Annotated in this window: 49 protein-coding genes, 1 tRNA gene and 1 pseudogene (2 of these 51 cut by a window edge); 13 read left to right on the top strand and 38 right to left on the bottom strand. The window is 33.7% G+C overall.

Features of this window, described 5'->3' with window-relative positions; all coding sequences use genetic code 11:
• The 6 genes in view from rfbA to Q0893_RS02540 are tightly spaced (at most 28 nt apart) and all read right to left on the bottom strand, a layout consistent with a single transcriptional unit that may run on beyond the window.
• Window positions 1–117, bottom strand: the 5' portion of a protein-coding gene (rfbA, locus tag Q0893_RS02565) for a glucose-1-phosphate thymidylyltransferase RfbA (RefSeq protein WP_298901112.1). 738 nt of this gene lie to the left of the window's left edge; the window shows 117 of its 855 coding nt (coding positions 1–117); its start codon is at window positions 115–117; its stop codon lies off the left edge, out of view.
• Window positions 117–1,133: a dTDP-glucose 4,6-dehydratase gene (gene rfbB / locus Q0893_RS02560; protein WP_299272269.1), complete on the bottom strand. Its 1,017-nt coding sequence runs from the start codon at window positions 1,131–1,133 to the stop codon at window positions 117–119. The genes rfbA and rfbB overlap by 1 nt, the downstream gene beginning before the upstream one ends.
• Window positions 1,126–2,178 carry a hypothetical protein gene (locus Q0893_RS02555; RefSeq protein ID WP_298901114.1) on the bottom strand — a complete coding sequence of 351 codons (1,053 nt, stop codon included), beginning with the start codon at window positions 2,176–2,178 and terminating at the stop codon, window positions 1,126–1,128. Before Q0893_RS02555 ends, rfbB begins: the two co-directional genes overlap by 8 nt.
• Window positions 2,179–2,186: 8 nt before the next feature.
• Window positions 2,187–3,875 carry a hypothetical protein gene (locus Q0893_RS02550; protein ID WP_298901115.1) on the bottom strand — a complete coding sequence of 563 codons (1,689 nt, stop codon included), beginning with the start codon at window positions 3,873–3,875 and terminating at the stop codon, window positions 2,187–2,189.
• Window positions 3,876–3,903: 28 nt separating this feature from the next.
• Window positions 3,904–5,406: a GH3 auxin-responsive promoter family protein gene (locus Q0893_RS02545; RefSeq protein ID WP_299272266.1), complete on the bottom strand. Its 1,503-nt coding sequence runs from the start codon at window positions 5,404–5,406 to the stop codon at window positions 3,904–3,906.
• Window positions 5,406–6,272, bottom strand: a complete 867-nt coding sequence (locus tag Q0893_RS02540; RefSeq protein ID WP_298901117.1) for a M23 family metallopeptidase — start codon at window positions 6,270–6,272, stop codon at window positions 5,406–5,408. Before Q0893_RS02540 ends, Q0893_RS02545 begins: the two co-directional genes overlap by 1 nt.
• Window positions 6,273–6,387: 115 nt before the next feature.
• On the opposite strand from Q0893_RS02540, the gene tatA reads away from it, so the two are divergent.
• On the top strand, window positions 6,388–6,579 hold the full coding sequence (gene tatA, locus Q0893_RS02535; protein WP_298901118.1) for a twin-arginine translocase TatA/TatE family subunit: 192 nt from the start codon (window positions 6,388–6,390) through the stop codon (window positions 6,577–6,579).
• A gap of 46 nt (window positions 6,580–6,625) precedes the next feature.
• On the opposite strand, the gene Q0893_RS02530 is transcribed toward tatA, so the two are convergent.
• From Q0893_RS02530 to Q0893_RS02515, 4 genes are all read right to left on the bottom strand, one after another.
• Window positions 6,626–7,600, bottom strand: coding sequence for a DUF4837 family protein (locus Q0893_RS02530; RefSeq protein ID WP_299272263.1), 975 nt, complete (start codon window positions 7,598–7,600; stop codon window positions 6,626–6,628).
• A 20-nt stretch (window positions 7,601–7,620) separates the two neighbouring features.
• Window positions 7,621–9,222 carry a LysM peptidoglycan-binding domain-containing protein gene (locus Q0893_RS02525; protein WP_299272262.1) on the bottom strand — a complete coding sequence of 534 codons (1,602 nt, stop codon included), beginning with the start codon at window positions 9,220–9,222 and terminating at the stop codon, window positions 7,621–7,623.
• Window positions 9,223–9,357: 135 nt separating this feature from the next.
• Window positions 9,358–10,545: a phosphoglycerate kinase gene (gene pgk / locus Q0893_RS02520; RefSeq protein WP_299272260.1), complete on the bottom strand. Its 1,188-nt coding sequence runs from the start codon at window positions 10,543–10,545 to the stop codon at window positions 9,358–9,360.
• 15 nt (window positions 10,546–10,560) lie between these two features.
• The gene (locus Q0893_RS02515; RefSeq protein ID WP_299272258.1) at window positions 10,561–11,631 is read right to left on the bottom strand and encodes a DUF2652 domain-containing protein; all 1,071 of its coding nucleotides are present in this window, start codon (window positions 11,629–11,631) and stop codon (window positions 10,561–10,563) included.
• Window positions 11,632–11,823: 192 nt separating this feature from the next.
• On the opposite strand from Q0893_RS02515, the gene Q0893_RS02510 reads away from it, so the two are divergent.
• Window positions 11,824–12,978 (top strand): DNA polymerase III subunit, encoded by a 1,155-nt coding sequence (locus tag Q0893_RS02510; RefSeq protein WP_298901123.1) that lies wholly within the window; start codon window positions 11,824–11,826, stop codon window positions 12,976–12,978.
• 2 nt (window positions 12,979–12,980) lie between these two features.
• On the opposite strand, the gene Q0893_RS02505 is transcribed toward Q0893_RS02510, so the two are convergent.
• From Q0893_RS02505 to Q0893_RS02470, 8 genes are all read right to left on the bottom strand, one after another.
• Entirely contained in the window at window positions 12,981–15,347 is a 2,367-nt protein-coding gene (locus Q0893_RS02505; protein ID WP_298901124.1) for a TonB-dependent receptor plug domain-containing protein, read from the bottom strand.
• The gene (locus Q0893_RS02500; RefSeq protein WP_299272255.1) at window positions 15,344–16,255 is read right to left on the bottom strand and encodes a FecR family protein; all 912 of its coding nucleotides are present in this window, start codon (window positions 16,253–16,255) and stop codon (window positions 15,344–15,346) included. The genes Q0893_RS02505 and Q0893_RS02500 overlap by 4 nt, the downstream gene beginning before the upstream one ends.
• A gap of 52 nt (window positions 16,256–16,307) precedes the next feature.
• A complete protein-coding gene (locus Q0893_RS02495; protein ID WP_298901126.1) occupies window positions 16,308–16,823 on the bottom strand; it encodes an RNA polymerase sigma factor in 516 nt (171 codons plus the stop codon).
• A 387-nt stretch (window positions 16,824–17,210) separates the two neighbouring features.
• Complete coding sequence (locus tag Q0893_RS02490; RefSeq protein ID WP_299272253.1) at window positions 17,211–17,729, bottom strand: OmpH family outer membrane protein; 519 nt, start codon at window positions 17,727–17,729, stop codon at window positions 17,211–17,213.
• A gap of 219 nt (window positions 17,730–17,948) precedes the next feature.
• The gene (locus Q0893_RS02485) at window positions 17,949–18,809 is read right to left on the bottom strand and encodes a class I SAM-dependent methyltransferase (RefSeq protein ID WP_299272250.1); all 861 of its coding nucleotides are present in this window, start codon (window positions 18,807–18,809) and stop codon (window positions 17,949–17,951) included.
• 68 nt (window positions 18,810–18,877) lie between these two features.
• Window positions 18,878–20,749: a tRNA uridine-5-carboxymethylaminomethyl(34) synthesis enzyme MnmG gene (gene mnmG, locus Q0893_RS02480; protein WP_299272249.1), complete on the bottom strand. Its 1,872-nt coding sequence runs from the start codon at window positions 20,747–20,749 to the stop codon at window positions 18,878–18,880.
• Between the two features lie 79 nt (window positions 20,750–20,828).
• A complete protein-coding gene (ybeY, locus tag Q0893_RS02475) occupies window positions 20,829–21,239 on the bottom strand; it encodes an rRNA maturation RNase YbeY (RefSeq protein ID WP_298901131.1) in 411 nt (136 codons plus the stop codon).
• Entirely contained in the window at window positions 21,232–24,726 is a 3,495-nt protein-coding gene (locus tag Q0893_RS02470) for a DUF4175 family protein (protein WP_299272246.1), read from the bottom strand. The genes ybeY and Q0893_RS02470 overlap by 8 nt, the downstream gene beginning before the upstream one ends.
• Window positions 24,727–24,847: 121 nt before the next feature.
• Between Q0893_RS02470 and Q0893_RS02465 the strand changes: the two genes are divergently transcribed.
• Together Q0893_RS02465 and gltX are read left to right on the top strand one after the other, a co-directional pair.
• Complete coding sequence (locus tag Q0893_RS02465) at window positions 24,848–25,888, top strand: alkane 1-monooxygenase (RefSeq protein ID WP_299272244.1); 1,041 nt, start codon at window positions 24,848–24,850, stop codon at window positions 25,886–25,888.
• A gap of 345 nt (window positions 25,889–26,233) precedes the next feature.
• The gene (gene gltX, locus Q0893_RS02460; protein WP_298901135.1) at window positions 26,234–27,745 is read left to right on the top strand and encodes a glutamate--tRNA ligase; all 1,512 of its coding nucleotides are present in this window, start codon (window positions 26,234–26,236) and stop codon (window positions 27,743–27,745) included.
• A 30-nt stretch (window positions 27,746–27,775) separates the two neighbouring features.
• On the opposite strand, the gene Q0893_RS02455 is transcribed toward gltX, so the two are convergent.
• Window positions 27,776–28,459 carry an outer membrane beta-barrel protein gene (locus Q0893_RS02455; protein ID WP_299272242.1) on the bottom strand — a complete coding sequence of 228 codons (684 nt, stop codon included), beginning with the start codon at window positions 28,457–28,459 and terminating at the stop codon, window positions 27,776–27,778.
• A 77-nt stretch (window positions 28,460–28,536) separates the two neighbouring features.
• On the opposite strand from Q0893_RS02455, the gene Q0893_RS02450 reads away from it, so the two are divergent.
• Window positions 28,537–29,466, top strand: coding sequence for an SPFH domain-containing protein (locus tag Q0893_RS02450; protein WP_298901137.1), 930 nt, complete (start codon window positions 28,537–28,539; stop codon window positions 29,464–29,466).
• 55 nt (window positions 29,467–29,521) lie between these two features.
• On the opposite strand, the gene Q0893_RS02445 is transcribed toward Q0893_RS02450, so the two are convergent.
• The 7 genes from Q0893_RS02445 to Q0893_RS02415 form a co-directional block, all read right to left on the bottom strand.
• The gene (locus Q0893_RS02445) at window positions 29,522–30,022 is read right to left on the bottom strand and encodes a hypothetical protein (RefSeq protein ID WP_298901138.1); all 501 of its coding nucleotides are present in this window, start codon (window positions 30,020–30,022) and stop codon (window positions 29,522–29,524) included.
• A 61-nt stretch (window positions 30,023–30,083) separates the two neighbouring features.
• A complete protein-coding gene (locus Q0893_RS02440; RefSeq protein ID WP_299272239.1) occupies window positions 30,084–31,241 on the bottom strand; it encodes a GNAT family N-acetyltransferase in 1,158 nt (385 codons plus the stop codon).
• 66 nt (window positions 31,242–31,307) lie between these two features.
• Window positions 31,308–31,799 (bottom strand): DUF1761 domain-containing protein, encoded by a 492-nt coding sequence (locus tag Q0893_RS02435; RefSeq protein ID WP_299272238.1) that lies wholly within the window; start codon window positions 31,797–31,799, stop codon window positions 31,308–31,310.
• A gap of 92 nt (window positions 31,800–31,891) precedes the next feature.
• Window positions 31,892–33,898: a glutamine--tRNA ligase/YqeY domain fusion protein gene (locus tag Q0893_RS02430; RefSeq protein ID WP_299272236.1), complete on the bottom strand. Its 2,007-nt coding sequence runs from the start codon at window positions 33,896–33,898 to the stop codon at window positions 31,892–31,894.
• Between the two features lie 197 nt (window positions 33,899–34,095).
• Entirely contained in the window at window positions 34,096–34,716 is a 621-nt protein-coding gene (locus Q0893_RS02425; RefSeq protein WP_299272234.1) for a hypothetical protein, read from the bottom strand.
• Between the two features lie 306 nt (window positions 34,717–35,022).
• Window positions 35,023–35,895 (bottom strand): hypothetical protein, encoded by an 873-nt coding sequence (locus tag Q0893_RS02420; protein WP_299272233.1) that lies wholly within the window; start codon window positions 35,893–35,895, stop codon window positions 35,023–35,025.
• 90 nt (window positions 35,896–35,985) lie between these two features.
• A complete protein-coding gene (locus Q0893_RS02415) occupies window positions 35,986–37,047 on the bottom strand; it encodes an AraC family transcriptional regulator (RefSeq protein ID WP_299272231.1) in 1,062 nt (353 codons plus the stop codon).
• 63 nt (window positions 37,048–37,110) lie between these two features.
• Here Q0893_RS02415 and folB point away from each other — a divergent pair, with 63 nt between their 5' ends.
• Window positions 37,111–37,473 (top strand): dihydroneopterin aldolase, encoded by a 363-nt coding sequence (gene folB / locus Q0893_RS02410; RefSeq protein WP_299272229.1) that lies wholly within the window; start codon window positions 37,111–37,113, stop codon window positions 37,471–37,473.
• 68 nt (window positions 37,474–37,541) lie between these two features.
• Window positions 37,542–37,612, top strand: a tRNA-Cys gene (locus Q0893_RS02405).
• 49 nt (window positions 37,613–37,661) lie between these two features.
• Here Q0893_RS02405 and Q0893_RS02400 read toward each other — a convergent pair.
• The 8 genes and pseudogenes from Q0893_RS02400 to Q0893_RS02365 all read right to left on the bottom strand — a co-directional run bounded on the left by Q0893_RS02400 (window position 37,662) and on the right by Q0893_RS02365 (window position 45,103).
• Entirely contained in the window at window positions 37,662–38,528 is an 867-nt protein-coding gene (locus Q0893_RS02400; RefSeq protein ID WP_299272228.1) for a hypothetical protein, read from the bottom strand.
• 14 nt (window positions 38,529–38,542) lie between these two features.
• On the bottom strand, window positions 38,543–38,956 hold the full coding sequence (locus Q0893_RS02395) for a hypothetical protein (protein WP_299272226.1): 414 nt from the start codon (window positions 38,954–38,956) through the stop codon (window positions 38,543–38,545).
• 128 nt (window positions 38,957–39,084) lie between these two features.
• The gene (locus Q0893_RS02390; protein ID WP_298901149.1) at window positions 39,085–39,771 is read right to left on the bottom strand and encodes a LysE family transporter; all 687 of its coding nucleotides are present in this window, start codon (window positions 39,769–39,771) and stop codon (window positions 39,085–39,087) included.
• A 65-nt stretch (window positions 39,772–39,836) separates the two neighbouring features.
• The gene (locus Q0893_RS02385) at window positions 39,837–40,511 is read right to left on the bottom strand and encodes a head GIN domain-containing protein (protein WP_299272224.1); all 675 of its coding nucleotides are present in this window, start codon (window positions 40,509–40,511) and stop codon (window positions 39,837–39,839) included.
• Between the two features lie 238 nt (window positions 40,512–40,749).
• Window positions 40,750–40,854 (bottom strand): annotated as a pseudogene (locus Q0893_RS02380) (acyl carrier protein); the annotation flags it as partial.
• 8 nt (window positions 40,855–40,862) lie between these two features.
• Window positions 40,863–41,156, bottom strand: coding sequence for a heavy metal-binding domain-containing protein (locus tag Q0893_RS02375; RefSeq protein ID WP_298901151.1), 294 nt, complete (start codon window positions 41,154–41,156; stop codon window positions 40,863–40,865).
• 80 nt (window positions 41,157–41,236) lie between these two features.
• Window positions 41,237–43,426, bottom strand: a complete 2,190-nt coding sequence (gene rnr, locus Q0893_RS02370) for a ribonuclease R (protein ID WP_299272222.1) — start codon at window positions 43,424–43,426, stop codon at window positions 41,237–41,239.
• A 198-nt stretch (window positions 43,427–43,624) separates the two neighbouring features.
• Window positions 43,625–45,103 carry a T9SS type A sorting domain-containing protein gene (locus Q0893_RS02365; RefSeq protein WP_299272221.1) on the bottom strand — a complete coding sequence of 493 codons (1,479 nt, stop codon included), beginning with the start codon at window positions 45,101–45,103 and terminating at the stop codon, window positions 43,625–43,627.
• Window positions 45,104–45,713: 610 nt separating this feature from the next.
• Between Q0893_RS02365 and rpiB the strand changes: the two genes are divergently transcribed.
• From rpiB to Q0893_RS19575, 3 genes are read left to right on the top strand one after another with little or no spacing between them, the layout of a single operon-like run.
• The gene (gene rpiB, locus Q0893_RS02360; protein ID WP_298901154.1) at window positions 45,714–46,148 is read left to right on the top strand and encodes a ribose 5-phosphate isomerase B; all 435 of its coding nucleotides are present in this window, start codon (window positions 45,714–45,716) and stop codon (window positions 46,146–46,148) included.
• A 9-nt stretch (window positions 46,149–46,157) separates the two neighbouring features.
• Window positions 46,158–46,604 (top strand): GNAT family N-acetyltransferase, encoded by a 447-nt coding sequence (locus tag Q0893_RS02355; RefSeq protein ID WP_298901155.1) that lies wholly within the window; start codon window positions 46,158–46,160, stop codon window positions 46,602–46,604.
• On the top strand, window positions 46,594–46,728 hold the full coding sequence (locus Q0893_RS19575; protein WP_367180635.1) for a VOC family protein: 135 nt from the start codon (window positions 46,594–46,596) through the stop codon (window positions 46,726–46,728). Before Q0893_RS02355 ends, Q0893_RS19575 begins: the two co-directional genes overlap by 11 nt.
• A gap of 46 nt (window positions 46,729–46,774) precedes the next feature.
• On the opposite strand, the gene Q0893_RS02350 is transcribed toward Q0893_RS19575, so the two are convergent.
• The 4 genes from Q0893_RS02350 to Q0893_RS02335 all read right to left on the bottom strand — a co-directional run bounded on the left by Q0893_RS02350 (window position 46,775) and on the right by Q0893_RS02335 (window position 50,516).
• Window positions 46,775–47,611 (bottom strand): OmpA family protein, encoded by an 837-nt coding sequence (locus Q0893_RS02350; RefSeq protein WP_298901156.1) that lies wholly within the window; start codon window positions 47,609–47,611, stop codon window positions 46,775–46,777.
• A gap of 67 nt (window positions 47,612–47,678) precedes the next feature.
• Complete coding sequence (locus Q0893_RS02345; RefSeq protein WP_298901158.1) at window positions 47,679–49,313, bottom strand: S41 family peptidase; 1,635 nt, start codon at window positions 49,311–49,313, stop codon at window positions 47,679–47,681.
• Between the two features lie 12 nt (window positions 49,314–49,325).
• The gene (rnpA, locus tag Q0893_RS02340; RefSeq protein WP_298901159.1) at window positions 49,326–49,706 is read right to left on the bottom strand and encodes a ribonuclease P protein component; all 381 of its coding nucleotides are present in this window, start codon (window positions 49,704–49,706) and stop codon (window positions 49,326–49,328) included.
• Window positions 49,707–50,516 carry a LexA family transcriptional regulator gene (locus tag Q0893_RS02335; protein ID WP_298901160.1) on the bottom strand — a complete coding sequence of 270 codons (810 nt, stop codon included), beginning with the start codon at window positions 50,514–50,516 and terminating at the stop codon, window positions 49,707–49,709.
• Between the two features lie 348 nt (window positions 50,517–50,864).
• On the opposite strand from Q0893_RS02335, the gene Q0893_RS02330 reads away from it, so the two are divergent.
• The 3 genes from Q0893_RS02330 to Q0893_RS02320 form a co-directional block, all read left to right on the top strand.
• Window positions 50,865–54,599 carry a hypothetical protein gene (locus Q0893_RS02330; protein WP_299272217.1) on the top strand — a complete coding sequence of 1,245 codons (3,735 nt, stop codon included), beginning with the start codon at window positions 50,865–50,867 and terminating at the stop codon, window positions 54,597–54,599.
• Between the two features lie 138 nt (window positions 54,600–54,737).
• The gene (locus Q0893_RS02325) at window positions 54,738–57,422 is read left to right on the top strand and encodes a hypothetical protein (RefSeq protein ID WP_299272215.1); all 2,685 of its coding nucleotides are present in this window, start codon (window positions 54,738–54,740) and stop codon (window positions 57,420–57,422) included.
• An 18-nt stretch (window positions 57,423–57,440) separates the two neighbouring features.
• Window positions 57,441–57,671: the 5' end (the start) of a hypothetical protein gene (locus Q0893_RS02320; protein ID WP_298901163.1), read on the top strand. 300 nt of this gene lie beyond the right edge of the window; only the first 231 of its 531 coding nucleotides appear in the window; the start codon lies at window positions 57,441–57,443; its stop codon lies off the right edge, out of view.

Here is a 57,671-nt window from a genome sequence, read left to right as displayed (position 1 = left end):
TGTTAATGGATAATAGATCATTGGTTTGTCGTAAACAGGCATTAATTGTTTGCTTACAACTCTTGTTAATGGGTGTAACCTTGTGCCAGAGCCTCCTGCTAAAATAATTCCTTTCATTAGTTTTTATATTTATCTAAATACCAATTGATTGTTTTTTTTATTCCTGTTTCAAAGTTCTCATCTGCTTTCCAGCCTAATTCGCTTTCAATCTTAGAGGCATCAATGGCATATCTAAAATCGTGACCAGGTCTGTCTTTTACAAATGTTATTTGTTTCTTGTATGACTGTTGTCCTGGTTTTATTTCATCTAATAGCTCACATATTTTATTAGCTATATACAGGTTGTCTCTTTCATTTCGGCCACCTATATTATAAGTTTCTCCAGATATTCCATTTTGAAACACCAAATCTATTCCTTTGCAATGATCGAGAACGTAAAGCCAATCTCTAATATTCTTACCATCGCCATAGATAGGAATTTGTTCACCATTAATTGCTTTTCTTATAATTGTGGGAATCAACTTTTCATTATGTTGTTTTGGTCCATAATTATTAGAGCAATTCGTTGTGACTACGTTCATTCCGTAGGTGTGAAAATAACTTCTTACTATAAAATCTGAAGACGCTTTAGAGGCACTATATGGGCTGTTAGGCGCATATGATGTTTCTTCAGTAAACAATCCTGTTTCTCCTAATGTTCCATAGACTTCATCTGTAGAAATATGGTGAAAACGTTTAGATTCACATCCAGGTTTAAATTTGTTTGAACTTTCCATCCAGTGATTTTTTGCAACGTCTAAAAGATTAAATGTTCCAAAAATATTGGTCTTGATAAATTCATCTGGTTTTTCAATAGAGTTATCCACATGAGATTCTGCGGCAAAGTGAATAATTGCATCAAAATCATGAGTTTCAAAAAGCTGTTCGATTAAGTTTCTATCACAAATATCACCTTCTACAAAAACATAGTTCTCGTGTGTTGAAATTTCTTTTAAATTAGAAAGCTCACCTGCATAAGTGAGCTTGTCTAAATTTATAACTTTAACAGTGTTGTAATTTTTTAAAAAATATGGAATAAAATTAGACCCAATAAAACCTGCTCCTCCAGTAATTAAAATTGTTTTATTATTCATATTCTCTGGCATACTTTATCACTTTAGTTGCTACATACATTAAAAATAAAGCTATGATGGCTAATGCTGGAAATATTAGCGCATATTTCTTAGAGAGTTCATTAGATCTCAAGCCAATATCCGTGAAATCGGATAATACATCATAATATACATTTTCCTCAATCTTTAATTGGTCTAATACTCTTATAGAATCTCTAATATTAATTTCATTTCTAAATAAATCGTATTCTTTGGTTGGTGTTCTTTCCTGAGTAATTGGCAAAAGACCATCTACTCCAATAGACAAAGTTCCTTTTTCAGACTCTTGGTTTAATATTTTTATGTATGTTTTTTGTAGGGAATCTATTTTTCTTAGGTCCTCAAAATACATGGATTTCTTAATGGCTATAGTCGAATCTCTAACACGCATCATTTTTTTTGAGTAGTCGTTATTGAAGGTGCTCTCTAGGCCTTTTGATAAATCTTTAAAAATATCTCTTTTGGTAGACTCCACCTTGATGCTAAAAAGATCGCTTGAGTATAAATCCCTGTTATCAACAAAGTCTTCAAAACTAACGTCTTGAGCTCTAATACTGTCAATAGATTTTACGTATTTATCATATTCCTGAATGAGTTGATTTTCGGTTTCAGGACCTATATCTATTTCAAACTTTTTAATTGTTTTTAAATCGTCTTCGGGAAGATCAAAAATAACACCCAAACTCGTATAGTTTTCACTTTCTAGCAAAGAATTATAATAATCTATGTTAGACACCAATTGATACTTTGAATTAAAGTAAGGTTTTACTAACATCTCAGAATAAAAAACAGGTTCTTTTATTTTTTCTAAACCATATCCAAGAATTAAAGCCAATAACACCACAATCGAAATTAATTTGAAGTTTTCAATTACAGCTTTGATTAAGTATATTATTGAAGAGAAAATAGCCTTGAGAATACTTGATATAAAATCAAATATCTTAGTAAAGAAATTTCCAATAGCGTTAAATAAAATCCCTAAATCGACGTCTTCATTTGGATTATTATTAGGTAAATTTTCACTCATATCTGTTGTTATTTAAATATCTGTTGTAATATTTTTCGTGTTATTAAATATGTTGGTTTTACTCCCGAAGTCCCTAAACCTCCAGAAGCCAATGTGCTTCCTGTTTCTAATGGGTTGTCACTAGCATAATAAGCATATCTTACTTTTACATTTGGATTGATGCTTCCTCTAACTTTTGATGCCGCTTGAATGGCCTTTTGGTAATGCGCTCCTTCCATCTCAAGACCAATAACGTTCCATGTCGAGTTATAGAAAAACTTTAATATCTCCTTATTTTGAAGTGAGGTTCCTAAAACTGTAATCATTGATCCTTCATAAACAGCTACACCTTGGCCTTCTAAATCTGATTTACACAATTCGTTCTTAAAAGGATAGTTATCTGCTGTTCCTTCAAAAATGTGAGCTGAAGGAATCATAATATCTCCTTTTCCTCCTTCTAAAATACCTGCCTTACCCATTATAGATACCGATTCTACGTTTAGGTGAACTTTTTCACCATTGACTTTAACTGGTTTTAATAATTCATCTATAGTCTCATAGGCCTGTTCTCCAAACGCATAGTCCATAACAAATAATACTGGCATGTCTTCTTTTTTAAAGGCATCTCCCAGTTCAATATCTGTTTTAGAAAAGTCAATTTTTTCTGTATCAAAAATTTGAACATCTATATTGGTTCCAGAGGTGTCTTTAATATAGGTCATTCCTCTCTGCAACGCTTCTTTGGTGATTTTATTGCGTAACGTTTCGTTTTCCTTTTGACTTATTGCTTCATAAACCTCAAATATGTCTTTTTTAGATGTAAGTGTTTTAAGAGCAACAGGTGCAAAAATTGAGTTCATTACACTGTGCATGTTTGCACTTATAACATGAATTGGACGGTTTAAAAGGTTATTATTATATAACACCTCTTTAATGTTGTCTGCCCAAATTTCTCCATGAATATGGTGTCCTAGTCGTTCACGTAATACAGGACTAAAAGTTACAGTTCGTTTATTATTTCTAATGACCTCTTCAATAGCAAGTTTTCCCAACCAGTATACTATATGTAATAACCGTTCAGGTTTTGTTTTAGTTGCAAATAAGGCGTGTGCATTTGTTAACTCTTCAAAGGTTCTCCCTAAAATATTTGCGGTATGCGTAATAGCAATCTCACGCTCTTGTTGCGTAAGTTTCTTTTTAGAAAGTACTGCTTTTTCTAGTTTAATCCAATCTCTGGTTGTTGCGCCATCTTCATCAATTAAAACACGTTTGCTTATTTTATGAGACTCTACGAATAAAAAGGTTAAATGTGTGAGGATATCATATATTTCAGAGCGTCCTCTTGTAATCTCAATATTCATTTGTTCGTCATCAATTCGATAACAATTACGACGTCTTTTAGGGGGAATAATAGGTTTGAAATGTGAGCTACCATAACCTTCATCACTTGTAAGGTTAATAAATGTGCATTCTTCGATTCCTTCTGGGAGTCGATCTACAACATAAAGTAGTCCCTCTAGTTCTGCCTTTTCTTCAGCAATAGAACCATATATTTCAGGTCGTAATAAAAGTAAAGATTCTCTAAGTGTTTCACCTGAAACACCCATTGGTTTATAGAAGCCACGATTAAACAAGTGTCTCATCGTAACATACATTCTTTCAATAGCATTCGAGCTTTCTTGAGCTCTCGTTCTTTCATGATGTTTCTTTTTACTCATACGCATAGGTTTGCGCACAAATATAGCACTATTTAGTTAATTTTTGATGGTATATAGCATCTGCGATTTTTCTATCATTAGATAATCTTGGTATCTTGTTTTGACCTCCTAATTTCCCAATAGATTTCATATAATCCTGAAACCCATTCTTTCGTACAGTTGTAATTTTTAAAGGTTGTAGCACCTTTCCAGCAATGAGGTCGTAATAATAGCTGTTTTGTTCCTGTAAAGAAGCATCGATACGCTCTGCTAAACTTAATATATCCTGAGGCTCTTTTTCAAATTCAATAAACCATTCGTGAAACGGCAATCCAGATTCAGGGTTTATTTGCGGTGCTACCGTAAATTCTGAAACACTAACTAACGATGACTCTATAGCCTCTTTAAGAGATTGCTCTACTTCTTTACCAATAACATGCTCTCCAAATGCTGAGATAAAATGTTTTATTCTTCCAGACACAATAACACGATAAGGTTTTGTTGATGTAAATTCAACTGTATCTCCAATATTGTAAGCCCACAACCCTGCATTGGTTGAAATAATCATTACGTAGTTAACACCAACCTTAACATCGGAAATCATTAATCGTTTAGGGTTGTCGTCAAAAAAAGTATTGGCTTCAATAAATTCGTAGAATATTCCTGAATTGAGCTGTAGCAACATCCCCTTTTCATTTTGTGAATCTTGAAAAGCAAAAAAGCCTTCACTAGCTGGATACAACTCTATACTATCTACTTTTCTACCAATAAGGTTTTCAAATTTAGATCGATAAGGTTCATAATTAACGCCTCCAAAAATGAATAGGTTGAAGTTTTTAAAAACCTCTCCAACTTTTTGTCCAGTTTTCTCCTGAATTTTCTCAAAATACATCTGAACCCAAGACGGAATTCCTGAAATGATTGTCATATTTTTTGGTAAAGTCTCTTCGACTATAGCATCCACTTTTGCTTCCCAATCTTCAATACAATTGGTTTCAAAGGATGGCATTCTGTTTTTTTGAAGATATTTTGGGACGTAGTGCGCTACAATTCCAGAAAGGCGCCCTAATTGAATTCCATTGCTTTCTTCGAGAATTGGGCTTCCTTGTAAGAAAATCATCTTGCCATCAACAAACTTACTCTTTCCTGTTTCAGCAATATACATTAAGATAGCATTACGGGCTGCCTCAACATGCGTTGGCATACTTTCCTTTGTTAAAGGAATATACTTAGCACCAGAAGTTGTTCCTGATGTTTTTGCAAAATATAAAGGTTTCCCTTTCCAAAGTATATTTTCTTCTCCAGCAACAACCTTATCTACATACGGTTTTAAATCTTCGTAATCTCTAATAGGCACTCGTTTCACAAAGTCGTTATAAGAGTTTATAGATTTAAAATCATGATCCTTTCCAAACATGGTATTGTTAGCGTCCTTAATTAACTTCCGAAAGACTTTTTGTTGCGTCTCAAGCGGTTTATTTGACCATCTTAAAATGGACTTCCTAACGTTTTTGGCAAATAGTTTTGCTAGTTTAGGTTTTAGTGATATCATTAATTAAAATCTATAAATTGTGTTGGATTTACTGGATATCCTTTTTTCCAAAGTTCAAAATGCAAATGCGGACCTGTAGTTAGCTCACCTGTATTACCAGCCATAGCTATAACTTCTCCCGACTTTACTAGATCGCCTTGTTGTTTCGTGATTGAAGCATTATGTTTATATACAGATATGAGTTCGGAGCCATGCTCAATAATAATCACGTAACCTGTTTCTGCTGTCCATTCAGCAAAAATTACAGTGCCATCTGCAGTGGCTTTTACAGGCGTGTCTTTTGCCACTACAACATCAACAGCAAAGTGTTTTTCTTTTAAGTTATAACCTTCAGAAATGGTTCCATTTACAGGGGGAAACAGCACAAAGTTAGATGAGGAGGTTGTGGTTTCAAACACATTGTATTTATCTTCTTTATCTACTAATTCTCTTAGCAATGAATCCTCTTTTGTTGGTGCTAAATCTAAATCGCTAGGATCTATAGTCGAGGCATCAACGATAGAGTCCCTGTTAAATTCGACCGTACTAACATCTCCAGTAAGCACTTTTTTTATGGATGCATAATATTGTTCATTGAGATTAATTACCTGTTGTAAAGAATCTGTTTTATAATTTAAAACGGTGGCTTTCTTTTTTAACTCTGTAGATGAGTAACCAGGGATATATTCTTTTAGAGATGTAAAAGCTATTAAAAATATAGTACCAGCAATTAATAAAATGGTGCCTAAAGACAAAATAACAAACACATTGAGTCGTGTTAATTTTATAGCAAAGCGCTCTTCAAAAGTGTCTTCGTTTAGGACAACGAGTCGATACTTATGTAGCAGTTTTTTTGAGAATTTTTTTTGTTTGTTTTTATTCGCCATAAGACTACAAAATTAAATAAAATTAGTCCAAGTTATTCTGAGGACTCTTAAAGTTTAAATTTAAACGTTTAGTTTGAAGTTTAATTATTAAATTTGCAGTTCAAAATAATATATTATGATATCAAGTTCAATTTTTTTAGGAATGCCAGGATACGGTTCTATTATATTAATCGTTGTGGTTATATTGCTTTTATTTGGAGGAAAGAAAATTCCTGAACTTATGAGAGGTCTAGGAAGTGGTATTAAAGAATTTAAAGATGCCAGTAAGGAAGATGAAAATTCATCCGCTACAGATAAAAAAGAATAGAAATTTTACAATAAAAAAAAGCCAACATTTAATGTTGGCTTTTTTTTTATTGTATCACTAATGATTTTATAATCGATTCGAGTTCAAAGACATAATCTCGCTTCTCTACTGAAGGCGCAAACACATAGCCTTCAACAATAATGTATCTATCGTTTACTTTATCTTCTACGGCATAATTTATAAATGGCCCAGACATAAAAGCGTTTTTCAAATCCCAAAGCCCTTTGGTTTCAAATGCTGGTTTATTATCTACAATCGACTCTTTTATGTAGGGTGTGAAATGTGGCTCTGTGGCCATATGAGATCCATCAACAGATCCTTCTATATGAATTTTACCCACAGAATCGCGTAATCTTATTACATCTAAAACAGTACTGTCGCCTTTTCTTATAGCAGATAAGGGCACCTCATATACCATTAAATCAACATTTCCAGTTTTAATATCTCTTCTAATCCAGAAAAAGTCACCATCAGATTTAGCAATTCTATATGCGGATGGAAACTTAAGAGATATGCCTAACTGTTCTTTAATCTTGCTATCATTAAACAGTGATTTAGATGTTCTTCGTTGTCTTTCTGTTAGTTCTGTCTTTTTAAAAGCATTAATAATTTTAGCTGCATTTGTTTCGATTTCATTAATTATCTCTGCATTTGTCATTCCTGATACAACCACCATTGTTTGAGGGGTAGCATAAGCATCTGCAGCTACCTTAGTAGATGCCTCTTTTCCCTTTTCTATTTTTAGAATCGTTCTGTTCTTTTTAGCAAATCCTGTGAAAACTTGTGTAGGCATTTGACTCATTGTGAATTGAGGTTCTTCTAAAGATAATCCTTCAACTGGTGCCGCTAATACATCTCTAATAGCGTCTCCAACTCGGCCTTCCCATAATTGATTATCTGCCACAACGACAACGCTATTAATGTTTCCTGATGACTTACCGACAAAGCGTTGTGCTTTTTTATCATCACACGAACTAAATAAAACAACGACTAACAGTAGGCTTAATGCTTTTTTTATCATTTTTTCTAAATTTATTACGCTTACTTAGATACAACAAGCGTCATTCCGATTTTTAGTTTGTTACTGCTAATATCGTTCCATTCTTTGATATTTTGAACAGAAACTCCAGGAAATTTTTGAGAAATGCTCCAAAGTGAATCACCTTTTTGAACTCTATACGTAGATTTTCCTTCGGTATTTATAACCTTTTTAGGTGTATTACTACTTACTTTAGAACCAGAAGATGTTGACGGTTTTCTAGGATAAATAGTGAGGCGTTGACCTATTTTTAAGTTATTACTTCTCAACCCGTTCCAGCGCTTAATTTGGCTCACTCTAACTCCATATTTTCTGGCAATTTTTCCTAGATAATCTCCAGATCGAACCCTATATCTTATTTTACTACTGGCGTCAAAAAACTGAGGAAGTGGCTTTTCTCGTTTATTCAGTTCCTCCTCCACAAATGCATAAATTTGAGTTTCATTTGTTACAAATTTCCCAATGGCTTCGCGTGGTAACCTCAGCGTATAATTTTCTCCTTTTATGTATGGAATGATATCGAGTTTATAAGATGGGTTTAAAAACTGTAGTTGCTCTATGGGTACATCAACCAATTCTGAAACCTGATCTAAGGTTATCATTTTTTTCACATGTAAAGTATCTGTTTCTACATAGTGATAGTTTGGTTTCTCTATCTTGAAGCCATGCTCTTCGGCAAACTCAAATATATACATGGTTGCTAAAAAAGCAGGAAGATACCCAGCTGTTTCACGAGGGAGGTGAGGTCTAATATTCCAATAGTTTTCATAACCTCCAGAACGACGAATGGCTTTAGTCACATTTCCTGGTCCAGAATTATATGCTGCTAAGGCCAAATCCCAATCGCCAAAAATCTTGTAGAGTTTAGCCAAATACTTGCTAGCCGCTTCTGTTGATTTTATAGGGTCGCTTCGTTCGTCTACATAACTGCTTACATTAAGTCCGTACTCCTTTCCAGTTCCAAACATAAATTGCCATAGTCCTGTTGCTCCAACCCTAGACCTAGCTCTTGGTTTTAAGGCAGATTCTACAATGGCCAAATATTTGACTTCTAACGGAATGTCGTGGTTATCTAATGATTCTTCAAATAGAGGGAAATAATAATGACTTAAAGACATCAAACGAGACATGGAGTTTCGTCGATGCTTTAAATACGATTTTATAACACTCTCCAAAGATGGATTGTATTCAATATTAAAAGGAGTTCTTGCATTAAGGCGCTTTAGTCGAGCCTTTAAGGTATCTGTAGAAAGCTCAGGGTAGTTTACTGGGTCGTATTTTAGCTCAGAAACAGATTTGTAAATTGTATCAAACAAATTGTTGCTGTATAATTCTTCTAACCATTTCTCATCAATTTCAGCAGCTAGCTTATGATCTTCTAGCTTTCTAGATGTTGTTGAGTCTATTTCTGCTTTAATCCCAAGGTGTTTCTTAAAATACGTTTTACCATCAATAATGGTATCAACCACATAGGTTTCACCTTCAATAAAGTCTGATTCTGTTAGTCTTTGTGTTTTAATAGTCTTTGGAATTGAATCTTGACCAAAGCCAAAAAAGCCGCAGAACAGAACACCAAACGTTAGGGTTATAAGTTTAGATTTCATTGGTTAACTATTTATCTATCTTAAACGACAGGTCAGCTAAAATCGTATTTTTTTAGTTAAAATGAAAGTTTAATTAGACAATTTAACAAGACTTGTAAGACTATTCTTAATGTTAATGTGTTTATAAACAGGTATTTATTTTAAAATTGCAGCTATTCCTGGGAGCGTCTTACCTTCCAAACTTTCCAACATTGCTCCTCCTCCGGTACTTACATAACTCACCTTGTTTTCAAAGCCAAATTGTTTTACTGCCGCCACAGAATCTCCTCCTCCAACAAGCGAAAACGCTCCGTTTTTGGTGGCTTCTGCAATAGCCTCTCCAAGAGCAATAGTTCCGTTGGCAAAACTCTCCATTTCAAAAACGCCTAATGGTCCATTCCATAAAATTGTCTTACACTGCATCACAATATTATGAAATAAGGCATTAGATTTTGGCCCAGAGTCTAGACCTTGCCATCCTTTAGGAATGGCGTTAACATCTGTAATTTGCGTCTCGGCATCGTTACTAAATGCATTAGCAGCTACAACGTCCACAGGTAAGTGAATTTGAACATTTTTTTCTTTAGCTTGTTTTAAAATATCCATAGCCAAATCCATTTTATCGTCTTCACAAATAGAATCTCCTATAGTTCCCCCTTGAGCTTTTATAAACGTAAAAGTCATTCCTCCTCCAATAATAAGATGGTCAACTTTGTCTAATATGTTTTCAATAATCGTAATTTTTGAAGATACTTTAGCGCCACCTAGAACAGCTAAAACAGGTTTTTCTCCAGTTTTCATTACTTTATCAATACTTTCAATTTCTTGAGCTAGTAAATGTCCGAAGCATTTTGTTTCAGGAAAAAACTGCGCAATAATGGTTGTAGAGGCGTGCGCTCTATGCGCAGTTCCAAAAGCATCGTTTACATAAATGTCACCTAATTTTGAAAGTGCTTCTGCAAATGCGATGTCGCCTTGCTTCTCTTCTTCATGAAAACGCAAGTTTTCTAATAATAATATTTCTCCTGGTTTGAGGTTTGCCGCAGCTTCCTCTGCTTCAAGACCGATACAATTCTCAACAAATTTGATAGATACACCTAGCACATCTTCAACTTTACTCACGATATGTTTTAAAGAAAATTGATCTTGAACTCCTTTTGGTCGTCCTAAATGAGACATTAAAATACAGCTGCCACCATCTTCCAGAACTTTAATTATGGTAGGCTTTGCAGACATAATTCGCGTAGCATCAGTCACTTCAAAATTTTCATTTAGAGGAACATTGAAGTCTACTCGAATTAGTGCTTTTTTATGGTCAAAATTGAAATCGTTTAAAGTTTTCACAAGCTTAAATTATTTTTAGTTGTTAGGCTGTTCTGTTGTAAATCCAGAATCGATTAGCAAAATAAGTTCTTTAATGTTTTCTGAAATAATTTTTTGGAAGTTTTTTTTCATAATTGGCCTCATAAGAACCCTTAAAGGTTTAAAATCGGCGAATACTTCTATGTTTAGCTTGGTGTATCCGTTTTTTATCTCCTCTAAAACATAATAAACATGGACCCGCTTTGTAAATGGAATTTCTCTGGTAGCTTCGCCATAAACTAATTGATTAGACGCTACTTTCTTTTTAATTGTGGTCTGTTCAACATGTTTTTTATTAATTAAACATTGATGTTTAAGCCCAGACCTATTCACCTTATTCTTTTCATATTCTAACCGATCTACCCCTTTTACCCATAACAACCTATAATCGAAATTACTAATGACTTCGTAGAGCTCCAGAATTGGAGTTTGGATTGTTTCAGTACTATCAAAAAGTTTATGTTTAGGAACATCATCAGGAATTGGTTTTATCACTGGCAACAGTGATTTTAAATGCTCTAAAGGTTCATAAGAGATCTTGATATTTCCAAAATCATAAGTTTCGGTTAACATATTTAAAGAGGCATCAAGAGTTTCTGGAATTAATGTTTCAGTAAACATCGCATATTCTTCTAATGGAACCTTGTTTTTAAGCAACCTATGAACTTTAATAACATTACTTCCGTATGGTTTCTTAATGTCCTTTATTGTTATGAATTCAATTTCACCATAATGTACTATAAACTTTAGGCTCAGATTATATGCCGAAGAGCATGCACCACAATTACATATGCGTTGGAATTCATAGCGTTTTAAATGCTTATGAAAAGCTAAATACATGTCTTTTACTTGTTCCCTAATTTTGTTTAAATCAACCTGGTCTTCAAGTTTATATAAAAATAGGGCGTCACCTTCAATTTCCGCTAATTCCAAACCCATATTGTTATGATCAATAAGTAATTCTAGAAGTTCAGAAATAATATGACGACTGTGGTAAATATCTGTATTATGCACAAACTCGGTAAACCCTGAAATATCAGGAATAAAAAGAATAGCGTTTTGAGTCATTTTTTAATCTATAAGCAGCATTTTGTATGTATAAAAGTAAGTCGATTTATTTTTTATTGCTGACAATATTGTGTTAAAAACAATAAGGAAGTAGCTCGTTATTTTTACAATTGTTTTAAATAGGTATAAGATAAGCAATATAGATATGGGTTAAGGTCTTAAAGATTTAAAAAAAATATGTAGGTTTGCTTCATGTTATTTTCTGAAATTTTAGGGCAAGAACATATTAAAAATCATTTGACCAAAAGCGCAGATTTTGGACGTGTTCCACACGCTCAATTGTTTGTTGGTCCAGAAGGTTCTGGAACATTAGCAATGGCCATTGCTTATGCTCAGTATCTCTTGTGTAAAAATACAAACGGAGAAAACACCGAAGGTAATGATGCTTGTAATCTAAAGTTTAAAAACTTATCACATCCCGATTTACATTTTGCTTTTCCTGTAGCAACCAATGATAAAATAAAAAGTCATCCTGTCTCTAGTCATTTTATGGAAGAATGGAGACAGCTTATAGATAGGCAGCCTTATGGAAATCTTTTTGATTGGTACCGCTTGCTTGGAATAGATAATAAGCAGGGCCAAATTGGTGTTGATGAGGCTCAAGATATCGTGAAGGCCTTAGCGTTAAAATCTTACGAAGGAGGCTACAAAGTGATGTTAATCTGGATGGCAGAAAAAATGAATACATCGGCTGCAAATAAATTGCTAAAACTCATTGAGGAGCCACCAAATAAGACCATCTTTATTTTAGTTGCTGAAGATGAGGAGCAAATTATAAATACTATTAGATCGCGCTGCCAAGTATTACATTTCCCTCCTTTAGCCGAAGAAGTTATAAAAGAGGCTTTAATTAGAAACTACCAAATTCCTGAGCCTGACGCTATTAAAATCGCTCATCAAGCCAATGGAAATTATAATAAGGCTTGTGATGTTGTTTATAGCGATAGTGAAGATACACAGTTTGAAGAGTGGTTTGTGTATTGGATTCGGTCTGCATTTAAGGCTAAAGGCAATAAAAGTGCTATTCACGATTTAATTTCTTGGAGTGAGACTATTGCAAAAACAGGTAGGGAGACTCAAAAACAATTTTTGAATTTTTGTCTTGATTTTTTTAGACAGGCCTTACTTCTCAATTATAATGCAGGTGATTTAGTTTTTATGGAGCCAAAAACAGGATTTAAGCTAGAGAAATTTGCTCCCTTTGTTCATGGTAATAATATTATGGATATTTCAAATGAACTTCAAGATGCTATTTATCATATTGAACGAAATGGGAATTCGAAAATCATTCTTACAGATTTATCGATTAAGTTAACGCGATTGCTGCATAAGAAATCGAATGCATAAATCTAAAACTCCACTCTAAACACGAAGTTTGGTGTTAATCCAAATGAAATAAAATCAGATTCAACAACTTCATAATCTGGAGTAGCGCTGTCATCTAAAGGATCTCCTAAAAAGAACTGACGATACAGGACATTTTTTCGATCATATAGATTAATAACCGAAACTCCTACTTTACCTTTCCATCTACCATCTTTAGAAAACTTAAATTTATAGGTAGATGAGAAATCTAGTCTATGATAGGTAGGTAGGCGTTCATCATTGACATCTCCATAATTAAAAAATATAAAATTTTCGTCTGATGTTATCGATTCTAGAGCTCTATAGGGTCTACCTGTCCTAATTCTCCAGCCAAGAGATACTTCTAAGTTTTTCCAATTATAGGCATGCGACCAACTAAAATTATGAGTAATATCGTAATTACCAGGATAAGTCATATCCTCATTAAACTCCAGAGTATCAAAATTTAATTCCTGTATCGTAATATCATTGTTTAAAAAAGAATAGGCGATCCAAGTCCTATAATTGCCAATCCTTTTGTTAACTAATACATCCACTCCAAAAGCCTCGGTGCTTCCTGAAGTATAAAAAAAGGAAACATCTCTAAAACCTCTTGTATTTGTTGTAATTCCTTTTATACTTCTATAATATGCTTCAACATCTATATTCCATTTGTTTTTCTGGAATTCAAAACCTGCCGAAAATTGCTTACTTCGTTGAATAGGAATACTATCACCAGAAGCTAAAGTCCACACTTGATTTTCTAACCCAAAGCCTAAATTTGAAGACTGAAACTCTGTAACCTGACTTATAGCTTGTGTCTTTGCTTCTAAGGCTGCTTTTAATGTAATGTCGTTGGTGAGTTTTGTTTTCATCGCTAATCTAGGCTCCAAAAACATCTCATCGTCAACAGAATAGTGCGTTGCTCTTAAGCCTGCTATAACTTGATGTTTGTCGTTACTGTATTGATATTCAGAAAACAGCGTATGCGTATTATTAATTAAGGATAATGATTCTTCAAAAGGTACCTCATCAAACAACTCTTGAAAACTGTATAAAGAATAACTCACATCATTAGATGAAAATTGATATCCTCCGTTTATGCTATGTGATTCATTAAGTTTAATATTCGTTTCAATTGAAGCACCGAGCTCTTTAATTTCGTTTCTTTTTTCTCCTTCCTCAAAAAAGCCAAAAAATGTTTTCTCTCCAGAGTAGTCTAATTTAAAATTAGAGAAGAATGCTTCTGTTTTAAATGTTACGTTGTCATTCCATTGTCTATTCCATGTTAAGCTCGCTCCTCGGTTTTTTATATCTAGCCTATCTTGTGACGTTTCTACGTTATCTTCAAACCTAAATTCGTAATCCAAATTGTTGTTTGTATAAAGCGTGCTAAATGTTAGTTTGTCTTTTGGAGAAAGTTCGCTAATTATTTTGGCTGTATAATCAGCAAAATAAAAGGTATTATCAACACTTGAGTTTAGTTCATTTTCATCGATATAAGATCGTATATCTTGAAAAACACGATCAGAAAAATTACTAAAAGTTACGGTTTCAAAAACGTCAGTAAACGAGCGTCTCGCAGATATTACAAGTCCGATATTATCTGCTATTGGCGTTTTTACGTAAAAGTCTGCATGTGTAAAATTAGAACCAAAGCCTACTTTCAATTCTTTGGGTATATCGGGTGTAGAAGTAATATCAATAACACCAGATAAGGCGTTACCGTAGCGAGCTCTTGTTCCATTTTTTGTGAGATTAACCTCGTTAGTAACATATGGGTTAAATGCTGATAATATCCCAAAGAAGTGACCAGAATAGTACATTTTTATACCATCCCAAAGCACCAGGTTTTGATCTGGCGTTGCGCCTCTAATATATAGTCCAGATGCTGTTTCATCAGGGCTTTGCAAGCCTGGTAAAATTTGAAGACTTTGCAGAACATCAGGTTCAATTAAACCAGGTAATATCGCCAACTTATCAGGTGATACAGAAATGGACCCATCACTTTTTTTATTTATTCCAATGGTTGGGTATTCTAACAGGAAAACTTCGTCTAGTTCTTGTACGTCTGATAAGCTATTGTTACCAGCTCTAACTGTATAATAGCGATCAGTGATTTTTTTAAAACTAAGTTTTGATTGTGTGGTGATAGCTTGTAAGATGCCCTCTAAATCAATCTCGTTATCATTTAAAGTAATAAATTGATTGTCTAAAAGTTTGGTCTTAAAAGAAAACTTTACGGCATACTTAAGCTCAATGTCTTTTAATACATCTTCTAAAGGCGTTTTGTTATAGTTTACAGCTATATATTCTTGGGAGAATGCCGTAAACGAAAGCAATAGTATAACTATTAAAAATCTAAATTTCATTCGCTTTTAAAAAGAACAATCTTTTGTTCTTCCTCAAAAGTATATGAAATTTCCATAGCATCAAATAAAGTTTTTAACGCAGTATTAATATCGTCGTGTGTAAAGCTACCCGAAAAATGTTGGTTTTTGTCAATATCTTTGGTTACAAAAGTAACATTATATTGGTTTTGGAACGCTATAAGCACCTGAGTTAAAGGCGAATCAACAAAACTGCTTTCTCCTTGTATCCAAGATGGTTGTCCATTATTAAAACTCCATTTTTGAACTGCTCCGTTAGTGGTTCTAAAGCCCATCCCCTGTGTTAAAATCTCACCGTCTTGTCCAAATTTAGTCGCTTTTACTTTTCCTTCTGAACATTTTACTTCGAAAAAATCAGGCTGAACAGAAACATTAAACTTAGTTCCAAGTACCTCAACAGTACCTTCATTTGTTTTTACGATAAACGGAGTTCCTTTTTCAACTTCAAAAAATGCTTCTCCTGTAAGCTCTATCGTTCGGTCTTCTTCCCAAGTACGCTTTTTAAGTTCTAAAGTGGAGTTGGCATTAAGTCTAACATGAGAATTATCTGGCAAAGAAATGGCTAACTGTTCACCAAATCCTGTCTTATAAGTTGTTGTTGCATTCACAAAATAAAAATACCCTAACGTCACTAATAAAACTGCCGCTGCTCCATACATCCATTGTTTTAATTGTCTAACAGATGATCTTTTTGTGCTTTTTAAGTTCTGTATTTTGAAATACTCCTTTTCAATATCATAGTCTGGTGCGTTCAAATTATCAGTCGCATCTATGATTTTTTTATAGTCATCATAGGCATCAGATGACTTAAGCGCTTCCATCTCCTCATGAGATAACTCGCCATCAAGCCACTTCCTAATAATCTCCCCATTTGTAATATCGTTCTTCATTTTTAATTTCTTATTACTTTAGTAAAACCGTTATACCCTGTTTTACCCTACTTTATATGTGACTTATTTTTTTTCTTAGTGTTTCTAATGCTTGGCTCATTCGCTTTTCTACAGCCTTAACCGAGATCCCTAAGAGCTCTGAAATCTCTCTATATTTCTTCTTATCAATTCTGCTCAACAAAAATACAACGCGTTGTTTTTCTGGTAGATCTGCAATGGCCATATTCAATTTAGTAAGAAATTCTTTTTCCTCTAATACGAACTCCGGACTTTCATTTGTTTGTTGATTAACTATTGTCTTTTGATACTCCAGCACAACCTTTTTATGTGCCACCTGGTTTAAAAACGCATTATTAGCTAAGGTAAACATATAAGACTTCGCTTTTTCTAAAGCTACCTTAGCACAATTTTTCCATAGTTTTATAAACGTATCTTGTACAATATCTTCCGCTTGTTGAATATCACCACACTTATAATAAATGTAATTTCTGAAGACTTGAGAATGTGTTTTAAAAAACAGTTCGTAGGTTTTTTCATCACACATTGAGGTGTTCTTTATCGTAGCCATGTATTTGAAAAAGGATTTGGCCCTAAAACTATGAAAAAATACTTAAAATATAGGATGTTAGTTAAGTCAAACTCCAACGAAATTATTGTAATCAACATTAGACTTTATATAAAAATGAAAAAAAATGAAAAAAAAAGTAGGGTGTTTCATTTCTTAACTGTTTAACATTAATAACCATCAATTTTTAAACTCGTCTCAAGTTTACTAACAATATATAAAGCCATTTTTATGGCATTGACAAATTAGTCTTTTGGTTAGGATGAAAAAGGAAACACATATTTAGAGTTGGAAAAAAATTGTTATGAATTAGTTATCCTTTTTTAATAAAAAGAGAGGTGAATATCACCTCTCTTTTTTCTATTACATTGACAATTAGTGTTTTATAATTTATTTTTCATCTTTATTTTCTGCGTTTAATGCTTCTATAATTACTTCTGTAATGTCATTACCTTCAGCACCATACATGACACTTCCTGCATCATTTGCTCCTAAAATATAAGTATATCCATTGTTTTTTCCGTAGTCTTTTACAAATGCTTTTACTTGTTTAACAAGTGTATCAATCTCTTTTTGACCTTCTGCCTGTAAACTTTGCTCTTCTGCTCTCAATTGATAATCTTGCATCTGTTTCTTCTGAAGTAAGGCTTGGTATTCTGTTTCAGCCTTCTTTTTAGACATTGAAGCCGATTTTGCTTGAAACAATTGTGCTTCAATTTGAATAGCCTGCTGGAAACTATCCGCCTTTTTATTAAACTTCTCAATTTTAGCTTGAAATTTCTTTTCGAAATTCACCTTCTTATTAAACTTACTTACAACTTCTGCATTATCTACAAACGCAATTTTTTGTTGTTCTTGGCATGATACTAAAACAAGTACAAAAGCGAAGACGCTTATTATTTTTTTCATTTTGGATTGTGATTTAATTTTTTGCAAATGTATGAAAGTCGATGTGTTTTTTGAACAAAAACACTGCAATAAGTTTTTTTTATTGTTTTTTGGCTTTCTATTTCTAAAAACTATCAAAACTTAAGCCGTCAAACACACTTTAATACGCTTTAAATTTTCCAGACACCTAATTATAAAGCCAGAATATCTAAACACCTTTAAATCGTCTAAAAACACGTTTTAGCTCTTTTTTATAATATAAATCAAAGATGAGAACTCTCTTGAGCGTCTTGCTTTTATATTAGAGCGCAACCCTATCCAAAATGCCTTGACAGGATTCATTGATCCGTTTTTATATTTCTCTGAAAGTAGCGCAACATAAAAGGCGTCAAAAATCATTGGAACGGTTTTTATCACCTTCATATTTTTAAGCATGACCAATTTAGAAATGGCTGTTTTAGAAAAGTGCCATAAGTGTCTTGGAACATCAAACGCTGCCCAATAGTTTTTATAATATAAGGCGTCATAACTTTTAAAATTTGGAACAGCAATAACTAAACGTCCATTAGGTTTTAAAAGTGATTCAAATATAGCAATGTGATCTTCCAACTTAGGAAGGTGTTCCAATACATGCCACAATGTAATAACATCAAAACTATGAGGTTTAAGTTTTAACAACTGGTCCAAATCAAAAACACGGTCTTCCGTTTTTTTATTAGCAATAGTTCGAGCGTCTTCATTTGGTTCTATTCCGGTAACCTCCCATTGATTCTCTTTCGCTATTTTTAAAAAATCTCCTGTTCCACATCCAATATCTAAAAGTGTTTTTTTGTCTACATCAAAGGAATTAATCAACCTGAGTTTTCGTTTTAATGCTAAAGACTTCACAAAGTGATAGGCTTTTTCAAACAGATTTCGCTTCGCATCTGTGTGCGAAATATAATCTTCACTCTGGTAATAATACCCTAACTTTTCTTCTGAAGGCTGTGGAAATGTCTCTAACATATCCAGTTCTTTATTATATAATAACTGAAAATGCTCTCCAGAAACAGAGTGATCCTTAAGTTCTAAATATGTTTTGTTTTGAGTTTTATTCGTCACAAATTGTAGATTAAAAAAATTGCATTAGGCGAATGTTCCACGTGAAACATTAAACCGATATATTAATTTTATCGTCCCAAATATACCAACAACACCGATACATCTGCCGGTGATACACCACTAATTCTAGACGCTTGAGAAATGGTGACAGGCTGAATTTTTGTTAGCTTTTGAATAGCTTCAGTGCTCATAGATTTCAATCTTGTATAATCAAAATTAGAAGGAATTTTAACGTCCTCAAGCCTGTTTAGTTTATCGGCATTATTCTTTTCCTTTTCAATATAACCAGAATACTTTATTTGTATTTCAGTTTGCTCCAGTACTTCTCTATCCAATTCATGCTCGTTTATATAGCTTTCTACAGCCTCAAATTTCCGCATGTCATCAGTTGTAATATTGGGTCTAGAGAACAACTTAAACATCTTATCAGATTGTTTTACTAACGAGGAGTTTTTAGACTCTAGAACGGGATTTGCTTCTTCCGGTTTTACACTAGTCTTCCTAAAAAACTCAACAAAATTATCCGATTGCGCTTGCTTCTCTTCCATTCGTCGCAGTCGTTTCTCACTCGCTAAACCAAGCTCAAATCCTTTTGGTGTTAATCTAAAATCTGCATTATCTTGTCTCAATAATGTTCTATATTCCGCCCTTGAGGTAAACATTCGATATGGTTCTTCCGTTCCTTTTGTAATTAAATCATCTACCAAAACACCTATATAAGCTTCATTACGCTTCAATATAAATTCTTCTCTTTCTTGTACTTTTAGCGCTGCATTTATACCTGCCATTAGTCCTTGAGAAGCTGCTTCCTCATAACCCGTTGTTCCATTTATTTGACCAGCAAAAAACAAACCTTCCACCAGCTTTGTTTCTAAGGTGTGCTTTAATTGTGTTGGTGGAAAATAATCATATTCGATAGCATAACCCGGTCTAAAAAACTTCACGTTTTCAAAACCAACTACAGATTTTAATGCTTTGTATTGCACATCCTCAGGTAACGAGGTAGAGAATCCATTAACATAAACCTCAACAGTATTCCAGCCTTCAGGTTCTACAAACAATTGGTGTCTATCTTTATCTGCAAAACGATTTATCTTATCTTCAATAGACGGACAATATCTTGGTCCGATACTTTTGATTCTCCCATTAAACATTGGCGAGCGTTCAAACCCTTCTCGGAGTAAATCATGAACTTCCGGACTTGTATAAGTCATGTGGCAAGATCTCTGTTCGGTCAACGGCTTAATGTGTTCTAAATATGAAAACTTCTCAGGTCGTTCGTCGCCAGGTTGTTCAATCATTTTTGAAAAATCTAAGGAGCGACCATCCACTCTAGGTGGTGTTCCTGTTTTCATTCGTCCAGAATCAAAACCTAAATCAATAAGTTGTTCGGTAATTCCTGTTGCGGCACGTTCACCTGCTCTACCACCACCAAAGTTCTTGTCTCCTATATGAATTAAACCATTCAAAAAAGTGCCATTGGTTAAGACAACAGTCTTAGCTTTTACTTCAATTCCTAATGACGTTTTAACACCAACAACCTTATTGTTCTTAACAATAAGTCCAGACACCATTTCCTGATAAAAATCTAGATTTTGTGTTTGCTCCAATAATAGGCGCCAATCCTCAGCAAAGCGCATTCTATCACTTTGCACTCTAGGGCTCCACATAGCAGGGCCTTTAGATTTGTTAAGCATTTTAAACTGAATGGCAGACGTATCACTAACGATGCCGCTATAACCACCAAGCGCATCAATTTCCCTAACAATTTGACCCTTAGCAATACCTCCCATCGCAGGATTGCATGACATTTGAGCAATGTTTTGCAAATTCATGGTAATGAGTAAGGTTTTACTACCCATATTGGCAGCAGCAGCAGCGGCTTCACTTCCAGCGTGACCGCCACCAACAACTATGACATCATATACTTCGTTAAACATAATTTATCGTATTGTTCCACGTGGAACATTAAGGGTTCAAAAATTTCAGTTTGCAAATATACGTCTAAATACTAATATATTAACCACGCGTACCTAAGTAGTAATTTTCTTTAGATCTCATCTCTTGGGCATCATCATCAGTTTTGTCTTTGTATCCACAATAATGCAACACACCATGAATCATAACTCGAGCGAGTTCCTCGGAAAAACTAACACCAAAATCTTTGGCATTATCTTTAACCCTTTCTATAGAAATATAAATATCTCCATGTAGCTCTTTTCCGACGGAATAATCGAAACTAATAATGTCCGTTAAGGTATCATGATCAAGGTATTGAACATTTAGCCGATGCAAGTAATCATCATCACAGAAGATATAATTGATCTCGCCCTCCTTGCAATCTTCGTTAAAAATAGTGTTTGAAATCCATTCTGAAACATTCCCTTCCGTCTCTAGCTGAAAATCTGTTTCGTAGTTAAAACTAATCATTTGCCTTTTTAAAATACTCTTGAACTTTCTTTTTATAAATCTGCTGCAAAGGTAATGCTTGACGATTTAAAATTTCAGTAGTATTAAAATATTCCTTGGCTTTAGGTATTTGATTTGGCGTTGTATTGTCATAGGTCTTGTTATTTGTTTCAGATTTACGCTTGTTATCCTGACCTTGCATAAACGTTGCATTCTCTAATTTTAACAACTGATGCTGCAAATCCATCATCTTTTGAAGTGTTTGATTGGTAAAACCTTTATTAATCAAATCCAGTTCAATCTCTTCCATTTGCTTTAATAATTCTCCACCTAAACCTTTTTTTCCTTCTTTACCTAATCTATTCTCAAGAGCCTGTCGTAACTGCTGTTGTCTTTGGTAGATCTCATACAGTTCTCCATTAATGTCTTCGCTATTTCCCTCTCCTTCTCCTTCTCCTTCTCCTTGACCTTCTCCATCACCTTGTTGCTTCCCTTCTTTTCCATCCTTACCATTTTTACCATCCTTAGGGTTTCCGTTTTCGCCATCTTGCTCGTTTTGACCTTCGCCTTGCTCTCCATTTTCCCCTTCTTTAGGTTTCTTTCCTTTGTCCCCTTTCTTCATGCCTTCTTCCATTTTCTTATTGAGCTCTTCCTGGCTCATAATAATATCTGGAAGCTGCTCGCCCTGACCTTGCCCTTGACCCATTGAAGGGTTCATTTGCATGTTCATATTATCTAAGACATCACTTAAAAAACTAGCAAGTTCATTAATTGATGTAATGGTATACTGTTGAGATGATATTCCTTGATATATCTGATTTTCAGATAATTGCGACATGGATTTATCTATATTATAAAACACATTGGTAATTTGGGCATTAACCTGCTCTGAAATAGCCGGCTGTCGCAATGATAAAGCAAATAGGCTATCATCAACATGCTCAAAATGTTCTCTTAGGTTGTACTGTTTCCTCAAGAATTTACCATACTCATTATGATTCACCTCTATGCTCTTAAATTGGTTCATTAGGTTTTCCTGATCAAAGGAAAATAATACCAAGTTATCTAGAATTTGTCGCAAAACATCAATATCTTCTTGCATCTGTTCTCCGCCTCCCATTTGCATACCTTGTGCCATTTTCTGGCTCATCTGTTTCATTTTTTGAGCAGCTTGTTTTTGCTTCTTCTTCGCTTTTTGCTGTGAAGGTTGTTCTTCTTGCGGCTCCTGAGGCTCATTTTGCTCTTGTTCTTCGCCTTGTTCTTGTGGCTCCTGAGATTCTTCCTGTTCGTCTTTTTGTTTTTGCTCTTCTAAAGCCTCTGTAGCTTCTTTTTGGTCTTGCTTTATAGATTCTTCTGTTGGCTTATCTTGAGGTAAGTCCATTGGTTTTTGAAGTTCCTGATTTTCTTTTTCCAGATCTTCCATTTCTTTCTGGAAGTCTTCAAATTTTTCATTCAACTTTTCTTGCTCCTCTTTAGTGTTGTTCTCTTTCGATTCCTCAGATAACTTCTCCTGTTCCTCTGCAAGATCTTCAAGAGCCTTCATTAATTTCTCGGCTTTTTTAGCCACATAAAAGCGCTTGGTTAATTCTAGTAATTGCTTTAAACTTTTTTCTTTGTTTTTGTTTTGTTTCGCTAACTGTTCGAGTTTTTGAGTAAATTCTTCCTTGTTAATTTTATCCTTCATTTTCTCCAACTCCTCTAATAGTTTTTCATCTTTTTTGAGTTGTTGCTCATTCTCTTCTAAACGCTTCTGTAAATCCTCTTTAAACTGATCTTTTTCTTTGTCTTCATTTTGGAATTCTTCAATATTCTCTTTTAATTTCTTATTGAAGTTTTTCATAAGTTGCTCTTGCTCCTTCTGACGCTTCAAAAAATTCTCAAATTTCTTCTTATCGTTAAAATTTAATTCTTTCTTTTCCTTTTGAGTTTTTGATAACTCTTTTAGTTCCTTATCCTGTTCTTTTAGTTTGTCGAACGTTTTGCTTATATCTTTTATCGTTTCATTTTGCTCCTGAAGTTGTTTCTGTTCTTCCTCGTCTTTGGTTAATTTTCTATAACTAAATACCGAGCTTTTAGAACTTTTAAAACGATGTAATGCATCATTATCAAATACCTGAAAGTACAACTCATAATCCACACCTTCCTTTAGGTTAAGCTGATTAGGGAAAGCACTTACAAACTCATCGAAATTAGATTTAGAGACATCCATAATTTCGAATGACTTATCATCTGGATTTTCACTTGGATAATATACCATTTGAAGCTTGCTTAGGCCATAATCATCACTCACTTGACCGAAAAAATAAAGGGTTTGATTGTCTAGGGAATCCTTTTCCATTTTTACGTTCATCTCTGGATAGCTATCCTTAATAACATTAATTGAAAATGCCAGATTCTCATAATCTTTTAGCTGTTCGTTGCTAGTACTAATACTATAATCGGTGTTGCTAAATATACGTTTGCTTGCCTCAAATTTTCCCTCGGAAATAGGCTCAAACATGAGGGTGTCTTTCGAATAAAAAACAACATCATCAGTAGATTTCGTGTTTACCTTCCAGGTCACGTTAGTACCTTCAGGGATTGTAGAATTTCCAGTGCTTTTTAATACCTCATCTTGCTTTTTGGTATAGGCTGGATAATCAAGTACCATTTCAAAATTCACCAATGTAGGTACTTTTATAATATCTAAATTATACAGCTTTGATGTCACATCATTTGCAGATAAATTAAATGTCAACCCCTCTTTCGGTTGCGCAAAAACATACTCAAATTGACCTGGCGACTTTTGCTGCATAAAAAACGATTGTCCATTAAAATGAATCTGCGCGTTTTCAGGGATAATATCGCCTGCTGTATTCACAACAACCTTAAAGTCTTTATTTTCTATTGCCTTTAATTTCTCATTAACCACAAAAAACTGAAATGGTGCTGGTGGTTCGTACGCTGTACTATAATTTACAACGCGTTCATAGCTGTCGTTAAACCAATCCATTTTTCCAGTAAGTACAGACAGTAATAAAATCACAACAGGAATTGCAGCATACTTCAAATACTTTGTGTTTTTCTTAAAGTTTACAGCAAGTTTGAAAGGTATAGGGCTTAATTCTGCCGATTTCTGTTCAATACCAGCTTCTAATAATTCCGATTGTTGATTATTTTGATTTAACTGAAGAACGTTTAGCAGCTTATCATTCACTTCAGGAAAATGATTTCCTATAATTTGTGAGGCATCTTCGTAATCAATCCCTTTTTGGAGTTTAAATAATTTTGCCAAAGGAAATGCGATAAACTTAGCAAATAAAGCTAGTTCAACACTAACAAAAACCCAGAATAAAATGGTTCTTGCCGTTGGATTAAGCCATAAAAAATATTCAATTAGCAAAGTAACAATCAAGTATAGGAGCCCGATTGCAAAAAATAAAATAGCGCCTTTCAATAATTCGTTAGTGTAGTAACGTCTTATAAATTGCTCTAATTTGCTCTGTATTTGATTAAAATTACTTGCCATACTGATAATTAACTCACTAATCTACAATTTTATTTTAAACGGTAAATGCCTAAATTTGGTAAGATTCTGTTAATTTCGAGGAGTTGTGTTAAAATTAAGACCAAGTAAAACCTAAATTTAGATGAAAGACCTCAAATATCTCGCAGCTTTTTCGGTTCCTTTAGTGGCTTTTATAAGCCTTTATTTTAAAGGGTATTTCACCTATCTTACTCCTATTTATGCATTTGCAATAATTCCGTTGTTAGAGTTGATATTTCCGATTGACACTAAAAACCTCAGCGACGATGAAGCCGATCATAAATTGAAACGACAAATCTTCGATTGGCTGTTATACCTTAATCTTCCCATAGTTTATGGGCTTGTCATCTTTGGTGTATACGAGGTCTCTACCTCAGCAATTGAAACCTATGAATTGGTAGGCATGATATTGTCTCTAGGCATCGTTCTAGGCGTTAATGGGATTAACGTTGCTCATGAGTTAGGCCACAGGCAAAACACCAAAGAGCGCTTTATAGGTAAGGCCTTGCTCCTTCCTTCTCAATACATGCATTTTTATATCGAACATAATTTTGGTCATCATTTGCACGCGGCAACTCCAGAAGATCCTGCCACTGCAAAATACAACCAGACCGTGTATTCGTTTTGGTTTACATCTACGTTTAGGCAGTATGTAAGTTCATGGCGCATTCAAAAAAAGTTACTTCATAACAATAATGAAGCCTTCTTTTCAGTAAAAAATGACATGTTGTGGTATGTTGTGTTTCAAATAAGTTACCTCCTTTTGGTCTTCTTTGTCTTTGGCGTTAATGGTCTTGTTTTTGCATTTAGTGCGGCCGTTGTAGGGTTTTTATTATTAGAAACCGTTAATTATATAGAGCACTATGGGCTGATGCGGCTCAAAACAAAATTGGGTCGTTACGAACGCGTTAAAGAAATGCACTCTTGGAATTCCAATCATGTGATTGGTAGAATTGTCTTATACGAGCTCACCAGACATAGCGATCATCATTTTAAATCCTCAAAAAAATATCAAGTTTTAGATTGCCATGATGAGAGTCCTCAAATGCCTTATGGTTATCCAACATCTATGGTGTTGTCTATGATTCCGCCTTTGTGGTTTCGTATCATGAATAAGCGCGTGCCTAAGGAAATGGTTGCTTAAAAATTTGATTTTTCAATACAGCATTTTAAACTGATTAAAATAATTTTTTAGCGCTATAAATGAGAAGTATTGCGGCAGCTAATGTTATGATAAAATAATACAAATTATTTAAGTTTAAATGATTGTCTGTCACGTATTTGGTCACAAAAAACAACAGAAATATAACGGATAAAAAAAATAAAATATACCCTATGCTTGATAAAATGTATGGAAGCAGTTTTTTCATTAAACAAATATAAACAAACGCATAAAACAACTCGATTCTCTTGAAATAATTAGACTCTACTCTATTTTTTTTGTTCTCTAATCTTATCAATCTATCTTTGCACTCTTAAATTTAAGATAATGACCAAACCCGTTCGTGTGCGATTTGCACCTAGTCCTACAGGACCATTACATATTGGAGGCGTTAGAACAGCGCTATTTAACTACCTATTTGCGAAAAAACATAATGGTACGTTTGTACTTCGTATTGAAGATACAGATCAAAACCGTTATGTAGAAGGTGCAGAAGATTATATAGTAGAGTCTTTACATTGGTGTGGGATTCCTTTTGATGAAGGAGTTGAGAAAAATGAAAAATTTGGTCCTTACAGACAAAGCGAACGTAAGCACTTATACAAACAATATGCAGATGAATTGATTGCTAAAGGTCATGCCTACTATGCTTTTGATACATCTGAAGAATTAGATGCTCACAGAAAAGATCATGAGGCCAACGGTAAAACCTTTATCTATAACTGGCATAATAGATTAAAACTAAGTAACTCATTAGCCCTTTCTGAAAGTGATGTTAAAGCAAGGTTAGAGGCTGGTGACGATTATGTGATTCGATTTAAATCACCTCAAGACGAAACATTACACCTCAACGATATTATTAGAGGCGCTATTAAAATCGACACCAATGTTTTAGATGACAAAGTCTTGTTTAAAAGTGATGGTATGCCAACCTATCACTTAGCTAATATTGTTGATGATCATTTAATGGAAATCTCTCATGTGATTCGAGGCGAAGAATGGTTACCTTCTTTGGCACTTCATTATCAGCTTTACGCTGCTTTTGGCTGGGATGCTCCAGAATTTGCACATTTACCATTAATTTTAAAACCTACTGGTAAAGGAAAATTAAGTAAGCGCGATGGCGATAAATTAGGCTTTCCTGTATTTCCTTTAGAGTGGACAGACCCTAAATCTGGCGACATTTCAAAAGGCTATAGAGAAGATGGCTATTTTGCAGATGCTATGGTTAATTTTTTGGCGTTTTTAGGATGGAATCCAGGTACAGAACAAGAAATTTTTAGCTTAGACGACCTTATTAGCGCTTTCGACTTGGATCGCGTTAATAAAGCGGGAGCTCGTTTTGATCCTGATAAAATTAAGTGGTTTAATCATCACTACATGCAGGCTCAAGATAATTATAGTTTAGCTGTAGCTTTTCAAAATTCTACAGAAGCATTATCAAGTATTGATACTCAATATATCGAAATGGTCATTGCTTTAATTAAAGAGCGTGCAACTTTTGTTAGTGATTTTTGGAATTTAAGTCATTTCTTCTTTGTTGCGCCTTCAACATACGATGAAAAAGCCTCTAAAAAGGCTATAAAAGAGGGTACAGGCGATATTCTAACCAAAGTTAAGGACTTGGTTAATAGTGTTGATGATTTCAGTGTAGAAGAACTTCAAAATACAATTAAAGGATGGATAACGTCTAATGAGATTGGCTTTGGAAAAGTAATGATGCCATTGCGTCTAGCACTTGTTGGAGCTTTACAGGGTCCAGATGTGTTTGATATCATGTACATGATTGGTAAAGCAGAAACTGTGAAACGTATAGATCATTTAATCGCTACGGCATAAGTTTAATTAAACCTAAGAATTTTCTAGAACTTAAAAGGTAATCATTAAAGCAAAAGATAACATGCTTTGATTCCCTTCAAAACGGTCTGTATTACCTCCTACATTAAGATTTTGGTCGTTGAGTTTTTTGAAGATATTTGTGAATCCATAGCTATAGGCAGCTCTTAGTTTAAAGCCTCCTATTCCTGCCGATGCGCCCACTACTCCATTTACATTAAATTGTGAAATTGGTGTAATATCTTGAGCTAATAGGTTGTCATAGCCATTAATTACAAAGTTACTCTGGTTGTCGTCTTTTAGATCTAGTTCACTATTGTATTGTAATTGCGGACCTAAATCTATGGTAAGATTATCACTCAAAAGTTTAGCGTGAAACATGAACGCTAATTGCACAACTTTAAGTTCATATTCTATTTGTTCTTGGGTTATTGTTGCCGCCGAAGGTCTACCAGTTATTTCAAATGAGTTCTGAGAAAACTGTAAGCCATAACTTACTGTATACCATTTGTGAGGAATATCAACAGTAGCAACCATACCACCAATAAAACCATTTCCGCTTTTTGTGCTAAAGTTATCTGTTTTAATATCATACTGGGTTAATCCTCCAATAATTCCGAAACCATTTTTAATAGCGTAGCGTTTATGTTGTGCCATAGAGACTGTAACAAAACTAACACAAAAGACTACTAATAAAATAAACTGCTTTTTTTGCATGAGAATAATGTGTGATTTGAGCAAATATAACTTAAATTAGTAACTCATTATTTTATCTAACCATTAAAAAAAATTATATGGAAAATTATATTTATTACATCCCTTTTATATTTTTAGCCTTAATCATAATTATTTCGGCATTTTTCGTTGTTAAGCAACAAACGGCAGCTATTATTGAACGTTTTGGTCGGTTTGAAGCGATTCGTCAATCTGGGTTGCGTTTTAAAATCCCATTAGTAGATCGCATTGCAGGCAAATTAAGTTTAAAAATTCAACAGTTAGATGTTATTATCGAAACCAAAACTTTAGATGACGTATTTGTGCGTCTAAAAGTATCTGTGCAATATAAAGTAATCAAAGACAAGGTGTATGACGCCTTCTATAAGTTGGACTATCCACACGATCAAATCACATCATATGTATTTGATGTTGTACGTGCCGAAGTGCCAAAAATGAAATTAGATGATGTTTTTGTTCGTAAAGATGATGTAGCAATCGCTGTAAAGTCTGAATTAAATGATGCCATGATGGAATACGGTTATGATATTATAAAAACCTTAGTAACAGATATTGATCCAGATGCACAGGTAAAAGCAGCCATGAACAGAATTAATGCCGCAGACAGAGAAAAAACGGCTGCGCAATTTGAAGGTGATGCTGCTCGTATTCTAATTGTAGAGAAAGCAAAAGCTGAAGCAGAAAGTAAGCGCTTACAAGGACAAGGTATTGCAGACCAACGTCGTGAAATTGCTCGTGGTTTAGAAGAATCTGTTGAAGTATTAAATAAAGTTGGTATCAACTCCCAAGAGGCGTCAGCGTTAATTGTAGTAACACAGCACTATGATACATTACAATCTATAGGTCAAGAAACAAATAGTAACTTAATACTGTTACCTAATTCACCTCAAGCAGGAAGTCAAATGCTTAACGATATGGTAGCGAGCTTTACGGCAAGTAATCAAATTGGTGAAGCCATGAAAAATGCTAAAAAGAAAAAATTAGAATAGACCAATATTGATTTCTAAAACGGCCTGGAAACATCACTTGTTTCTGGGTTTTTTATTAGATTTTAATCTTTTTGGAGTTTTTCTTTTTCTTTTCTGGCTCTTTAGTTTCTTTTCCTTTCCAAGGAAATGTTAGTGCTGTACTAGCGAAGCTTGTCCCAAAATTCACATTGGCATGATACACTTGACTCACAGCATCTTTTACTTGGTGATCTGATAATTCTTTTAGTGGATGAATAAAAACAGCCCATAAAATACCTTCCGAAACAGCATACTTTACATCTAAAGCCGTATGAAAATTTGCTACTAGAGCAGCTTTAAGCAAGTCGTCATCAAGTACATTTGCATCTGCTATTGGCGAAATAATACGCATCCTATTGTGGTTGGTATCCGTAAATGACACCAACTGAACATCTTTGACAAAAAACTGCCAAGCTCCTTTATTACCTTGAATTGAATCACTAACAGAAGTATAAATGTCGTTGAGTTTGTCGTTATTCATGTCTTGCGAAAATGTAAGAAATGGCAAAACAAATACAATATAGAATGCTTTTTTCATGACCTTGTGTTTTGTACTTCAGTCGGAAAAATCACGTTATACAAACAGAAGGTCTGCAATTTTATGAAAAAGGATGGCGCTCATCCCATTCTCTAACCGGATTAGCATACTTAACTACAAGTTTCAAAACAGTGTTTGCAATGACGTTATTGGTGTGTTTTAAGTATATATGCATTGGATGTGGCTTTGCTCCTATTGAACTCTTAATTTCCATTGCAGTTCTAGCAAAAACAACCTCTTTATATTGATGCTGGATACCAAAAAAAGCCATATCAAAGAGCATATTGAGATACATTTGGTGCTGATGCTGAAGCTCTTGCTTATAGCCTAAGAAATAGGTTTCAAGTTTATCGTGATTTAAAATTAATGTATAAAACCCAACGAGCTGATCCCCTATAAAATAACCGAACAATTTGAAACGTTCTTTAAGCTGAAATTTTAAACTATAAAAATGGTCGCTATGGAGTTTAAACGAATTAACCCCAGCATTATCTGATACATTTTGGTACAACTGGTAGAGCTCATTTGAAACCACCTTAACCTCATCAAGGCCTAGTTCCCTACATTGAATGTCTTTACTTTTCTTTCGCGCAGTTTTATAGCGTCTGCGGTATTTTTTATTGAAAGAATTGATATAATCTTCAGGTGATTTCCAGTCTGGTCTCACCGTAAAAATCATATTTGGTTGTACCTGAGCTTTATATAGTTTTTGCCTTCTGAAAAATAACTCGCTTTTATGAATCGGGTCATCCTCAAAAAAATCTTTGAAACCAATGATTCTTATCTTCTTATCAAATGTTTGCCTAATTGTTTTTGTTAGGGCATCGATACCTTCTGAAATGGTGTTTAAAAACTCATCTTGTGTTATAGCTTCGGCATCAAAGTACATGCCATGTTGACCTGTATGCATAAGGTTCCCTATAATGAGTGCATTACCTTTTACAATTTTTGAAATAAGCACCTTTCCGCAGCGTTTAAAAAACTGATTGGACGTTTTTCTAAACACGTCATCTAAATACATTTCAACGCGCTGTATCGTGGTAATACCAACTAATCTTTCCGAAGAAAAAACACCAAGAAAGTAGGTTGAAATATTTGTTGGACTAGAACCCTCTAAAGCCTTTAAAAAAGGTGTTTTTAAGAAAACGTCTTCAACAGGAAGTTTATCCCAAGTCTCAGGTAGGTCGGCAACCGAATGGTATAATTTAAAGTCTATCAATGCGAAAAAGAAAGGCTGAAAATTACAATTCTCAGCCTTTAAAAGTGTTAATTCTTTATAAAAATTTTAATTCCATCCACAAAGTATTGCTCCCATTACAGCTAGTGTTACAATCCAGTATCCTGCATTAATAAAAATATACTTTGCGCTTTTGCGTTCAAATAATGCGATCGTTCCAATAATTGGTAAGGCACCAAAAACTCCAAAAATAGTCCCATGAAGCGCGCCATGTTTGAATGTTCTAAAAGCATTTCCGTAATCTCCCATAAACGTCTCATAAGACGCTTTTGCATTTTCTGGTTCTCCACCAACCATGCCTAAGGCTCCCCATTGGTGGTTGGTAAATTGCATGAGTAAGACTGCTAACAGCGCTGCAAAAACCAATGATAAGCCAAAAATAATGCCCATATTAGCGCCTTTCATTTTCTCTTCAGTCATTTCTGCTGCACGCATCCATGCTGTTCCAAAAACTTTAGGGTTGTACCAAATAGCTCCAATAACTAAAGCTGCAACAGCAGCAACAGGTATTGCTAAAGGGGTAATAGGTAATGTATCCATAATCTTTAAATTTTTTAGTTAGTACGTTTAAATGTACAAAAAAACCTCAAAGAGAAATCCTTTGAGGCTGTTAAAACTATCGGTCTTAGTATTTATAAAGCGCTAGCTTCATTAACTAAAAGTTCATTTTTATCCTCTAGAGCTTTTGCAATAAAGCTGTTGATATCATCATTACGCTGCAGGCCATTTTTAAGTAATACGCCCAAGGCAATCATGGTTGCAATACGCGTTCCTACTTTTTTAGTAGCAGTATTGAATAAAGGTTGTAGGTCATCATAACTTACTTCTTCAGCAAGTTTTAAAATTTCAGCTTTCGACTTTTCTTGCTTCGCTTCAGGAAGATTGGTGTACTTTTTTCCTAGCTGTTTAATCACTTCAATTGCAGGACGTTGCTTTTGCTGTTGTGGTTTATTATGGTTTTGGTTTTGTTGAGGCTTTGGTTTTTGTTTTGCCCAAGAGTCTCTTAATCCTACCGTTTTATTAAACACTAAATGTTCTGGTGTACTATCATCATCAACATTAAAATAACCAAGACGTTGGAATTGAAAACGATCGCCAATAGACACATCTGCCAAACTTGGCTCTACAAAGGCTTCTATTGTTTTTAAAGAATTAGGATTGATAAACTCCATAAAATCTCTGTCCTGATGACTGTCTGGAGCTTCATCCATAAATAAACGATCATACTCTCTAACCTCAGCTTTTATAGCGTGTTTTATAGAGACCCAATGTAGTGTGCCTTTAACCTTCTTTTCGGTATCTGTTGAATAGGTACAGTGTATTTCGGTGATGTTGCCATTAGCATCTTTTACAACATGTTCTCCTTTGATTATGTAAGCGTTTTTCAGACGAACCTCACTCCCCAATTTAAGTCTAAAGAACTTACTGCTTGCCTCTTCTTTAAAATCGGCACGTTCAATATAAAGTTCTCTTGTAAAAGGCACTTGTCGCGACCCAGCGGTTTCGTCTCCTGGGTTATTTTCAGCTTCTAGCCATTCTTCTTTTCCTTCAGGGTAGTTTGTAACAATAAGTTTTATAGGGTCTAAAACAGCCATAACTCGAGGCGCCGACTTATTTAAGTCCTCACGAATGCAGAACTCTAATAATGATACGTCGATAACGTTTTCTCGTTTAGCCACACCAACACGTTCAATGAAATGTCTAATAGCGTTTGGTGTGTATCCGCGACGTCTTAATCCAGAAATTGTAGGCATTCTTGGGTCATCCCAACCTGAGACAATGCCTTGCTCTACCAACTTAAGTAATTTACGTTTACTCATAATGGTAAAACTTAAGTTTAATCGCGCAAACTCTCGTTGTTTAGGAAGCATCGGAAGTTCTTTTGACGCATAACCATATACGTGTTCCTTAAACCAGTTATACAGTTCTCTATGCGGCTTAAATTCAAGCGAACATAAAGAGTGTGATATTTGTTCGATATAATCGCTTTCTCCATGAGTCCAATCGTACATAGGATAAATACACCAATCATTTCCTGTTCTGTGATGGTGTTTTTTTAGAATACGATACATCAATGGGTCGCGCATCAACATGTTTGGGTGTTGCATATCTATCTTAGCTCGGAGAATGTGTTCGCCTTCTTCGAACTCGCCGTTTTTCATTCGCTCAAATAAATTGAGATTATCTTCAACACTTCTATTGCGATAAGGCCCATCAACACCTGGTTGGGTTGGAGTTCCTTTTTGTTCTGCCATAGCTTCGCTGGTTTGAGAATCTACATAGGCTTTCCCATCTTTAATGAGTTGAACAGCCCATTCATAAAGTGTTTGAAAATAATCTGAAGAATACAATTCGTTAGCCCATTCGTAGCCTAACCAAGCAATGTCTCTCTTGATAGCGTCCACATATTCCTGTTCTTCTTTTGCTGGATTTGTATCGTCGAAACGAAGGTTAACTGGGGCTTTATATTTTTCACCTAAACCAAAACTAATTCCAATAGCTTTAGTGTGACCAATATGAAGATATCCATTAGGCTCTGGTGGAAAGCGAAAGCGAAGTTTATCTTTTGACAATCCGTTTTGTATATCTTCTTCAATGATGTGCTCTATAAAATTGAGCGATTTTGTTTCTTCAGACATGCTTTTAAAATAATAGGCAAAGTTATAGAAATTAAGTGAGATATGTATATAAAAAACCCGTTCCAAATCATGAGATTGAAAGGGTTTGAAAAAGAAAGTTTCATTTATTTTAATACGTGAGGAAGCGGTTTTCTGTTGCGTATTTTCCGCCAGTTAAAAATTAACTTTTTTGTATTATCATTTTTTTAGCTTTTTGGTTACTGCGTTAGTATATCATATTCCGTTATTTCTAACTCGGTCATCCAATGAATAGAATCTGCTGGCGCAGCATTAATCGTAAAATAATAAAAACTTTCTGCCCATTGTTGACTAAACCCGATATTCATATAATAATTAATATATGGTAAATGATTGGCGTGACCCACAGGAAAATCTGTGGCCTCTGTACCACTACCATCAGACCATGAATGTACACCAATCATGGTGTTTACACCTTTTGTACGCTGAATACCAGCCAAGAAAAAATCTACACCACCTGAAGCTATTAGACCATTGTCCATTAAACGAATATTCATTCCTTTTTGATGTACTTTTAAAGATAATTGCAAATTAATTGTGTCATCGGATGAACCGTCACAATTTTTAATTTGTATTCTATCAACATTAGGAAATTCAGCTTCTAAATTATTGAAATCGTCTAAAGACGAACTCCCAATAGTGCCATCCATTTCTATGGTTGTATCATCATCTAAAACTTTAAAAATACCGAATTGTCTTTGTTCGATTTGGTTTGTATTACCATCATCATCACTACTACAACTAACTAAAACTGTTGTAAATAAAATTGTAATCACTCTTAGAATCTTCATTTTGTTCATTTATCTAAATTTTAAAATTAATATGATTTTAAACCAAAAAAGCATATACATCTGTAACACCCTTAAGGTAATTACTGAAGTATATGCTTTTCACATAAAACTTTCCTAAATCATAATTCCAATGTCTTCTTCAGTGGTGAATTACGATCTATTTTAAAAAAGTTCTTATTAATATAACAAGTGGAGGTTTTAAAACCCTACAAAAAAACAATACAAATTAATGGTTGTATCACTAAATTGAAGTTTCCCACATGCTTTAAAATATTACTAATGTACTCTAAACTGTTTCCTGAGTTCCCTTTTGCATTATTGTCTATAGGTTCCATCTGGTAACACAGTTGGCAAATTATACTGCGCATCAGTAAGTAATCCATATACCTCAGTATCTGTATTCTGTACTAAAGCCTGTGTGTTTAAATCCCATTCTTGTTGAATTTCAGCTAAACGAGTATCTGTAGCCTGTGCACCTAAAATAGATGTCATTGCCCAGTAGAAATATTCTGTATTCATACAATTATAATCACACGTGGAGTCATCATAGGTATACCAAGCTCCAGCCGGATAAGGATTAGGAATGCTTGTAAATTGTCCGCCTCTAGCGATGTCCATAGCATTTGAAAGTTGAGAACTTGCTTGTTCTCCAAACACATTAGGATATACCTGAGAGTAGCCTGCATGCGTAATAATATGCCAAACTTCTTCTAAAGCCGCATCAAAGCGTCCTGTTAGCCCACTAGATACATATGTGGGGTTTGTTTCTTCGTTACCTAAATCTTGTCCTTCTCTTCCATTTGGAAAGTCGATGTTATCTAAATCATTCTCTGATGCCCACATGAATAAAAATGCTTGATTAGCTGTCATTTGGTCTACCACAGCTTGGTTATCTGGTGTGCCATCTTCATCGTTATCTAAATATTGTGCCATCACATTTGCAGCATGCAACAAATTGGCATTTGATACATCTGAAACGGCATAAATATCTATACCGAAAACCACCACTTTTCTATTTGCGGAACTCAAAATACCATCATTATTAGCCACAATGCTAAAGTTAGGATCGTTTCCTGAATTAATAGTTTCTGTTGTTGTAGTTGTTGTACTATCATCGCTAGAACAAGATGTACAACTCAAGATTGTTGTTAACATTAACACTGCTGTTATTGAAAATAATTGCTTCATAATTGTTTTGATTTAAGGATTACTTTTAAATGAGTAACAAACTAACGACCAATGTTAATCATTATGCGCAGCAGCAAGTCCGAATGGCGTCTATTCGGACATTTTTAAAGACAACTCAAAAGCTTTTGGCGTCATTCCTTCTATAGACTTAAAAGCGGTATAAAATGTTGATTTCGACTTAAAACCAGCTTCTTGAGCTAAACCAAGAATTGACAATTGTTTCGCTTTGGGAGATTGTAATAGTCGTTTAAATTCATCCACCCGAAAATGGTTTATGAACTGATAAAAGTTAGTCTTAGCGTGCGTATTGATGAGGCTTGAAAGTTCTTTTTCCTTAACGCCTAAAGATTCGGATAAGCTGCGTAAATTCAATTCTGTATTTGTAAATAGTTTATCTGAAATGATTTTCTCTTTAAGTTTTTCAAACTTATCGTTTGTTTCATCGGAAGACGGCGCTATTTCATTTTTAACTTGTATTATCTCTTCTGTAGTTGTGAATAATTTGTTTTTAAAAATTTCAGATTGCGAAAAGCCATTATAACCAATCCAATATATCATAAAAAGCGTTAGAATAGAAGATAGTAGCGCAAAATGCGTCGCAATATCTTCATTCTGAAACGCAATTATATCTTCTGTAATCCAAAACACATGAAATCCTAAAAAAACAAAAACTATGGCCTTGATCCAAGACAGTGTTTTATGTTCTAAATCTGAATAATAGTTAGTGACATGGTTTTTGTGTTGTTTTAAAATTTTTAAAATGTAAAGTAATAAGCCTATATTAAATAGATACTCTAAAGGTCTAAAATCGTCCATTTCATTGTTAAAAAAGAAAACAATATTTAATAGAATTCCGGGAATAAATAGCACTAAAAACCACTTTTTAAAAGTATTATTTATGGTAAGGTTTACGTACAATATTAAAAAAAGAATTGTAAATAAAGTCGTTTCTAATACAGGAGTAATTGTTTCGGTAAAATTGTGAGAAAATGCATTATAAACCTCTACGGTTAAACTCCATAGAAATAAACATAAAAATATATTTGCTCTTTTGTTCTTAGATTTTATCGTTAAAAATAATAAGCCTAACATAAATGCTGTAGCTATGGAAAGAATATCTACAACTGATGAAAAAGAAAATTCAATTTGCATGAAATTGTTTTTGATAAAATTACATTCTTTTTTTAAATAACTTTGCTTTTATAAAACTAGTATATGGGAATCATAAAAGTTGAGAATATTCGTGTATTTGCACATCATGGTTGTTTAAAAGAAGAAACTAAAATAGGTAGTGATTATCGCGTTGATTTAGAAGTAAAAGCCGATTTACAAACCTCAGCAACAACCGATAAATTGAGTGATACTGTTGATTACGTGCTTTTAAACAAGATTGTTAAAGAGGAAATGGAGCAGGCATCTAAACTTTTAGAAACCGTTGCAAAACGTATATTAGACCGTATTTTTAAAGAGGATGTATTAGTTAAAAAAGCTACTGTAAGCGTAAGTAAACTTAACCCTCCTATTGGTGGTGATGTAGAAAGCGTAACGATAAAAATGACCAAAAGACGAAAAAACTAAGGGTTTATAGTGTAAAATGGTAATTTTTTATACATTTGCCTTCCTCGTTTGTGAGTAACAACGAACAAGGCATCTTGGCCGAGTGGCTAGGCAGAGGTCTGCAAAACCTTGTACAGCGGTTCGAATCCGCTAGATGCCTCTAAAACCTTCAGTAATTACTGAAGGTTTTTTTGTTTTATGCAGCCAGATTACTTCTTAATCTTAACATAGTAGTTTAAAAACCTATAGAGTTGAGAATAGCTTGCACCTTTAGAGTCTGAGATCAATTGAAAAAAATAGCGTTCGTTATTATGGTCTATAATTCTTGCTACACCGATAATGTTGTCCACCTTATTTTTAATTTCAAAATCCACTCTATCAATCTGTTCAGAAGTGGTTAAAGAGTCAATATTACTAACGCTTAATTCACTAGAAGGATATTGCCTAATTAAGCGATTTCTAAACGTCTTCCATTGCTGGAAAAGGGATTCGTCTACATTTTTATCCACTTTGTTATAAATAAAATAATACCCTCTAGAGGTTGCTCTAACAGGTAACTGTGTATCATCATCTGCGATAGATAAATAAAAGCCATCTGGTAATTTAAGTGTCATCTTTTTATTTAAAACAACTACAGTATCTTCAATTAGTTTCTTACTGAAATGTGCCTGTCTATTTCTATCACTTAAATAATTAATAGTATTAACATGGTGTCGCCTTTGATAGGCTTTTTCTTGTTGTTCCTGAAAATATTTATCGTATTGTGATTGCTCTGGCGGATTGTTATTTTTATTGTATCGTGCAACCGATCGTGCTACTTTTAACCCTAACAATACAATAGAAATTACAACAGAAGCTGTAATCCAAGTAGAACTTCTATTGAGCTTCATTCGGTCTCTAGCGCGTTCTTTTTCTATAACAGCTGTGTTTTCAACGTAATCTTTGCAAAACCTATCGAAATCTGGTTTTTGGTCCGTAAGTCCACAAAGAATACCTGTTTGCAAATTGTTTTTTCTATGAACACAGTTTTTGCAAAACCTTAGACGTTCTTTTAATAAAATATCTTCGTTATTCATAACATTATGAGGTGTTAAGATCTTTTAATTACAACATAATCAACTATGAGCATCATAACTAAAAATAAAAACCCAAATGTCAAAATTAATGAACCATAAGGCCAATGTTGGATTTTAAAGAGTGTGCCCCATAAAATTAATGTTATGGTCAGAATACAAAGCCCATAATAAAAGAACTTTATAAAGCCATTATTTATAAATTTTCGCTTTGAAAAGTAGCGTAGTCCATCTTCAATAAACCACCAGACAAAAAGAACAAATAAGACCAATTCAAAGCCATAGGCTATAAAGTTAATGTGGTACGTTTTTAAGATGATATTTATGGTCCATACAAGAACCAATCCTAGTTTTACAATATCAATACGTTTTTTTTCTTTTTTGTTTAAAAACCGTAGACTATATAATAGCGCTAATGGAATAGTGCTCATTAATAACAATTGACTAGCATAAGGCCAGTGTTGGACCTTAAATAATATGGCGCAAACTAGAAGGATTAATGCTATTCTAATTGGAAATGTAAGCGTTTTTTTAGTCGAGTTTTGCACTGTAATTAGAATTAATTACCAATAGGATTAACACGCTCAATTTGTTCTTTACTTTTTTCATAAAGTTCTGGAAACAAACCTTGGGTTAATAATAGAATTCCAAAACCTAAAATCACTAAAGCAACGATTTTTTTAGTTTTGAAAATGAGTCGTGGTGTTAATTTATTTTTTAATCGTTTTGCCAAAGCAATTTTCACTAAATCTGTTAAAAAATAAACCGTCAGCATTGTGATAATAAAAATAAGCACGCCATTTTCAGATTCAGTAATAGTACTTCCTATAACAATAAAACCAAGCCAACCGAGTAATACTCCAATATTAATAAAGTTAAGCAAGAACCCTTTTATAAATAGTTTTCCGTAGGCATTCTTTTGAATTTCAACACGATGATATTCTTTCACAATAGATCTAAAAGATTTAGACGTCTTTATAAAAGAAATAAAACCATAGACCGCAAGAAGTATCCCTCCAAAAATAAGGAAGTTGGGGTCATCTTTAATTTTATCAATAAGGTTATTGGTACTATAAAACGCTAATAAAATAAAGACGATATCGGCTAAAATAACACCTAAATCAAATATTAAAGCGCTTCTAAATCCTTTTGTAGCACTAGTTTCCAGCAGTACAAAAAATACTGGTCCAATAGTAAATGCTAGGATAATTCCGAAGGGAATAGCTGCTAAAATATCATCAAACATATAGGAAATAGCTTTCCTACAAAACTAATAAAAAAGACGCGTACTCAATGCGTTTAGCAAACAGATTAGTTCATACGTTTAATTCGACCGCCTAAAGTTGTTTTTTCTTTAATGTTTTCTGGGTTTCCATAAATATAAATATCACCACCTGCAATAACGCGTGCATCTACTGTTTTAGACGCATTAATATCGGCCTCTCCAGCTGCTTTTATATTTACAGATGTGTTTTTAGTTTCGAAGGTTTTACCTTCATAAACGCCACCAGTGTTAAGTGTAATATCCTGAGAAATAGCTTTACCTCTTGTTTCTACAATACCACCAGAAACGGCTTTTATATCTACTTGATCAACGTCTAAGCCTACTTTTAAGTGCGCTCCTTCCTGTGCCCTTAGTTCTATTTGATTTTGTTCTATAAGTTCGTTAGATGTGATAAATGCACCTTCATTTCCATCAATAACGTCTAAGGTTTTATAATGTACAGTTACAAACGTACGATCGCCATTAAAACTCTTATCAGTTTTCATTCTAATTTTTAATTTCCCATCTTTATTAATAACCACAACGTCATCAATATCATCTCCTGTTATTTCTACTTTAGCTTCGTTTGATTTCACTAGATTAACAGCAATTAAGTCATAAACTTTAACTTCATTAAAATCTCCAACGCCCTTTTCTTTTGGGTTTTGAGCTGTTGTTATAGAAGTAACTAATATTAATGCGAGGGTTAAAAAGGTTTTCATAGTGTTGTGTTTTAATAGTATTTACGTTTGATATCTATATAACAGATGATATAGTCGAATAATTGTTACACTTATAACAAATTTAGTCCATACCAAGATCATTAGTAAAAGACGCGCTCATATCTATCTCCTCGTATGGAATTCCAGTAAGATTTTCTACTAGTCTAAGAATCTGTTCTTCAAATTCTTTTTTAGGCATGTTTTCATAAGTGGGTTTCGTCTTTATTTTTTCAAAAACATAATCTGCCAGTTGCTGTACAGTAGCAATATTTTCGGCATGATTATCTGGTATTTGAATCTCAAAAAGATCTTCAACCGTCATGATTAATTCTACAGTATCTAAACCCATTTTTAAGCTACATGTACAGCCGTTCCGGTTACAGAAACAAAGAAATAAGAACCACCAACAGTTTCGATATCAACACTAATTCCAACGACAGCATTAGCATTTAAATGTTGAGCATTGGTTTGCATTTTTTGAAATGCTTGTTCCTTAGCTTCATTCATAAGATCTTCTATAATTGTCATGTTCTTTTCAGTTTTAAAAGAAAACTTTGTTTTTAATTCAGAAGATGTTCCTGTTACAATGCCTTTATATTCAACAATTTTAAAACCTTCAATAGAATTTGTTGTGGTTAGAATCATAATTATATCTTTTTTTAATTGGTAGTTGTTTTTTCTGAAATGTTACAACACAAAATTATGAGATAATTACATATAAGTATTTACGAGTTTTCACCATGTTTGCCGATAAGCGTAAAATCTAAGTGTTTTTTAACAAGATCTGTGTTCTTAACTTTTACTACAACCTCATCTCCAAGCTGATACATGGTTTTTGAATTTTTACCTATAAGTGCATAGTGATCTTCATCAAATTCGTAATGATCATCAGTCATATCTCGCGTACTTACCATACCTTCACACTTATTAGAAATAATTTCTACATAAATTCCCCAATCTGTCACTCCAGAAATAACACCTACAAATTCTTCATCCTTATGATCTTCCATAAAACGGATTTGCATGTATTTGATAGAATCTCTTTCAGCCTTAGTTGCTAGATTTTCCATAGTACTCGAGTGGTTACATTTATCTTCATAAATGTCTTCACTAACCGATTTTCCACCATCTAAATAATGTTGTAATAAGCGATGTGCCATAACATCTGGATAACGACGAATTGGTGACGTAAAGTGACTATAATAATCAAACGCTAATCCATAGTGACCAATGTTATGAGTGGTGTACTCTGCTTTACTCATAGATCTAATAGTTAAAGTATCTACAAGGTTTTGCTCTTTTTTACCATTTACATCTTTCAATAAATTATTTAAACTATTAGAGATGCTTTTTCGGTCTTTAAAATTGAGTTTATAACCAAAACGACCTACAACATTTTGCAATGCTGCTAATTTACTATCGTCTGGTTCATCATGTACACGATACACAAATGTTTTCTTTTGTTTTCCGATAAATTCGGCCACTTTTTTATTAGCTAGTAACATAAACTCTTCAATGAGTTTATTAGCATCCTTACTCGTTTTAAAATACACACCAACTGGATTTGCATCCTCATCTAAATTGAATTTAACCTCAACTTTATCAAACGAAATAGCTCCTGTACTCATACGCTTTCGACGCATGATTTTAGCTAATTCATCTAGTTTTAAAACAGCATCAGCAATAGCTTGATCTGCTTGATACGTCTTACCTGTTAAAGACACGTCTTTAGGTATTGTATTTGATTTCGTTTCTATAATTGATTGTGCTTCTTCATAAGCAAAACGTGCATCAGAATACGTAACTGTTCTACCAAACCATTGGTCTTTAATTTCGGCTTTATCATTCATTTTAAACACTGCAGAAAACGTATACTTCTCTTCATGTGGTCTAAGTGAACAAGCTCCATTTGATAATATTTCAGGAAGCATTGGTACCACACGATCAACCAGATATACCGATGTGGCGCGTTCGTAAGCCTCATCATCTAAAACCGTACCTTCTTGTAAATAATGCGACACATCTGCAATGTGAATACCTATTTCAAACAAACCATCGTCTAAAACTGTAAAGGATAAAGCATCATCAAAGTCTTTCGCATCTTTAGGATCTATTGTAAAGGTTAAATCTTTACGCATGTCACGACGTTTTGCGATTTCTTCTTTTGTAATTGATGTATCTAAGGTATTTGCATATGCTTCGACTTCATGAGGAAACTCGTAAGGTAAACCATACTCTGCAAGAATGGAGTGAATTTCTGTATTATGCTCGCCAGGCTTTCCTAAAACTTTTAAGACTCTTCCGTATGGAGAATCGGCTTTTTCTGGCCAATCTTCTAAAGTAACTAATACCTTATCGCCTTCTTCGGCTTTATTAGTTTTATTAATTGGAACAAAAATATCGGTATGCATTTTATTTCCGTCTGGAATTACAAATGCATAGTTTTTATGGATTTGTATGACACCTACATATTCGGTTTTTGCACGCTTTACAATACTGGTAACTTCACCTTCTATCTTACCACGTTTTCTTCGTTTGTAAGCATAAAATTCTACTTCATCGCCATCTAAGGCCTTATTCATATTATTGGAAGCAATAAAGATATCTTCATCAAAATCATCGCTAATAATATAACCAGATCCTCGAGAAGCCATATCCATAATTCCTATATGATACTCGGTATTAATAATAGCTTTATACTTGCCACGATCTATTTGTTCAATCTCTTGTTTAGCGGCAAGTTTGGCTAGAGTTTTTATAATTTGATTTCTACTACTAGCGTCATTAACACCAAGTTTAGCAGCAATTTGTTTATAATTAAAGGATTGGTTTCTATCTTTTTTTAAAATACTAAGAATTGTATTTGTAAGGTTTGAAATCCCTTTTTTGGATTTCCTTTTTTTCTTTTTTGTCATTATAATTTGTAATCATTTTCATTTCCTAAAAGTGTTAGGAATTCAGTCTTTAAAAAACTTAATATAAGGAGGAGTGAAGATATTAAGTTTGTGCAAATCTACGGTTTAATTTTTTAATCGTGTTTAGAGACTGTTAAATTAATGAAAAAGACCTGTAAAATTTACAGGTCTTTATTTGATTGTATTAAGGCTTTAAAGTTATTCTTTTATAAGTTTTTTAGATGTTTTTCCTTTGTTGGTTAAAACTTCAACAATGTAAGTTCCGGGTGCCAAGGTTGACGTGTCTACTATAGGTTTTTCGGAAATTAGCACCTCTTGACCTAAGGTATTATAAACAGATACTTTTTTTAATTGAACCGAAGCATCTAATTGTATTGTGAATTGGTTTTTAACTGGGTTTGGGTATAATTTAAATGGATATAATTCAAAATCTTCAGTATTTAAAATTAGATTTAAATCAAAAACTCTTACATGTCCTGATCCAGAGCCAGAATCATCATTTTCGGTAGCTCCAACAGCTAAAATACTACCATTTGAAACCAACATAAGCGCGCTTCCTGAGAGATCGCCATCTGCTTCACCATAAATATCTTGTCCGATTTGTGTCCAATTATTATTTATAAATCTATAAATACTTGTACTACCTGTATTTAGAACATTTCCATTTATGTCATTTCCTGGAGCACCTACAGCTAAAACATTACCATTTAAAGCTAAACTTATATCAGCACCAAAAAAATTAAAATCAGATGCGCCATTTAAATTTTGACCTATTTGAATCCAATTATTAGTTTGATTTTCATAAATACTTACTTGACCGGATTGTATACTAACTGAATTACTTTCAGGCGCACCAATAGCTACTCTAGAGCCGTCTGAAGACAAACTTACGCTACTACCAAAAATATCACCAGAAGCTATACCATCAATATCATTACCAACCTGCACCCAAGTATCTACCTGATCATATTGATATACTCTTACGTGTCCAACAAAATTATTATTTGAAGGCGCGCCAATAGCCACAATTGTGCCATCTGAGGACAAACTTATACTACTACCTGATAAATCACCAGAAGCTTCACCATTAATATCATTTCCTATTTGAACCCAAGCATCAATTCCATTGTATTGATACACCTTTACATGCCCAGAATTATTTCCATTATTATCGTTACCTCTGCCACCAATAGCAATTATTTGGCCATTAGACGAGATTTTTACACTGCTACCAAATTCATCAAATTGAGCTTCGCCATTAAGATTTTGACCCATTTGCACCCAAGTATCAATGCCATTATATTGATACACTTTTACATGACCAGAACTACTTCCATTAACATTATTACTTTGAGCAGCTATAGCTACGATTAAACCATTAGACGATAAGCTCACACTATTTCCTGATAAATCGCCAGAAACTTCACCATTAATGTCATTTCCTATTTGAGTCCAAACACCAGCTTGATTTTCATAGATACGAACATGGCCAGATAAACTACCATTTCCGTCATTTCTAGTAGCTCCAATAGCTAAAAAATTACCATTTGAAGACAAACTAACACTATCTCCAGAGCGATCAAATTCTGCTTCACCATCAATATCTCCACCAATTTGAACTTGTCCAAAAATTAAAAATGGACATAGTAAAAAGAAAAGAAATTTAATAATATTCATAACCACACTATTTTCTTATAAAGGTAGAAAAGATTAACGACACTTTTTACTTATCAACATATATATACATATCATCTTTTTTCTTTTAAAAATTTAAAAATAAAATGATGGTTATTATAGCTTGTTAATAGTTAGTATAACTTTTTTAAACTTTACTTTGATATATGACTTATCAGATTTATTGCATAAGTAATGAACACTAGTTCTTTTACTAAACTCCTTATTTTAAATAGAATTCATAGTTCTATTAACAACTGTTCATAACCACTGTTGACAACTAAAATTTAATAAGTATTTATTATTTTAGTGTTGGTATCTCCTAAATACAATGCTCATAACTTGACTAAAAAAAAGGACTAACTTTTTAGGTTTTAATGTTTCAGTTTTTGCTTTAAAAAAAAGATGACACATACAAGAAAAAGTTTTACAATCTTACCAATAGATATTAACAAGTAATGAGGTATAAACACCTAAGAAGTTAACACGCTTGATTTTTAAAGATTAATAGTTACGATTCAAACTTATATATTATGAATAACTAACTACATTATCCTTCGATTTATTTATAAGCAATTATTAACTTTAAGGTTTTAAACAACACCCTAAAATTATGACCATTTCAATAGGTAACGATCACGCAGGAACCGAGTATAAACAAGCTATTGTAGCACATTTAGAAGCTAAAGGTTTTATGGTTAATAACTATGGTACAAACTCAAGTGATAGTGTCGATTATCCAGATTATGTACATCCCGTGGCTAATGATGTTGCTAATCAAAAAGTAGATTTCGGAATTTTAATCTGCGGAAGCGCTAATGGTGTGGCTATGACCGCAAATAAACATCAGAAAGTGAGAGCTGGTATTTGTTGGACCAAAGAAATCACTGAACTTACTAGACAACATAATAATGCTAATATTTGTTGTATTCCAGCACGTTTTACAGCATTACAACAAGCCATACAAATTGTTGATACGTTTCTTAATACAGATTTTGAAGGTGGTCGTCATCAAAACCGTGTCAATAAAATTCCAGTATCTTGTTAATCTAAATTCATGATAGAGATTACTGTAAAAACCTTCCAAGAGTTATCCACTCAAGAACTCTATGATATACTTCAATTACGAAGTGAAGTCTTTGTTGTAGAACAGGATTGTGTATATCAGGATTTAGATGGTAAAGATCAAAATGCATTGCATGTCATTGGTTATAAAAACAGTAAGGTTGTTGCTTATACTAGAATTTTTAAACCAGGTGATTATTTTGAAAACGCTAGTATTGGTAGAGTAGTGGTTGATGCTAAAGAACGCACTCATAAGTATGGTTATGATATTATGGAAGCATCTATTAATGCCGTGAAATTAAAATATAATACATCTACAATAAAAATCTCGGCACAAGTGTATTTAACACGCTTTTATAATAGGCTTGAATTTCAAGAAGTGGGAGAGGAGTACCTTGAAGATGGGATTCCACATATTGATATGATTTATAAAGCATAAAATAAATAGGATAGCACCACAGTTTATCGTTAAAGATGTTTTAGCTTCAGTTAAATTTTATATCGATAAACTTGGCTTTAGTGTTAATTGGATACAGAATATGGAAATCGTGATTTTGAAATAGAAGATATTGACGGCTATATTTTATGTTTCGGAATGTCTATAGAAGACTAATTACTCTCACCAACATAAGTGACTAAAATCTCAACACGACGATCAAATTTTGGTTCACCACCTAACGGAAATTTTCTGCGCATACCAACATATTTCATACGTTTTGTACTTACGCCTTTTTTAGCTAAATAATCATAAATATATTTTGCTCTGGCCACAGAAAGATTACGTTTTTTAGTTTTACGATCTATAGCATCTCTACTGTTTTGGGTACAACATACGTGGCCTTGAATTGTAAAATAAATATCTTCTCGTTCTACTAAGGCTTTTGCGATACTTTCTAATGTTGGTTTAGATTCAGGAAGTAATTTACTATAACCTGTTTTAAACAAAATGTTATCTAAAGTGAATTTATCACCTGCTTTTAATTCACCTTTAATAATGTCTTCAACCTTTGGTTTTTCTTCTACAACTTTTTGAACTCTAGGCGGATTATAAGGTTGAACGATAATTTCAACTTTTCTATTAAGGCCTCTAATTTTATGAATATCCTCTTCTTTAACTAATTTCAGTAGTATTTCTCCTTTACCATCAACGTTTGTAATGATAGATTCGTCAAACTCATTATTCGAAAAAATAGTTTTTATAGAGTTAGCTCTATTTTGAGATAATACCATGTTGTATGAATCACTACCTCGATCGTCGGTGAATCCATAAATAGAGACTTTTTGAATATCTAAGGCTTCTATTTCCGATAAAAACAACAGTAATCGGTAATGTTCGGTAGGCGGAATATCATACTTATCGGTTTCAAAATATACCTCATGAGTCATTTCCTTTTGAGCACACAAAAGTTGAGTAAACATCAAGAATATGACGAGTATTTTCTTCATTTTAATACCTTAATAGATAACTAAATATAATTTTTTTTAACGTTTTCATCAAATTTTTAAGTCAGTATCAATCTAGATAACTCAAATAATTAGATGGGTTTTTTAATATTTCAACAGCTTTTTGAATTTCAAAATTATTGGCAACATAGTAGGTATATAAACCTTCACGATAGAAGTAACGCTTTACTATTTCATCAGAAAGCAGGGATAATAATTGTGTTTTATTGTCGTCAATTGCTTTGCTTTTATAACGATTTAAAGCCGAAATCAAATCAGTGTAATCTGCATTGATTTCTTCATTTAAGTACTCTTCTTTTGCCACTGAAAGTGCATTTGCAAAGGCTTTTTCTGTTTGTGTTTCAAAGTTAAAGTTATTAGCAGCTAAGAACTTTTTGAAATCATTAAAATCTGAATCCTTCAAACTAAAGTTATTCAAGTCTGTAACATCATGCGAATAATAATATGCCGTTGCATACTTAAAGATGAGGTTTTCGTCAATAATTGCCTTGGTAATCGTACTCAGTTTTGTAGCATCTAATTCTAAATCAGGCTGTACACCTCCACCATCATAAACAGTACGTCCCTTTTTTGTTTTAAAGGCATTATAATTTTCTTGTTTTACTCTTGTTGCATTTCCATTTTCGTCACGATTCCAATAATCTAAAGCCTGAATACAGCGGCCAGAAGGTGTATAATATCTTGAAATGGTAATTTTCATTTGTGTACCATATGTGAGCTTCTTAGGTCGTTGAACAAGACCCTTCCCAAAACTACGTGCGCCAACTACAACAGCACGATCTAAATCCTGTAAAGCTCCAGAGACAATTTCACTAGCAGAAGCACTACTACCATCAATAAGTACAACTAAAGGAATTTCTGTATCTATAGGTTCTTTTGAAGTGTAATAGGTTTTGTTATACTTTTTAACTTTAGATTTTGTGGTTACAACAAGTTGATTTTTCGGCACAAAAATATTAGTAACATTTACAGCTTCACGCAATAATCCTCCTGGGTTTCCACGCAAATCTAAAATTAGTTTTTCGGCACCTTGATTTTTTAAAGCACGTAATGCACTTATCGTTTCAGCAGATGTTTTTTCATTAAATTTTCTAAGTACTATATATCCAATATTATCATTAACCATCGAATAATGAGGCACAGCATGAATATCAACAGCCTCTCTTTTAATAGTTGCTGTTTCGGTTTTACCCTCTCTAAGATAGGTGACATTTACGTTGGTTCCGGCTGCACCTTGAAGCAAGTTTCCGGCATCATCTTTAAAATCGGCAACTACAACATTATCAACTTTAATAATTTCGTCTCCAGCTTTGAGTCCAGCTTTGTCTGCAGCATAATCTTTATAAGGTTCTACGATCACCAACTTGTCTTTTAAAGTAAGTACGTTGGCTCCAATACCAGTATAATCGCCAGCATTATTTATTCTGGCAGATTCAACATCTTGTTCGTTATAATAGTTAGTATAAGGATCTAAATCTTCAAGCATACTTTTAATCGCAGTATCCATAAGATCACCAGGATTGGTTTCATCTACATAATTCATATTGAGCTCTTTAAAGAGCGTAGTGAAGATTTCTATTTGTTTAGCAATTTCAAAAAAATCGCTTTTGAAAGCGGTTCCACCAAAAAAAATAGTTAAAGCTAATAACGGAACGATTATCCGCCTGCGTAGTAGTTTTCTCATGATTTCCATCATTTATTGTTGGGATACTTTTTTAGAAAAAGCATCTAAAAGTTGTTTCATTTTTGAGTTTACAGAATCAAAATCTGTACCATCCTTACCAATGTACAAAATCATTAACGCATAAGACGATAAAATGTTGTTAAAATACTCTGCTTTATTAAGACGATAGGCTTCTCTAAGTAAGCGCTTAATTTGGTTTCTATCTACAGCATTTTTAAAATGACGTTTGCTTACAGAAACTCCAGTTTTAAATTGAACGCCCTCCTCATCGAAGCTGGCTTTTAAATAGACTAGGCGCAATGGGTAAGTGACCATCGATTGTCCTTCGGAAAAGAGCTCTTCGATTAATTTTTTGCTTTTCAGCTTTTCTTTATTAGAATAAGAAAGCGACATTTAATTTTTAGAATTTTGAGAAATGAGTTGTTGAAGGTCTACAACTTTGCTCTCCAATTCATGAAGCCTATCATACACATCGATAGGTTCTGGCATTTGTTTAGAAGCAAACATGGTGACATACCAAACCTCCATAATATCTTCTGCATTAATGGTATAAGTTGGATAATTTCCATCTTTGTTATCACTCTTTAGGATAAGTTTTCCTCGCTCTCCAATACGGTTTATCACACGTTTTAAAACCACGCCATCATTTTTACTAATAATTACATAAACCCGACCATCTTTAATATCGTTAAAATCTTCAACATAGCGACCAAACACCATATCACCATCAAAAAATGTACGTACCATAGAATTTCCCTTGACTTCAAAACATCTGAACGTACCATTTGTTAATTGCGGCATATGAAACGCAGGCAAGGTTTCAATGTATTCGGCATCGCCATAACCATCTAAGTAACCAGCTCTCGCTTTTGCAGGAACATAAACTACATTTTCTTCACCATCAGGAGTGGTAGAAATAACTTGTGGCATTCCAGAATATGTTGGAGTATTTGGAAGCTCTGATTTTAACATCACCTTACTTTTTCCAAAGAGGTAATCGGGATTGATATTAAATTCGTCAATAATTGAAGAGAGTACATCGTAACCAGGTTTGGTTTTTTTGCGAGAGCCATCTGCTTGTGGCCTACCATTAACTATACTATCTATAGTGGTTCCAGTAACACCAATGCGTTTAGAGAACGCATAATTGTTTAAATGAAAATGATTAATAATGGCTGTGATTTTTTCATCGATCTGTTCCATAATCTTGATGTTTTTAAATATAACTTTTTACAAAATTATCTGCAATTTGTTTGTTTTAATTTGTAAAATGTTTTATATTTGTACTCTATTTAGATGCTAAGATACTAAAATTAGTTAAAAATCAAACATTTGTGGGATTTTATTAGCATTTTCTTCAGATTTTAAATCCAAAAGATGTCTTATTAAAATCTACAAGAGTATCGTATTCCAACATTTTATTGAATACGATAGAAGTTTATGCCTTTAGTTATTAGGGCTTTACGTTAAGGTTAACTGTTAGAAAAGCGAAACGATAACAGTTCTTAATTGAGCTTAATAAAAACAAGTATAAACTTTAAAAAATTAAAAATGAGTACAGAAATTAAAAACACACTCTTTCGATTTGTATCGATGAGAGCCCCTGAGTTAACAGACGACAACAAACCATTAGATGGCTTTGTTTTTAGAGACGATGGTGTTACTAAGGGAGCTTTTGATACTGCAGTTGCTAGTCTTACAGATAGCGCATCAAAATGGCAAGCCATGAAAACGGCCGCCGCATCTTTTGAGGCTTTATCTGTAGAAGCCATCAAAAAAATTGATCCGGCATTATATGAGCTATCAGTGTCAATTGCTAAAAACCGTTTGTCTTATGATGTTGAAAAGTTTTTGGAAATGATCCAACCACTTCGAGCAATAGAAGATAAAGAGGTTTTAGGTAGATTATGGGATAATTTATTTTATCAAACCTTAACGCAAGAAACATTTTATGCCAAAGAAACAATCATCCAGTTATTGATTGCCAATCATGTGCTGTCTAACTATGGTGGAGACAAAAATAGGTTAGACGCTTTATTAAATGCTAAAGTCGTATTACCTAAAGCATTGTTTGGTGATAGTGAATCTGAAAATGCTAATCAGCAGAAAGTAAGTGCCTCTAAAGATGAAGCGCCTAAAGCATCAGTTCCAACAAGCGATATGGCTAAGCAACAACGTATTGCTCAAGCCGAGTTTCACAACCAACAATTAAACCAATTGTCTAAAGAGTTAAAGCGTGTTGAAAAAGCCTATCAAAAGGAAAGAACCGCAGCATTAGAGCTCGCAGAAGCTGGTTACCAAAAGGAGGTTAAGCCTATTCTCGATCAATACACTAAAGATGTAGAGGCCGAAAAGAAACGATGGTGTGAAATTAAAGATCCTAATGTCGATTACGATCCTAAAGACCCATGTAACCAACCTAATACAATTCCAGAACCTGTATTACCAGATTTCAAGTTTGATTTCAGAAAAGAATTAGATTTTGAATTTTTACAATCAAAACTAAGCCCAGAAAGCTTTGAAACGCTATCAGATTTAGTTTTAGGAGGTGTAGAGGAAAAATCTGGAAGTATGGAACGCATCGAACAACCGACATTTGATACGTTTACTGAAGACTATGAAGGCTTCACAGATATTGACGGACACATTCATGAGGTGATTTCTGGGAATGATAATACAATTTCAGAAAACGCCGAAGATGAAGGCACGACTTTAGTAAGTGTTGGTGGTGTGGTTGTTCCTGTAAATACAGGAAATACATTCCCAGATTTTTCATATCAATTGTGTTCTAAACCAATTGTGAAGCCGCCTTTTGGATTGAAATATAACGCTGATCTTAGAATTAGTGTTCCAGATGCATCATGGCAGGTTGCAAGTTTCGATTATACCTTAGAGCGCACAGATCAAGACCATACCAACAATGGTTTAGAAACCTACAGTGTATTAAGGTTAGGAAATACGATCTTTTTAAAGAACATTAATATAGGATGGCCTCGTCTTTCAGATCAGCCACAACTAGTCTCTTTTTCTGGAACAATTATATTTACAAATGGCGTAGTTAAAACGTTTAGCACACCAGATTTTGTATTAAGAACTTGTACTTCGGGTGTATTAATTGGTGAAATCATTGATCCAAATGATAATGATAATCCACCAAATCCAGGAACATCTAACGAAACACCATTTGTACCAAGTGGTTTTGGCGTAAAGCAATTAGGTATTGCAGATTATAATAAAGTAGAGCAATCTACTCAAGGTTATGTGGAAGGTGATGTAGCGCATATTGAAAACGTTATGGCTCGTGAGTTTAAAGAGCGTAGCACAAGACGTTTACGTCGAAAAGAAGACACATTTACAAGTTCTTCTGAATCTGAAAGAGAGCAATTGACCGATACGACTTCTACAGAGCGTTTTGAGATGCAAAATGAAGTATCTAAGGTGATTGCAGACAGTAAAGATTTTAGCGCTTCTGCAGGTGTTAATTATAACCCAACAGAGAAACTTAGTTTGTTTGCTAACGCGAATTACGCAACGCATAATTCTAAAGAGCAAAGTACGCTTCAAGCGATTACAAACTCTAAAGATATTACAGAACGCGCGCTTGATAGAATCGTAACTAAAGTAAAAGAAGAACGTATCGAGAAAATTGTCGAAGAGTTCGAAGAAAACAATTCTCATGGGTTTGATAACCGCAAAGGAGACAAGCACGTGGTAGGTGTTTTCCGTTGGGTAGATAAGATCTTTAAAAACCAAGTGATCAATTATGGTAAGCGTTTGATGTTTGAATTTATGGTACCTCAACCAGGAAAATTACATAAACTTGGAATGGCCGAAAATAATGCAGGTAACACTAATGATACGATGTTAGTTGAACCTACAGATCCAAGAAAATCAACAACGCAAAGCCTTAAGGATTTCACAATGCTTACCGATTCTAAACTGAAATATTGGGCAGGAAAGTACAACGTTGAGTTTAACCCTAAGCCAAAACAGTACATTTCTGTTGGGGAATCGTTCCATGTTAATTTAAATGGAGGATCATCCTTAAGTCATACCGAATCTAATTCTGGTAATGGTAAAATTAAGGTTCCTGAAGGTTACAAAACTGTTAGTGCTAGAGGGATCTTTAACGCATCTAGTGATGGTGATTTACAAGGAAATATCTTGTCGTTAACTATTGGAGACTATACAAAAACGTATAATAATTCGTTTGGAAGATACTCATTACAGTTAACTGGTCCTATTGCCGAATTTGTTAATGAAGTTCCAGTATCTTATACGCTTGGTAACCATATTAGTGGAGATGTTTCTGCATCAGTTAGATGTAGATTAACAACAGAACACGAAAACAAATGGAAACAAGAGACTTTTAAGGCTATCATTGATGCTTATGAAGATGCTTTAGCAGCATTTAATGAAAAACTTGAAGCTGAAACCGAATTAGGTGTTCAAATTAAAGGGACAAACCCAGGGTTCTATCGCGAGTTTGAGAATAAGATCTTACGTAAAAACTGTATTTCTTATTTAATAGACCAAAATCCAGGTGCACAAAACACCTACGGAAAGTCTAACTTATTTACAACAACAGGTGGAGGCCCAGCAACTTTTGGTAATCTTGAAGTTAATGTAAATCAGGCTTTAGATAACTACTCAGCTTTTGTGAAGTTTATGGAGCAAGCCTTTGAATGGGATATCATGTCGTATAACCTGTATCCTTACTATTGGGGTAATCGTCAAGACTGGTCTAACTTATATCAGTATGATGAAACCAACGATCCATTATTTAGAAATTTCATGCAAGCAGGTATGGCGAGAGTTATTGTAACAGTACGTCCAGGCTTTGAAGAAGCGGTTCGTTATTACATGCAAACTGGTCAGATTTGGAATGGTGGAGAAGTTCCTGTAATAGAAGACGAGTTGTACTTATCTCTTGTTGAAGAATTACGTCAGCCAGAAGGTGAAAAACTTGGTAAAGCTTGGGCTACTAGAGTGCCAACAGCGCTTACCATATTGCAAGCACAAAGTATTGGCTTAAACGTTAATAAAGCCTTACCGTATTTAGATGATCTTTCTGATTTTGAAAATCCAGATGAGGTACCACAATCACAGCAGTTTGAATTAAACGATGCCGAGATTGGTATTTCTGAAAGTGATGGAGAACGTCATATTGAAAATGTAGATATCGTTAATGGTTATTTACAGTTAAATACCGACGACACTCCAAGACAAGTTGTGGCGCAAATCTCTATGCAATCTATTAAGAATGCCATAGACGACTTAGTCTAATAACTTAGCATCCTTACCCTTTTTGTTACTACTGAACTTGTTTCAGTATATCAAAACCTACCCTCTCTCAAGGTCTTTGAGAGAGGGACAGGGTGAGGTTTGTTTTAAACGAATGTTTAACAATAAAAAAAGAAAATCATGAGTGATTTTAATAAAATAATTGAATATCTGAGATATACGAGGCAAGATGAAGAAAATGAGGCTAAAACCACACATAGACCAGCAATTATTATTACCGAAGATTTTGATTTAAATGCTCCATTTCATGAGGAAGATTATATCTATGTGGATAAGGAAAAGATAAAAAACCACGATGGTTATTATACATTGCAACATCTTTATAATGCTTATTATTCAAGGTTGTATTTAAGAACAATATCTAATGATGAAATAGAGTATTATATAAGAAAACCAATAGAAATAGATGGAGAAGACCATTATCAATATAAGAAACTACCTTATGGAGATTGGCATGTTAATAACCCTTTGTCGTTTACCGAAGTAAAAGTGGGTTATACATTTTATTACAGTTCAGAGTTAGAAAAGTGTATTTATTTGCCTTTAAATGAGGTGGTAGTATTACCAGAACAAATTACATACCATCCTAAAGATTTAAAAAACAATCCATCAGGAGAATATTCTTTTCAATTTAAGGATGCAGAAGGTTACTCTGGAGAAAAGCTTGAGACGGTTTGGGCAGAACTAGATCCCACGGGATATTCTAGAGCATATAATAATATCTCTTTAGCTAAGAGAAAGGTTGAATTTATTAAGAATCAAAAACCAGGCTTAATGCATCTTTTTCCTAAAATTGATCTTAATTGTAGGCAAACAAAACTAAGGTATAATTATTATGAAAAAGGAGTGCCAAACAATAGCTTTTTAGGCGATCCTGTTTTAGAGCTAAAATTCAATCATTTCGGGGCGCAACTTTTGTTTTTGAATGCCACGATATTTTATTATTTCAATGAGTTGGATGACTTTGATGTGACCAGAGAAAGACAGGCTTTTTTTGATGACTATACAAGTTTTGTAGATGATTTATTGAATACAAGAAACAATAATAAAATATTAGAGGTTTTGTACTATGTGCCAACCTTTCATTTTAAGAAATTAGATAAAAATTTCTTATGGACGGTTCTAGATAAAGTTTTAGAAGGCTCAATAAACAACATAGGTCTAGATACTGAAGATATTGTGTTGCACTTACTTAAAGGGTTGCTAGAAACATCTACTAGTCCAGATGCATTTTTGCTAAAACTTATTAAAGAAAGAGAAAACAAGGAAACACGTTTTTCTATACTTTATAAAGGTATGGATGGCGAGAATTTTGTCTCTTTGATTTGGTTTTTATATGATACATGGGTAAAAAGTACATTTACAGATTTAGATAATACTTTATTTAAAGCTAGCGATGGTCCATTACCAATACCTTATAAGTCGGAAAAATTCATAGGGTTTTATAGTAGCAACAAGAATTTTGATTTTATCTCTAATAACAACATTTATGTGACCGAGGATGAAACTTGGGTAGATAATGCTATTAGTGTGTTTGATCCTGGAGCGGGTAAGGCTATTAATCAATTAGTAGAAGAACAGAATAATTATACCTACCATTATTTCCATCCATTAATGCTTGTAGATGTCGAGCAAGAAAGCGCTATTCCAATACCAAAGTATATTCCAGCATTTTTCTTAAAAGCCAATGAAGATAAAAGTTTTTGGAGTAATGTTGTAACTGGTATAGAATATGGTGTAGACATTATAACCACATTATCTGGTGTTGGTAATATTGCTAAGTTTAGGCATTTATCAAAGATCGCTAAAGTAGCGTCTAGATTTAACAAATTTGATAAAGCGAGGAAGTATGCAAGTGTGGTTTCAAAGATACGTTTGGCTTCTGGTGCTATTGAGATAAGTAGTGGCACGGTAAATGCGTTGATAAAGCTGGCAGATTTAAATAAATCGCCTTTTTGGAAAGAACTCAGTACCTTTTTATTTTGGTTAGAAATGCTATCTTTAGGAGGCGAACTTACCGCAGCCATAAAGAGTGGATTACGTAAGAGTGCAGACGATCTTTTAAAATATGAAAAGGAGCTAGAAAACCATTTAGACGATTTGGTTATCGATGGCAACAAACTAGACTCAGTTAGAAAAACCAAGATAATAACAGAAATGCGCCAAATGGCTAGTTCTACCACTGGCAGAGGGCTTTCTGGTTTTGGTGGTGTTGCAAGATTATATGCTAGATTTTTAAGCAAAAGTGTTGATGATGTTTCTAAAGTTGTAAAAAAAGCAGAGGAAGACATACTTAAACTTGCAAACCCTACTGGAAAAGTGAAACCGGAAGATCAATTGGAATGGGCTTTTGTTCATAATGATAAGAAAGGATTCCGAACAATTAAGCCAGTAACCTCTAAAAAACATGGATTTGTAGATTGGGATGATATTTTTGATGAAGGGGTACTTACTAAACCAAGAATAGAAAGTTTAAAAGGAGCAGTATATACTCATAATCACCCAAATTTTTCCAGGTTTAGTTCCAGCGATATTACAACTTTTTTTGAATTTCAACTTAAAGAAATACGAGCTATTAATACTGATGATGTGATATATAGCCTAAGACTTAAACAAGGCGCAAAAATTACTAAAAGAGAAGTAGATGATATTATGGACATTTATAGAAGAAAAGTAAAATACTGGGTTAAGCAGTTTAATCTTGATATGAACTTATTGAATGATCGTATACTATTAGAGGATTTTAAGGAAGAATTTTTATTAGATATTTTTAAAAATGTATTAGATTACCGAGTAATTATATAACAGCAAAAACAATTTATTATGATAGATAGAAACAAATCAGAATGGCTATATTATAGAAGCATATATAAAACAGCCGTAGGGAAAGAGGACTGGGATGACCCTAAATGGAGAGAACTACATTTTCCTAATGAGGAAATATTTTGTAATCAACTATTAGAAAGTAGTACAGAAGATTTTGTTAAAACATTAGTATGGATATTCAGAGATCGATATCCTATAGAGTTTTCATATTTAAAAACTTCTATGCAT

It is taken from the genome of uncultured Psychroserpens sp. (assembly GCF_947494225.1).
Taxonomy (GTDB): Bacteria; Bacteroidota; Bacteroidia; order Flavobacteriales; family Flavobacteriaceae; genus Psychroserpens.
Note: the sequence above shows the minus strand (reverse complement) of the source record. Positions and strands in the feature narration are given on the sequence as shown.

Excerpts from the sequence above, each read along its gene's own strand:
- rfbB (WP_299272269.1), bottom strand. The coding sequence starts at position 1,133 with ATGAATAATAAAACAATTTTAATTACTGGAGGAGCAGGTTTTATTGGG.
- Q0893_RS02555 (WP_298901114.1), bottom strand. The coding sequence starts at position 2,178 with ATGAGTGAAAATTTACCTAATAATAATCCAAATGAAGACGTCGATTTA.
- Q0893_RS02550 (WP_298901115.1), bottom strand. The coding sequence starts at position 3,875 with ATGAGTAAAAAGAAACATCATGAAAGAACGAGAGCTCAAGAAAGCTCG.
- Q0893_RS02545 (WP_299272266.1), bottom strand. The coding sequence starts at position 5,406 with ATGATATCACTAAAACCTAAACTAGCAAAACTATTTGCCAAAAACGTT.
- Q0893_RS02540 (WP_298901117.1), bottom strand. The coding sequence starts at position 6,272 with ATGGCGAATAAAAACAAACAAAAAAAATTCTCAAAAAAACTGCTACAT.
- tatA (WP_298901118.1), top strand. The coding sequence starts at position 6,388 with ATGATATCAAGTTCAATTTTTTTAGGAATGCCAGGATACGGTTCTATT.
- Q0893_RS02530 (WP_299272263.1), bottom strand. The coding sequence starts at position 7,600 with ATGATAAAAAAAGCATTAAGCCTACTGTTAGTCGTTGTTTTATTTAGT.
- Q0893_RS02525 (WP_299272262.1), bottom strand. The coding sequence starts at position 9,222 with ATGAAATCTAAACTTATAACCCTAACGTTTGGTGTTCTGTTCTGCGGC.
- Q0893_RS02515 (WP_299272258.1), bottom strand. The coding sequence starts at position 11,631 with ATGACTCAAAACGCTATTCTTTTTATTCCTGATATTTCAGGGTTTACC.
- Q0893_RS02510 (WP_298901123.1), top strand. The coding sequence starts at position 11,824 with ATGTTATTTTCTGAAATTTTAGGGCAAGAACATATTAAAAATCATTTG.
- Q0893_RS02505 (WP_298901124.1), bottom strand. The coding sequence starts at position 15,347 with ATGAAATTTAGATTTTTAATAGTTATACTATTGCTTTCGTTTACGGCA.
- Q0893_RS02500 (WP_299272255.1), bottom strand. The coding sequence starts at position 16,255 with ATGAAGAACGATATTACAAATGGGGAGATTATTAGGAAGTGGCTTGAT.
- Q0893_RS02495 (WP_298901126.1), bottom strand. The coding sequence starts at position 16,823 with ATGGCTACGATAAAGAACACCTCAATGTGTGATGAAAAAACCTACGAA.
- Q0893_RS02490 (WP_299272253.1), bottom strand. The coding sequence starts at position 17,729 with ATGAAAAAAATAATAAGCGTCTTCGCTTTTGTACTTGTTTTAGTATCA.
- mnmG (WP_299272249.1), bottom strand. The coding sequence starts at position 20,749 with ATGTTTAACGAAGTATATGATGTCATAGTTGTTGGTGGCGGTCACGCT.
- ybeY (WP_298901131.1), bottom strand. The coding sequence starts at position 21,239 with ATGATTAGTTTTAACTACGAAACAGATTTTCAGCTAGAGACGGAAGGG.
- Q0893_RS02470 (WP_299272246.1), bottom strand. The coding sequence starts at position 24,726 with ATGGCAAGTAATTTTAATCAAATACAGAGCAAATTAGAGCAATTTATA.
- Q0893_RS02465 (WP_299272244.1), top strand. The coding sequence starts at position 24,848 with ATGAAAGACCTCAAATATCTCGCAGCTTTTTCGGTTCCTTTAGTGGCT.
- gltX (WP_298901135.1), top strand. The coding sequence starts at position 26,234 with ATGACCAAACCCGTTCGTGTGCGATTTGCACCTAGTCCTACAGGACCA.
- Q0893_RS02455 (WP_299272242.1), bottom strand. The coding sequence starts at position 28,459 with ATGCAAAAAAAGCAGTTTATTTTATTAGTAGTCTTTTGTGTTAGTTTT.
- Q0893_RS02450 (WP_298901137.1), top strand. The coding sequence starts at position 28,537 with ATGGAAAATTATATTTATTACATCCCTTTTATATTTTTAGCCTTAATC.
- Q0893_RS02445 (WP_298901138.1), bottom strand. The coding sequence starts at position 30,022 with ATGAAAAAAGCATTCTATATTGTATTTGTTTTGCCATTTCTTACATTT.
- Q0893_RS02435 (WP_299272238.1), bottom strand. The coding sequence starts at position 31,799 with ATGGATACATTACCTATTACCCCTTTAGCAATACCTGTTGCTGCTGTT.
- Q0893_RS02430 (WP_299272236.1), bottom strand. The coding sequence starts at position 33,898 with ATGTCTGAAGAAACAAAATCGCTCAATTTTATAGAGCACATCATTGAA.
- Q0893_RS02425 (WP_299272234.1), bottom strand. The coding sequence starts at position 34,716 with ATGAACAAAATGAAGATTCTAAGAGTGATTACAATTTTATTTACAACA.
- Q0893_RS02420 (WP_299272233.1), bottom strand. The coding sequence starts at position 35,895 with ATGAAGCAATTATTTTCAATAACAGCAGTGTTAATGTTAACAACAATC.
- Q0893_RS02415 (WP_299272231.1), bottom strand. The coding sequence starts at position 37,047 with ATGCAAATTGAATTTTCTTTTTCATCAGTTGTAGATATTCTTTCCATA.
- folB (WP_299272229.1), top strand. The coding sequence starts at position 37,111 with ATGGGAATCATAAAAGTTGAGAATATTCGTGTATTTGCACATCATGGT.
- Q0893_RS02400 (WP_299272228.1), bottom strand. The coding sequence starts at position 38,528 with ATGAATAACGAAGATATTTTATTAAAAGAACGTCTAAGGTTTTGCAAA.
- Q0893_RS02395 (WP_299272226.1), bottom strand. The coding sequence starts at position 38,956 with ATGAGCACTATTCCATTAGCGCTATTATATAGTCTACGGTTTTTAAAC.
- Q0893_RS02390 (WP_298901149.1), bottom strand. The coding sequence starts at position 39,771 with ATGTTTGATGATATTTTAGCAGCTATTCCCTTCGGAATTATCCTAGCA.
- Q0893_RS02385 (WP_299272224.1), bottom strand. The coding sequence starts at position 40,511 with ATGAAAACCTTTTTAACCCTCGCATTAATATTAGTTACTTCTATAACA.
- Q0893_RS02375 (WP_298901151.1), bottom strand. The coding sequence starts at position 41,156 with ATGATTCTAACCACAACAAATTCTATTGAAGGTTTTAAAATTGTTGAA.
- rnr (WP_299272222.1), bottom strand. The coding sequence starts at position 43,426 with ATGACAAAAAAGAAAAAAAGGAAATCCAAAAAAGGGATTTCAAACCTT.
- Q0893_RS02365 (WP_299272221.1), bottom strand. The coding sequence starts at position 45,103 with ATGAATATTATTAAATTTCTTTTCTTTTTACTATGTCCATTTTTAATT.
- rpiB (WP_298901154.1), top strand. The coding sequence starts at position 45,714 with ATGACCATTTCAATAGGTAACGATCACGCAGGAACCGAGTATAAACAA.
- Q0893_RS02355 (WP_298901155.1), top strand. The coding sequence starts at position 46,158 with ATGATAGAGATTACTGTAAAAACCTTCCAAGAGTTATCCACTCAAGAA.
- Q0893_RS02350 (WP_298901156.1), bottom strand. The coding sequence starts at position 47,611 with ATGAAGAAAATACTCGTCATATTCTTGATGTTTACTCAACTTTTGTGT.
- Q0893_RS02345 (WP_298901158.1), bottom strand. The coding sequence starts at position 49,313 with ATGAGAAAACTACTACGCAGGCGGATAATCGTTCCGTTATTAGCTTTA.
- rnpA (WP_298901159.1), bottom strand. The coding sequence starts at position 49,706 with ATGTCGCTTTCTTATTCTAATAAAGAAAAGCTGAAAAGCAAAAAATTA.
- Q0893_RS02335 (WP_298901160.1), bottom strand. The coding sequence starts at position 50,516 with ATGGAACAGATCGATGAAAAAATCACAGCCATTATTAATCATTTTCAT.
- Q0893_RS02330 (WP_299272217.1), top strand. The coding sequence starts at position 50,865 with ATGAGTACAGAAATTAAAAACACACTCTTTCGATTTGTATCGATGAGA.
- Q0893_RS02325 (WP_299272215.1), top strand. The coding sequence starts at position 54,738 with ATGAGTGATTTTAATAAAATAATTGAATATCTGAGATATACGAGGCAA.